This window comes from Fuscovulum sp., from assembly GCA_035192965.1.
Classification (GTDB): Bacteria; Pseudomonadota; Alphaproteobacteria; order Rhodobacterales; family Rhodobacteraceae; genus Paragemmobacter.
This window is the reverse complement of record CP136571.1, coordinates 196,749-253,238: the sequence shown is the minus strand read 5'-3', so window position 1 is coordinate 253,238 and position 56,490 is coordinate 196,749. Positions and strand designations below refer to the sequence as shown.

57 protein-coding genes, 1 tRNA gene and 1 riboswitch (2 of these 59 running past the window's edge) are annotated in these 56,490 nt (G+C 63.3%); of the genes, 20 read left to right on the top strand and 38 right to left on the bottom strand.

The features are described 5' to 3' along the window. Positions 1-877, top strand: partial view of a translation initiation factor IF-2 gene (infB, locus tag RSE12_01250; GenBank protein ID WRH62989.1) — the final stretch only. Its footprint begins 1,718 nt before the window's first position; only the last 877 of its 2,595 coding nucleotides appear in the window; the start codon falls outside the window, past its left edge; the stop codon is at positions 875-877. Between the two features lie 91 nt (positions 878-968). Here the strand turns inward: infB and RSE12_01245 are convergent, their stop codons facing one another. The 4 genes from RSE12_01245 to RSE12_01230 all read right to left on the bottom strand — a co-directional run bounded on the left by RSE12_01245 (position 969) and on the right by RSE12_01230 (position 3,854). After that, the gene (locus tag RSE12_01245; GenBank protein ID WRH62988.1) at positions 969-1,124 is read right to left on the bottom strand and encodes a hypothetical protein; all 156 of its coding nucleotides are present in this window, start codon (positions 1,122-1,124) and stop codon (positions 969-971) included. 104 nt (positions 1,125-1,228) lie between these two features. Then, positions 1,229-1,627 (bottom strand): 8-oxo-dGTP diphosphatase MutT, encoded by a 399-nt coding sequence (mutT, locus tag RSE12_01240; protein ID WRH62987.1) that lies wholly within the window; start codon positions 1,625-1,627, stop codon positions 1,229-1,231. Next, positions 1,624-2,979: a bifunctional glutamate N-acetyltransferase/amino-acid acetyltransferase ArgJ gene (gene argJ, locus RSE12_01235; GenBank protein WRH62986.1), complete on the bottom strand. Its 1,356-nt coding sequence runs from the start codon at positions 2,977-2,979 to the stop codon at positions 1,624-1,626. Before argJ ends, mutT begins: the two co-directional genes overlap by 4 nt. A gap of 17 nt (positions 2,980-2,996) precedes the next feature. Further along, on the bottom strand, positions 2,997-3,854 hold the full coding sequence (locus RSE12_01230) for a peptidylprolyl isomerase (GenBank protein WRH62985.1): 858 nt from the start codon (positions 3,852-3,854) through the stop codon (positions 2,997-2,999). Between the two features lie 179 nt (positions 3,855-4,033). Here RSE12_01230 and secA point away from each other — a divergent pair, with 179 nt between their 5' ends. From secA to RSE12_01215, 3 genes are all read left to right on the top strand, one after another. Continuing rightward, entirely contained in the window at positions 4,034-6,802 is a 2,769-nt protein-coding gene (gene secA, locus RSE12_01225) for a preprotein translocase subunit SecA (protein WRH62984.1), read from the top strand. Positions 6,803-6,898: 96 nt separating this feature from the next. Then, positions 6,899-7,783: a hypothetical protein gene (locus RSE12_01220; protein ID WRH62983.1), complete on the top strand. Its 885-nt coding sequence runs from the start codon at positions 6,899-6,901 to the stop codon at positions 7,781-7,783. Between the two features lie 17 nt (positions 7,784-7,800). Continuing rightward, positions 7,801-9,309: a phosphate ABC transporter substrate-binding/OmpA family protein gene (locus RSE12_01215; GenBank protein WRH62982.1), complete on the top strand. Its 1,509-nt coding sequence runs from the start codon at positions 7,801-7,803 to the stop codon at positions 9,307-9,309. Here the strand turns inward: RSE12_01215 and radC are convergent. The 3 genes from radC to dnaK form a co-directional block, all read right to left on the bottom strand. Continuing rightward, positions 9,281-10,051: a DNA repair protein RadC gene (gene radC, locus RSE12_01210; protein WRH62981.1), complete on the bottom strand. Its 771-nt coding sequence runs from the start codon at positions 10,049-10,051 to the stop codon at positions 9,281-9,283. The two genes, RSE12_01215 and radC, sit on opposite strands and share 29 nt — an antisense overlap. A 103-nt stretch (positions 10,052-10,154) precedes the next feature. Then, complete coding sequence (gene dnaJ / locus RSE12_01205; protein WRH62980.1) at positions 10,155-11,312, bottom strand: molecular chaperone DnaJ; 1,158 nt, start codon at positions 11,310-11,312, stop codon at positions 10,155-10,157. 77 nt (positions 11,313-11,389) lie between these two features. Further along, positions 11,390-13,297 carry a molecular chaperone DnaK gene (gene dnaK / locus RSE12_01200; protein ID WRH62979.1) on the bottom strand — a complete coding sequence of 636 codons (1,908 nt, stop codon included), beginning with the start codon at positions 13,295-13,297 and terminating at the stop codon, positions 11,390-11,392. Positions 13,298-13,487: 190 nt separating this feature from the next. On the opposite strand from dnaK, the gene RSE12_01195 reads away from it, so the two are divergent. Then, positions 13,488-14,147, top strand: coding sequence for an alpha-ketoglutarate-dependent dioxygenase AlkB (locus tag RSE12_01195; GenBank protein WRH62978.1), 660 nt, complete (start codon positions 13,488-13,490; stop codon positions 14,145-14,147). On the opposite strand, the gene RSE12_01190 is transcribed toward RSE12_01195, so the two are convergent. Beyond that, the gene (locus RSE12_01190) at positions 14,125-14,949 is read right to left on the bottom strand and encodes an ABC transporter permease (GenBank protein ID WRH62977.1); all 825 of its coding nucleotides are present in this window, start codon (positions 14,947-14,949) and stop codon (positions 14,125-14,127) included. The genes RSE12_01195 and RSE12_01190 overlap by 23 nt on opposite strands. A 151-nt stretch (positions 14,950-15,100) precedes the next feature. Here RSE12_01190 and cysQ point away from each other — a divergent pair, with 151 nt between their 5' ends. From cysQ to RSE12_01150, 8 genes are all read left to right on the top strand, one after another. Further along, positions 15,101-15,895, top strand: a complete 795-nt coding sequence (gene cysQ, locus RSE12_01185) for a 3'(2'),5'-bisphosphate nucleotidase CysQ (protein ID WRH62976.1) — start codon at positions 15,101-15,103, stop codon at positions 15,893-15,895. After that, on the top strand, positions 15,892-16,344 hold the full coding sequence (locus tag RSE12_01180; GenBank protein ID WRH62975.1) for a hypothetical protein: 453 nt from the start codon (positions 15,892-15,894) through the stop codon (positions 16,342-16,344). Before cysQ ends, RSE12_01180 begins: the two co-directional genes overlap by 4 nt. After that, complete coding sequence (locus tag RSE12_01175; GenBank protein ID WRH62974.1) at positions 16,341-17,129, top strand: manno-octulosonate cytidylyltransferase; 789 nt, start codon at positions 16,341-16,343, stop codon at positions 17,127-17,129. The genes RSE12_01180 and RSE12_01175 overlap by 4 nt, the downstream gene beginning before the upstream one ends. Before the next feature lie 244 nt (positions 17,130-17,373). After that, the gene (gene galU / locus RSE12_01170; GenBank protein WRH62973.1) at positions 17,374-18,267 is read left to right on the top strand and encodes a UTP--glucose-1-phosphate uridylyltransferase GalU; all 894 of its coding nucleotides are present in this window, start codon (positions 17,374-17,376) and stop codon (positions 18,265-18,267) included. Between the two features lie 16 nt (positions 18,268-18,283). Continuing rightward, positions 18,284-19,309 (top strand): glycosyltransferase family 2 protein, encoded by a 1,026-nt coding sequence (locus tag RSE12_01165; GenBank protein WRH62972.1) that lies wholly within the window; start codon positions 18,284-18,286, stop codon positions 19,307-19,309. 229 nt (positions 19,310-19,538) lie between these two features. Then, a complete protein-coding gene (locus RSE12_01160; GenBank protein WRH62971.1) occupies positions 19,539-20,549 on the top strand; it encodes a glycosyltransferase family 2 protein in 1,011 nt (336 codons plus the stop codon). After that, positions 20,546-22,261, top strand: a complete 1,716-nt coding sequence (locus tag RSE12_01155; GenBank protein WRH62970.1) for a beta-1,6-N-acetylglucosaminyltransferase — start codon at positions 20,546-20,548, stop codon at positions 22,259-22,261. Before RSE12_01160 ends, RSE12_01155 begins: the two co-directional genes overlap by 4 nt. A gap of 4 nt (positions 22,262-22,265) precedes the next feature. Further along, positions 22,266-23,663, top strand: a complete 1,398-nt coding sequence (locus tag RSE12_01150; GenBank protein WRH62969.1) for a nodulation protein NodH — start codon at positions 22,266-22,268, stop codon at positions 23,661-23,663. Positions 23,664-23,666: 3 nt separating this feature from the next. Here RSE12_01150 and RSE12_01145 read toward each other — a convergent pair whose 3' ends face one another. From RSE12_01145 to thiB, 11 genes are all read right to left on the bottom strand, one after another. After that, complete coding sequence (locus tag RSE12_01145; protein WRH62968.1) at positions 23,667-24,131, bottom strand: PTS sugar transporter subunit IIA; 465 nt, start codon at positions 24,129-24,131, stop codon at positions 23,667-23,669. 37 nt (positions 24,132-24,168) lie between these two features. Continuing rightward, a complete protein-coding gene (gene raiA, locus RSE12_01140) occupies positions 24,169-24,747 on the bottom strand; it encodes a ribosome-associated translation inhibitor RaiA (protein WRH62967.1) in 579 nt (192 codons plus the stop codon). A gap of 253 nt (positions 24,748-25,000) precedes the next feature. Beyond that, positions 25,001-25,762 (bottom strand): LPS export ABC transporter ATP-binding protein, encoded by a 762-nt coding sequence (gene lptB, locus RSE12_01135; GenBank protein WRH62966.1) that lies wholly within the window; start codon positions 25,760-25,762, stop codon positions 25,001-25,003. Further along, a complete protein-coding gene (lptA, locus tag RSE12_01130; GenBank protein WRH62965.1) occupies positions 25,759-26,259 on the bottom strand; it encodes a lipopolysaccharide transport periplasmic protein LptA in 501 nt (166 codons plus the stop codon). Before lptA ends, lptB begins: the two co-directional genes overlap by 4 nt. Positions 26,260-26,282: 23 nt before the next feature. Then, on the bottom strand, positions 26,283-26,897 hold the full coding sequence (gene lptC / locus RSE12_01125) for an LPS export ABC transporter periplasmic protein LptC (GenBank protein ID WRH62964.1): 615 nt from the start codon (positions 26,895-26,897) through the stop codon (positions 26,283-26,285). Beyond that, a complete protein-coding gene (locus tag RSE12_01120; GenBank protein ID WRH62963.1) occupies positions 26,897-27,862 on the bottom strand; it encodes a KpsF/GutQ family sugar-phosphate isomerase in 966 nt (321 codons plus the stop codon). The genes lptC and RSE12_01120 overlap by 1 nt, the downstream gene beginning before the upstream one ends. Beyond that, complete coding sequence (locus RSE12_01115) at positions 27,843-28,457, bottom strand: ribonuclease D (GenBank protein ID WRH62962.1); 615 nt, start codon at positions 28,455-28,457, stop codon at positions 27,843-27,845. Before RSE12_01115 ends, RSE12_01120 begins: the two co-directional genes overlap by 20 nt. A gap of 133 nt (positions 28,458-28,590) precedes the next feature. Next, positions 28,591-28,675 (bottom strand) — tRNA-Leu (locus tag RSE12_01110). Between the two features lie 65 nt (positions 28,676-28,740). Then, positions 28,741-29,439: an ATP-binding cassette domain-containing protein gene (locus tag RSE12_01105; GenBank protein ID WRH62961.1), complete on the bottom strand. Its 699-nt coding sequence runs from the start codon at positions 29,437-29,439 to the stop codon at positions 28,741-28,743. After that, the gene (locus tag RSE12_01100; protein ID WRH62960.1) at positions 29,426-30,982 is read right to left on the bottom strand and encodes an ABC transporter permease subunit; all 1,557 of its coding nucleotides are present in this window, start codon (positions 30,980-30,982) and stop codon (positions 29,426-29,428) included. Before RSE12_01100 ends, RSE12_01105 begins: the two co-directional genes overlap by 14 nt. Then, on the bottom strand, positions 30,958-31,947 hold the full coding sequence (thiB, locus tag RSE12_01095; protein WRH62959.1) for a thiamine ABC transporter substrate binding subunit: 990 nt from the start codon (positions 31,945-31,947) through the stop codon (positions 30,958-30,960). The genes RSE12_01100 and thiB overlap by 25 nt, the downstream gene beginning before the upstream one ends. A 36-nt stretch (positions 31,948-31,983) precedes the next feature. Further along, positions 31,984-32,084: riboswitch (TPP riboswitch) on the bottom strand. 166 nt (positions 32,085-32,250) lie between these two features. Between thiB and aroC the strand changes: the two genes are divergently transcribed. Next, positions 32,251-33,351, top strand: coding sequence for a chorismate synthase (aroC, locus tag RSE12_01090; protein ID WRH62958.1), 1,101 nt, complete (start codon positions 32,251-32,253; stop codon positions 33,349-33,351). Position 33,352: 1 nt separating this feature from the next. Here the strand turns inward: aroC and RSE12_01085 are convergent, their stop codons facing one another. After that, on the bottom strand, positions 33,353-34,045 hold the full coding sequence (locus RSE12_01085) for a YafY family protein (protein WRH62957.1): 693 nt from the start codon (positions 34,043-34,045) through the stop codon (positions 33,353-33,355). 72 nt (positions 34,046-34,117) lie between these two features. Between RSE12_01085 and RSE12_01080 the strand changes: the two genes are divergently transcribed. After that, on the top strand, positions 34,118-34,717 hold the full coding sequence (locus RSE12_01080) for a glutathione S-transferase family protein (protein WRH62956.1): 600 nt from the start codon (positions 34,118-34,120) through the stop codon (positions 34,715-34,717). 6 nt (positions 34,718-34,723) lie between these two features. Here RSE12_01080 and RSE12_01075 read toward each other — a convergent pair whose 3' ends face one another. From RSE12_01075 to RSE12_01065, 3 genes are all read right to left on the bottom strand, one after another. Continuing rightward, positions 34,724-35,602 (bottom strand): DMT family transporter, encoded by an 879-nt coding sequence (locus RSE12_01075; protein WRH62955.1) that lies wholly within the window; start codon positions 35,600-35,602, stop codon positions 34,724-34,726. Positions 35,603-35,671: 69 nt separating this feature from the next. Next, positions 35,672-35,959 carry an HU family DNA-binding protein gene (locus RSE12_01070; GenBank protein WRH62954.1) on the bottom strand — a complete coding sequence of 96 codons (288 nt, stop codon included), beginning with the start codon at positions 35,957-35,959 and terminating at the stop codon, positions 35,672-35,674. Between the two features lie 159 nt (positions 35,960-36,118). Next, positions 36,119-37,597 carry an AMP nucleosidase gene (locus tag RSE12_01065; GenBank protein WRH62953.1) on the bottom strand — a complete coding sequence of 493 codons (1,479 nt, stop codon included), beginning with the start codon at positions 37,595-37,597 and terminating at the stop codon, positions 36,119-36,121. 127 nt (positions 37,598-37,724) lie between these two features. Between RSE12_01065 and RSE12_01060 the strand changes: the two genes are divergently transcribed. The 3 genes from RSE12_01060 (at position 37,725) to RSE12_01050 (ending at position 40,656) form a co-directional block, all read left to right on the top strand. Next, the gene (locus RSE12_01060) at positions 37,725-38,564 is read left to right on the top strand and encodes an SDR family oxidoreductase (protein WRH62952.1); all 840 of its coding nucleotides are present in this window, start codon (positions 37,725-37,727) and stop codon (positions 38,562-38,564) included. 249 nt (positions 38,565-38,813) lie between these two features. Beyond that, complete coding sequence (locus RSE12_01055) at positions 38,814-39,809, top strand: TerC family protein (GenBank protein WRH62951.1); 996 nt, start codon at positions 38,814-38,816, stop codon at positions 39,807-39,809. A 70-nt stretch (positions 39,810-39,879) separates the two neighbouring features. Continuing rightward, positions 39,880-40,656, top strand: coding sequence for an ion transporter (locus tag RSE12_01050; protein ID WRH62950.1), 777 nt, complete (start codon positions 39,880-39,882; stop codon positions 40,654-40,656). A gap of 21 nt (positions 40,657-40,677) precedes the next feature. On the opposite strand, the gene dxs is transcribed toward RSE12_01050, so the two are convergent. The 7 genes from dxs to RSE12_01015 all read right to left on the bottom strand — a co-directional run bounded on the left by dxs (position 40,678) and on the right by RSE12_01015 (position 46,483). Then, complete coding sequence (gene dxs / locus RSE12_01045; protein ID WRH62949.1) at positions 40,678-42,591, bottom strand: 1-deoxy-D-xylulose-5-phosphate synthase; 1,914 nt, start codon at positions 42,589-42,591, stop codon at positions 40,678-40,680. A gap of 28 nt (positions 42,592-42,619) precedes the next feature. Then, entirely contained in the window at positions 42,620-43,489 is an 870-nt protein-coding gene (locus RSE12_01040; GenBank protein ID WRH62948.1) for a polyprenyl synthetase family protein, read from the bottom strand. Next, a complete protein-coding gene (locus RSE12_01035) occupies positions 43,486-43,725 on the bottom strand; it encodes an exodeoxyribonuclease VII small subunit (protein ID WRH62947.1) in 240 nt (79 codons plus the stop codon). Before RSE12_01035 ends, RSE12_01040 begins: the two co-directional genes overlap by 4 nt. Then, positions 43,722-44,642: a histone deacetylase family protein gene (locus RSE12_01030; GenBank protein ID WRH62946.1), complete on the bottom strand. Its 921-nt coding sequence runs from the start codon at positions 44,640-44,642 to the stop codon at positions 43,722-43,724. The genes RSE12_01035 and RSE12_01030 overlap by 4 nt, the downstream gene beginning before the upstream one ends. Before the next feature lie 72 nt (positions 44,643-44,714). Continuing rightward, positions 44,715-45,212, bottom strand: a complete 498-nt coding sequence (locus RSE12_01025) for a hypothetical protein (GenBank protein ID WRH62945.1) — start codon at positions 45,210-45,212, stop codon at positions 44,715-44,717. Positions 45,213-45,284: 72 nt separating this feature from the next. Continuing rightward, positions 45,285-45,986, bottom strand: a complete 702-nt coding sequence (locus RSE12_01020) for a response regulator (GenBank protein WRH62944.1) — start codon at positions 45,984-45,986, stop codon at positions 45,285-45,287. Then, entirely contained in the window at positions 45,983-46,483 is a 501-nt protein-coding gene (locus RSE12_01015) for a MarR family transcriptional regulator (protein WRH62943.1), read from the bottom strand. The genes RSE12_01020 and RSE12_01015 overlap by 4 nt, the downstream gene beginning before the upstream one ends. 152 nt (positions 46,484-46,635) lie before the next feature. On the opposite strand from RSE12_01015, the gene RSE12_01010 reads away from it, so the two are divergent. After that, a complete protein-coding gene (locus RSE12_01010) occupies positions 46,636-47,502 on the top strand; it encodes a branched-chain amino acid aminotransferase (GenBank protein WRH62942.1) in 867 nt (288 codons plus the stop codon). 15 nt (positions 47,503-47,517) lie between these two features. Here RSE12_01010 and RSE12_01005 read toward each other — a convergent pair whose 3' ends face one another. The 3 genes from RSE12_01005 to RSE12_00995 all read right to left on the bottom strand — a co-directional run bounded on the left by RSE12_01005 (position 47,518) and on the right by RSE12_00995 (position 49,557). Then, positions 47,518-47,982 carry a hypothetical protein gene (locus RSE12_01005; GenBank protein WRH62941.1) on the bottom strand — a complete coding sequence of 155 codons (465 nt, stop codon included), beginning with the start codon at positions 47,980-47,982 and terminating at the stop codon, positions 47,518-47,520. A gap of 57 nt (positions 47,983-48,039) precedes the next feature. Continuing rightward, a complete protein-coding gene (locus RSE12_01000; GenBank protein ID WRH62940.1) occupies positions 48,040-49,038 on the bottom strand; it encodes an arginine deiminase family protein in 999 nt (332 codons plus the stop codon). Between the two features lie 90 nt (positions 49,039-49,128). Continuing rightward, positions 49,129-49,557, bottom strand: coding sequence for an organic hydroperoxide resistance protein (locus tag RSE12_00995; GenBank protein ID WRH62939.1), 429 nt, complete (start codon positions 49,555-49,557; stop codon positions 49,129-49,131). A gap of 112 nt (positions 49,558-49,669) precedes the next feature. On the opposite strand from RSE12_00995, the gene RSE12_00990 reads away from it, so the two are divergent. Then, complete coding sequence (locus tag RSE12_00990) at positions 49,670-50,107, top strand: MarR family transcriptional regulator (protein WRH62938.1); 438 nt, start codon at positions 49,670-49,672, stop codon at positions 50,105-50,107. Here the strand turns inward: RSE12_00990 and RSE12_00985 are convergent. From RSE12_00985 to gltB, 5 genes are all read right to left on the bottom strand, one after another. Next, positions 50,104-50,271 carry a hypothetical protein gene (locus RSE12_00985; protein WRH62937.1) on the bottom strand — a complete coding sequence of 56 codons (168 nt, stop codon included), beginning with the start codon at positions 50,269-50,271 and terminating at the stop codon, positions 50,104-50,106. The two genes, RSE12_00990 and RSE12_00985, sit on opposite strands and share 4 nt — an antisense overlap. A gap of 99 nt (positions 50,272-50,370) precedes the next feature. Then, complete coding sequence (gene queG, locus RSE12_00980; GenBank protein WRH62936.1) at positions 50,371-51,405, bottom strand: tRNA epoxyqueuosine(34) reductase QueG; 1,035 nt, start codon at positions 51,403-51,405, stop codon at positions 50,371-50,373. Between the two features lie 121 nt (positions 51,406-51,526). Continuing rightward, entirely contained in the window at positions 51,527-52,192 is a 666-nt protein-coding gene (locus tag RSE12_00975) for a glutathione S-transferase family protein (GenBank protein ID WRH62935.1), read from the bottom strand. A 73-nt stretch (positions 52,193-52,265) separates the two neighbouring features. Next, positions 52,266-53,009 carry a monofunctional biosynthetic peptidoglycan transglycosylase gene (mtgA, locus tag RSE12_00970; GenBank protein ID WRH62934.1) on the bottom strand — a complete coding sequence of 248 codons (744 nt, stop codon included), beginning with the start codon at positions 53,007-53,009 and terminating at the stop codon, positions 52,266-52,268. A 154-nt stretch (positions 53,010-53,163) separates the two neighbouring features. Next, positions 53,164-56,490 carry the 3' portion of a glutamate synthase large subunit gene (gene gltB / locus RSE12_00965; protein ID WRH62933.1) on the bottom strand. Its footprint extends 1,212 nt past the window's final position, so the window shows 3,327 of its 4,539 coding nt (coding positions 1,213-4,539); the start codon falls outside the window, past its right edge — the gene reads right to left on this strand; its stop codon occupies positions 53,164-53,166.

Here is a 56,490-nt window from a genome sequence, read left to right as displayed (position 1 = left end):
CGAGCAGTGGGGCAAGGTGCGCGCCCTGATCAACGACAAGGGCGAAACCGTGCTGGAAGCCGGTCCTTCCGTCCCGGTCGAGGTGTTGGGTCTGTCCGGCACCCCGTCTGCCGGTGATACGCTGAACGTCGTGGAAACCGAGGCGCAGGCGCGCGAAATCGCGGACTACCGCGAAAAAGCCGCCAAAGACAAACGTGCCGCCGCCGGTGCCGCCACCACGCTTGAACAGCTTATGGCCAAGGCCAAGGCCGACGCTGACGTCACCGAACTGCCCGTGCTGGTCAAGGCCGACGTGCAGGGTTCGGCCGAGGCGATTGTTCAGGCCTTGGAAAAAGTCGGCAACGATGAGGTCCGCGTCCGCATCCTGCATTACGGTGTGGGTGCGATCACCGATACCGATGTCGGCTTGGCAGAGGCAAGCGGTGCGCCGATCATCGGCTTCAACGTCCGCGCCAATGCAACGGCCCGCTCTTCGGCCCAGCAAAAGGGTGTGGAGATCCGCTACTACTCGATCATCTACGACCTGATCGACGATATCAAACAGGCCGCCTCTGGCCTGCTGAAGGCCGAGGTCCGCGAAACCTTCATCGGTTACGCCAAGATCCTCGAAGTCTTCAAGGTGTCGAATGTCGGCAAGGTCGCCGGTTGCCTTGTTACCGAAGGGGTGGCCCGCCGCTCTGCCGGTGTGCGCCTGCTGCGTGACAACGTGGTTATCCACGAAGGCACGCTCAAGACGCTCAAGCGCTTCAAGGATGAAGTCAAAGAGGTCCAGTCCGGCCAGGAATGCGGCATGGCCTTTGAAAACTATGATGATGTCCGTCCGAACGACGTCATCGAAATCTTCGAACGCGAAGAAGTGCAGCGCACGCTGGCCTGATCTTCCATCGTTCAAACACGAAAAAGGCCGGGCATCACTGCCCGGCCTTTTTCATTCCCGTCCTTGGCTTGCCCCGGCACTTCCCCGGAATTCAGGTGTTGCACATCACGGCAGCATTGGCCGGCGCGACGGGCAGACCTACGAAGGTCTTCTCATCCACACGCACCATCACCTTGCCGTCCGACAACTGACCGACCAAAATACCCTGAACCGAAACGCAACTTCCGATCGTGATTGTTCTAAGCATTCTTTTCCCCCCGGTAGAACCTTAAGATTAATGCTGATTGTTTCCAACGCCAGCACAATTCTTGCGCAAAAGGCTCGAAAGACGACTTTCTTTTAAACCTTTTGCTAAAGCCAGTCGCGCAGGATCGGGATAAGTGGAATATCGGCGGGGGGCATCGGGTAATCCTTCAGGTTTTGCGCCCTTACCCAGGCCAGACGCTGCCCTTCGCGACCTTGGGTGATTCCCTCCCAGCGACGGCAGGCGAACAGCGGCATCAACAGATGGAAGTCGTCATAGCTGTGGCTCGCAAAGGTCAGCGGCGCCAGACAGCTGGACCAGGTGTCGATCCCCAACTCTTCCTTCAACTCACGGATCAACGCCACCTCGGGCGTCTCACCCGGTTCGACCTTGCCGCCCGGAAACTCCCACAGCCCGGCCAGCGATTTTCCCTCCGGGCGCTGCGCCAACAGCACCCGGCCATCGCCATCAATCAAAGCAACGGCTGCGACCAGAACGATCTTCAAGACCGGTAATCCGCGTTGATCTCCACATAACGGTTGGTCAGATCGCAGGTCCAGACCGACCGCTTTCCCTTGCCCAGCCCAAGGTCGACGCCGATCACCAGATCCTCGCCCAGCATGTAATTCGCGCCGTCCTCTTCCCGGTACTCCGGGTTGCGCCAGCCTTTTTCGGCCACCAAGATATCCCCGAACCGGATCGTCAGCCGGTCACGGTCTGCCTCGGCCCCGGATTTGCCCACGGCCGCCACGATGCGCCCCCAGTTCGGGTCCTGCCCGGCAATCGCCGTCTTCACCAGCGGGGAATTTGCCACCGAGAAAGCCACCCGCGCGGCATCGGCATCATCCTTCGCGCCGGTCACCCGTACTTCGACGAATTTCGTTGCGCCCTCGCCATCGCGGATCACCTGATGCGCCAGGTCCATCATCACGCCCTTCAGCGCAACCTCAAAGGCCTTGGCCACCGCACCCTTCACCTCGGCTGCTGCCGATTGCCCCGTCGCCGCCACCAGCAGCGTGTCCGAGGTGGAGGTATCGCTGTCCACGGTGATGGAATTGAAGGTCGTATCCACATTCCGCGACAGCATCCGTTGCAGGGCCGCCGCCGAAATCTTGGCATCGGTAAAGACATAGACCAGCATCGTCGCCATATCCGGCGCGATCATCCCTGATCCCTTGGCAATTCCGGCAATCCGGATCTCGCCCCCGTCACCCTGCACCACGGCGGCTGCGCCTTTGGGGAAGGTGTCGGTCGTCATCATCGCATGGGCGGCCATCTCGATGGCATCCTCGCGCAGGTCGGCCACCAGATCGCCGATCTTGGACGTGATTTTCTCAAACGGCAGCGGCTCGCCGATCACCCCTGTCGAGGATGAGAATACCCGGCTTGCCGGAATCCCCAACGCCTCGGCCACGCCACCCGTCACCGCAGCCACCGCCGCATCGCCGACCTTGCCGGTAAAGGCATTGGAATTGCCCGAATTCACGATGATCGCCGCGCCTGCGCCCGCAGGAACCTTGGTTTCCAGTTTCGTCTGGCAATCCCGCACGCAGCCCGACCGAGTAAAAGACCGCGTGAACACACCCGCCATCGCCGTTCCGGGTGCCAGCCGCACCAGCATCACATCCTTGCGGTTTTGATACCGCACCCCGGCCTCGACAGCGGCAAACTCCACCCCCGCGATTGCCGGCAGCTTGGGAAAGCCGCCCTTGGGTGCCAGCGGCGATACCGGCTTGGCCTTTTTCTTCGGGGCAGCGGCCAGCGCCGCCCCGATTTCTTCTCCCATCACACGGGCCTTCAGCTTGCGGACTTTCTTCTTCAGCGCCCGCGCTTCTGATTTCCAATCGGTCTTTGCCATAGGCCCGTCTCCCGGTTTCACTTGTCGAGCAGAGTTGCATCCCGAAGCAGGGCCGGGTCAATCCCCTCGCCCGGGCGGGTGATCTCGGACGCGGCGGTCAACTCGGCCAACTTCGCCTCTACAGCGACCTGCTCAATCTCGGCCGCCAGTTCGTCGCGCACTTCGTCAATCGTCGGTTTGGCGGCGTCGCGCACTTCGTTCACCTTGATCAGATGCCAGCCGAAATCGGTTTGCACCGGATCGGTCACCGTGCCCGGTGCTGCTGCGACCACAGCCGCCTCGAACGGGGCAACCATCATGCCCAGCCCGAACCAGCCCAGATCGCCGCCATTCACCGCCGATCCGGTATCGCTGGAATTGGTCTTGGCCAATTCCGCGAAATCCGCGCCGCCATCAATCTGCGCCTTCAATTCCTTTGCCTTCTCCTCGCTGTCGACAAGGATATGCTGCGCCGAATATTCCTTCGCCGCCGGGGCATTGGCGTATTTCGTGTCGTAAGCCGCCTGCAACGCCGCATCCGTCACTGCCTCTGCCACCACGGCCTGCAATGCCTTGCCCGCCAGATAGCTGCGCGCGTCGGTGCGCATCCAGATCTCATCGCGCTTGGTCGCGCTGTCCGCCACCGATTGCTCCAGCGCGGCCTGCTGAATCGCCTGATCCAGAAGCCCGGTGAACAGCATGTCATCCGGCAGCGCCTGATACTGCGCGGGCAGCTTCTCGCGCAGGATGATCAGTTCGCCCAGCGTGATCTCGGTCCCATTCACCGTGGCAACCACCGTATCGGCGGTCGGCGCGGCTTCATCCTGCGCCAACGTCGGCAGCGCCACGCCACAGGCCAGCACAAGCCCTGCCCAGATCCCGTAATGTTTCGCCATCTCACCTTCTCCTGATCGGGCCGCTACCCTCAGCGACGTTGACTATGCCCGGCCTCTCCCTTATCTCGCGGTGGTCGCGTGCGACGGGGCCTGCCGGGCCACTTGGCTCTTCTATGGAAGGCGTTGGGGTCGGGCAAGGCCGCAGCCTCACACGATGATGTCAGGTAGGCGGAGAAAACATGCTTGGTCTTGGAACGCTTGCACGAAAGGTGTTCGGAACGCCGAACGACCGCAAGGTAAAGTCGGTTCGTCCGCTCGTGGCGAAGATCAACGCGCTGGAGCCGGAATTCACGGCGCTCAGCGACGACGGGATCAAGGCAAAGACCGCCGAATTGCAAAAGCGGGTGCAGGAGGGCGGCGAAACGCTGGATGCCATCCTTCCCGAAGCCTTTGCCAATTGCCGCGAAGCCGCCAAGCGCGCGCTTGGCCTGCGCCCCTTTGACGTTCAGCTCAAGGGCGGCATCTTCCTGCATCAGGGCAATATCTCGGAAATGAAGACGGGCGAGGGCAAAACCCTCATGGCCACGCTGCCAGCCTATCTGAACGCGCTTGCGGGCAAGGGCGTGCATGTTGTCACCGTCAACGACTATCTGGCAAAGCGCGATGCCGAATGGATGGGCAAGGTTTATGCCCAGCTCGGCATGACCTGCGGTGTCGTCTATCCCTATCAGGGCGATGCGGAAAAGCGCGCGGCCTATCGTTGCGACATCACCTATGCCACGAACAACGAACTGGGCTTCGATTACCTGCGCGACAACATGAAGATGTCGATCGAAGACATGGCCCAGCGCGGCCACTTCTTCGCCATCGTGGACGAGGTCGACTCGATCCTGATCGACGAGGCGCGCACCCCGCTCATCATTTCTGGCCCCTCGCAGGACCGCAGCGATCTGTATCAAAAGGTCGACGCGCTCATCCCGCTGCTGCGGGCGGAAGATTACAAGATCGACGAAAAGACCCGCTCGGTGACCTATACCGAAGACGGCAACGAATTCATCGAAAAGCTGCTTCAGGAACATGGCCTGCTGCCCGCTGATCAGTCGCTTTATGATCCCGAAAGCACCACGCTGGTTCACCACGTGTCGCAGGCGCTCAAGGCGCACAAGCTGTTCCACAAGGATCAGCAGTACATCGTCCGTGATGGCGAGGTGATGCTGATCGACGAATTCACCGGCCGCATGATGCGTGGCCGCCGCCTATCCGAAGGCCTGCATCAGGCCATCGAGGCCAAGGAACACGTCACGATCCAGCCCGAAAACGTGACGCTGGCCAGCGTGACCTTCCAGAATTACTTCCGTCTGTACAGCAAACTGGCAGGCATGACCGGCACCGCCCAGACCGAGGCCGAAGAATTCATGGAAATCTATGGCCTTGGCGTGGTCGAAGTGCCGACGAACCGCCCGGTTGCCCGCTTGGATGAACACGATCAGGTCTATCGCACGGCCAAGGAAAAATACGACGGCATCGTTCGTACGATCAAAGAGGCCAACGCAAAGGGCCAACCGATCCTTGTCGGTACCACCTCCATCGAAAAATCAGAGATTCTGTCCTCGATGCTCAAGGCCGACGGTGTGCCGCATAACGTGCTGAACGCCCGTCACCACGAACAGGAAGCCAAGATCGTGGCCGAAGCGGGCCGTTACGGCGCCGTCACCATCGCCACCAACATGGCCGGTCGCGGTACCGACATCCAGCTTGGCGGCAACGTCGAGATGAAGGTGATGGAAGCCATCGCCGCCGATCCCCACCTGCACCCCGATGAGGTGCGCGCCCGGATCGAGGCGGAACACGCCGAAGAAAAGGCCAAGGTCATCGCTGCGGGTGGCCTGTTCGTGTTGGGCACCGAGCGCCACGAATCGCGCCGCATCGACAACCAGCTGCGCGGCCGTTCAGGCCGTCAGGGCGACCCGGGCCGGTCCTCCTTCTTCCTGTCGCTCGACGACGACCTTATGCGCATCTTCGGCTCGGAACGGCTGGATTCCGTTCTGTCCAAGCTGGGCATGAAGGATGGCGAGGCGATCGTTCACCCTTGGGTCAACAAATCGCTGGAACGCGCGCAGGCCAAGGTCGAAGGCCGCAACTTCGACATCCGCAAGCAGCTGCTGAAATTCGACGACGTCATGAACGATCAGCGCAAGGCCATCTTTGGCCAGCGTCTGGACATCATGCAATCCGAAGACATCGGCGAAATCGCTGCCGACATGCGCGAACAGGTGATCGACGATCTGGTCGATTTCCACATGCCGCCCAAGACCTATGCCGATCAGTGGGATATCCCCGGTCTGGCCGAGGCGGTTAAGGACAAGCTGAACCTTGATCTTCCCATCGCCGCTTGGGCCGCCGAAGAAGGCGTCGATCAGGACGCCATGCGCGAACGCATCACCGAACGGTCCGATGCCGCCATGGCCGAAAAGACCGAAGCTTTCGGTCCCGAAACCATGCGCAATATCGAAAAGCAGGTTCTGCTTCAGGCGATTGATGGCAAATGGCGCGAACATCTGCTGAAGCTGGAACATCTGCGCTCTGTCGTGGGCTTCCGCGGCTATGCCCAGCGTGACCCGCTCTCGGAATACAAGACTGAAGGTTTCACCCTGTTTGAAACCATGCTCAATTCGCTCCGTCAGGACGTCACGCAAAAGCTATCGCTCATCCGCCCGATGACGAAAGAAGAACAGGACGCGATGATGCAACAGCTTGTCGCCCAACAGCGCGCCGCACAGGCCGCCACGGCACAGGCGGATCAGGCCGCAGCGCCCGCACCTGCCGCTCCGGTTGCAGCCGCCGCTGCCGCTGGTGGCGCAGGCGTCGCCGTGGCCGAAGCGGCTTCTGCCGCCCGGCCCGGCTTTGATCCGGCAGACCGCGCCACATGGGGCAACCCATCGCGCAATGACCTCTGCCCCTGCGGATCTGGCCTGCGGTTCAAGCACTGCCACGGCGCGAACGACTGATCCGGTCGACCGTTTCCGAAATTGCCACAATCCTGCCCTGTGCGGGACGTTATCCCCTGACACAACCATGCCGGTAATGGTGCGTCAGGGGCTGACATGGATCGCAAGCGTAGTTTGGTGATGGCGGGTGGCACGGTGCTTCTGGCGCTGGGTGCAGGGCAGTATATGCAATCGGGGACGGCACAATCGTCTGCTGCCATGATCCCGGTCCCCCGCGCGGAAACACCCACCCCTCTGCGCCTTGCTGCAGCCACGCCGCTCGCCGCCCTTGATCCGCAACCCGGACCTGTGATCACCCCGGTGGCCTTGGTCGATGAACCGCTTGTCCCGCTGCCCACGGCCGAACCCGATCTCAAGCCGGAACCGATACCCGATCCCGCGCCCGCAGCGCAGGCCGATCTTTGCCCCGTCACACTCGATGCCTTTGCCGCCGCCGATGCCATGCTGTCCATCAGCCTTAGCGCGCCCTGCCATCCCAATCAGACGGTTGTGCTGCAACATGCCGGCCTCGCCGTCACTTACCAGACCACCGCCACCGGTGCGCTTTTCATCGACATTCCTGCCCTTGATCCTGCAGGCGCGCTTTCGCTCCGCCTGCCTGATGGCACCGAAGCCCGGGCCAGCGCCCCCGTGCCCGAAGTCGCCGCCCTGCGCCGCCTTGCTGTGCAATGGATGGCCGGTGACCGCTTCACCTTCCGCGGCGATGGCACCCAGATTGCTCTTGGCACGCTCTCCGGCCCTGTCCCCATGCTGGCTGAGATTGTCACCCTCTCGTCAGACGCGACCATCTCCCCCGCGATCGAGGCGGAAATCACCCCCGAAACCTGCGGGCGCGAATTGCTGGGCGAAGTGCTCTACAGCGCTGCCGGCATCGTGACCCGCGCCGACCTTAGCCTCGCCATGCCCGAATGCGATGGCACGGGTGGTTTTGTGGCCTTGAATAATCCGGTCCCCGACACGAAACTCGCCGCCACAGAGTAAGGGCTTGGCGGGATTGAATGAAGGTTGTGTCGTATCGTGTCGCGGTTCTTGCTGCCTGTCTTTGTGCAGGCATGGCGGCGGCGCAGGATGTGACGCTGACCGCGCGTGATGGTGGGCTGTCGCTGACCGGCACGCTGCAAGGTTGGGATGGCGAATTTTACAGAATCGCAACCGAATATGGCCCGCTGACGGTGGATGGACAGGGCGTCATCTGTGACGGCCCCGGTTGCCCGGATCTGATGGCCCCGCGTATCCCCGTCCGCATCGTGGGCGAAGGCGATCCCGGCCGCAGTCTGATCCCGCCCCTTGTGGCAGCCTTCGCCACATCGCGCGGGCTCGATCACAGCGTCACTGACGCCACCGCCACCCTTACCGATCCGACCACCGGTCAGATACTGGCTGAATTCACCTTCCAACCCATGGGTCAGGAGGCTGCGCGCGCGGCTCTGCTGTCGGGCGGCGCGGAACTGATCCTATCTGCCAGCACCGAACCCGATCTGGGGTCGCGCCCGCTCGCCCTTGATGCGCTGGTCCCGGTTGTTGCTGCCGACAACCCGGTTGCGCAAATCTCTTCGGCCGATCTGGCGCGCGCCCTGTCGGGCGAGGTGACGAACTGGTCTGAAATCGGCGGCCCCGACATGCCGCTGGTCCTGCATGGCCTGCCCGCCACCAACGGCCTGCAACGCGCCCTCTCTGGCCGTTTGGGGCGCGAGGTCGCGGCGACGGAGGTTCACCCCGATTTCGCCACCCTGGCCGAGGCTGTCGCCCGCGATCCCTGGGCGCTGGCCGTTACCGCCCGCGCTGTGGCTGGCAAGGCCCGTGCTGTAACCCTGACCGACAGTTGCGGCTTTCCCCTGCTGCCCAGCACACTCGCGGTGAAGGCCGAGGATTATCCCCTCTCCCTTCCGCTCCACCTGCTCACCCCGCGCCGCCGTCTGCCGCTGATGGCGCGGGAATTCCTTGAATTCCTCAGCTTGCCACAGGCCCAACAGGTGATCGCCGCGCAGGGCTATGTCGACCGCGACGCCGAACGCCAACCGATGACGGCCGATGGCCTGCGCCTGATCAACGCCATTCAGGGCGCGGGCGAAGAAACCACGCTGGCTGATCTGAAGCGTCTTGTCGATGTGATGGATGGCGCGGATCGTCTGTCCTTCACCTTCCGGTTCGAAGATGGGTCCAGCACGCTGGACGCCCACTCGCGCGGCAATATCGAAGACCTTGCCCGTCTGCTTGATTCCGACGGGTTTCGCGGCGAGGCAATGATCTTGGCAGGGTTCTCTGATGGGTCCGGCGCTGCAAGCGCCAATCTTGCCCTGTCGCAAACCCGGGCCGAGGCTGTTCTGGCTGCCCTTCAGGCCGCCACGCCCGATCTGCCCCCGGATCGTCTGCCGCAGGTCATGGCCTTTGGCGAGGCGCTTCCGATGGCTTGCGATGAAACCGGCGCAGGCCGCCGCCTGAACCGGCGGGTAGAGCTTTGGCTGCGCCCCGATTTCCTTAAATCAGACGCTCCGCCCGCAGACTGACCTCGCGGCTTTTGCCGATGATCAGATGGTCATGCAGCGTGATCCCCAGCACAGCGCAGGCCTGCATGATCTGTCGCGTCATGTCGATATCCGCGGATGAAGGTGTAGGGTCACCAGACGGGTGGTTATGCACCAGTATCAACGCCGAAGCGCCCAGTTCCAGCGCGCGCTTCACCACCTCGCGCGGATAGACTGGCACATGGTCCACCGTGCCTTTCGCCTGTTCCTCATCCGCCACCAGCACATTCTTGCGGTCCAGAAACAGGATGCGGAAATGCTCCTGTTCGGCATGGGCCATCACGGTATGGCAGTAATCCAGCAGCGCGTTCCAGGATGACAGCACAGGCCGCTGCATCACCCGCGACCGCGCCATGCGCTGCGCCACCGCCTCCATCAGCTTTAACTCCATCACTACCGCGTCGCCCACGCCATGCACCTGCATCAGCCGGGCAGGGGGGGCCGATACGACCCGCGCCAGATCGCCGAACGTGTCCAGCAACCGCCGCGCCAGCGGCTTTACATCCTGCCTACCGATGGCGCGGAACAGGACCAGTTCCAGCAGTTCGTATTCCGCCACCCCTTGCCCGCCGGTTTCAGTAAACCGCGCGCGCAGCCGTTTGCGGTGATCGGTGATGTAACTGGGCAGCCGCCCCGTCAGCGGTGTGGCACACACCGCCTCATCCTCATCCCCGGCGGGGAAGAGCGGCAAGGTTCCTTCGTGAAAATGCTGTGCCTGTCTCATACCGCCAGTGTCCGCGAAACAAGTGAACAGGGCCTTAACGCCCGCGGCATGCAAAAGGGCCACCGGTTTCCCGATGGCCCTTTCAAAGGCGCTAAGGATCGGATCAGCTCTTCATTCCGTCCCAGAAGCCTTTCACCTTGGAAAAGAAGGTCTTTCCCTCGGGGTTGTTTTCTTCGCTCAGCTTCTCGAATTCCTGAAGGATTTCCTTCTGCCGCGCGGTCAGGTTCACCGGCGTTTCAACGGCCAGTTCCAGCACCATATCGCCCAGACCGCCACCGCGCAGCGCCGGCATCCCCTTGGCGCGCAGCCGCATCTGTTTGCCCGTCTGAGCGCCCGCCGGCACCTTCACGCGGCTGCGGCCACCATCAATCGTCGGCACCTCAACCTCGCCACCCAAGGCGGCTGCTGTGATGCTGATGGGCACGCGGCAGAATAGATGCACCCCGTCGCGTTGAAAGATCGGGTGTTCCCGCAATTCGATGAAGATATACAAATCGCCCGCAGGCCCGCCGCGCAACCCTGCCTCACCCTCACCCGCCAACCGGATGCGTGTGCCCGTCTCCACCCCAGCCGGGATGTTCACGGAAAGCGACCGCTCCTTCTCGATCCGGCCCGCCCCGCCACAAGACCGGCAGGGGTTTTTCACGATCTGGCCCATGCCGTTACAGGTGGGGCAGGTCCGTTCCACGGTGAAAAAGCCCTGCTGCGCCCGCACCTTGCCCATGCCCGAACAGGTGGGGCATGTCACGGGTTCTGCGCCGCCCTCGGCCCCGGTGCCGCGACAGGTGTCGCAGGCCACGGAAGTGGGTACGTTGATCGTTTTCTGCACGCCCTGATAGGCTTCTTCCAGGGAAACACGCAGGTTATAGCGCAGGTCAGACCCGCGCTGTGCGCGTGACCGTCCGCCACCCGCACCCCCGCGCGTGCCACCCATGAAATCGCCGAACAGGTCTTCGAACACGTCCGAAAACGCGCTGGCGAAGTCGCCATTGCCCGCGCCGCCAAAGCCCTGCGCCCCGCGCCCGCCACCGCCGCCCTCAAAGGCGGCATGGCCATACCGGTCATAGGCGGCCTTGCGATCGGCATCCTTCAGCACGTCATAGGCTTCGTTCACTTCCTTGAACTGCGCCTCGGCATTCGGGTTGTCCGAATTCCGGTCAGGATGCAGCTCCTTGGCCTTCTGCCGATAGGCTTTCTTCAGCTCGTCGGCGGATGCGCCACGTGCCACGCCTAGAATGTCGTAGAAATCTCGTTTTGCCATTCGGGACAAAACCCCCTCTCAGAACCGGGTGGGGGCGGTCCGTTTCCGAACCGCCCCCTCTTCCGATTCACGCGGTGTTACTTCCGCTTGTTTTCGCCCAGATCTTCGAAATCGGCATCGACGATGTCATCGTCCACCGGACGCGGCCCGTCTTCCTCGGCCCCGCTGGCATCGGACTGGCTGGCCTTGTAGATCGCCTCGCCCAGCTTCATCGCCGCTTCCGTCAGGTTCTGGATGCCGCCCTTGATCTTGCCGACATCCTCACCTTTCAGCGCTTCTTCCAGCGGCTGCATCGCCAGCTCGATCGCTTCCACAGTCGAGGCATCGACCTTGTCGCCATGCTCGGTCAGCGACTTCTTGGTCGAATGCAGCAGGCTTTCGCCCTGGTTCTTCGATTCCACCAGTTCCCGACGGGCCCGGTCCGCATCGGCATTCGCCTCGGCGTCCTTGACCATCTTTTCGATGTCCTCATCGCTCAGGCCGCCCGAGGCCTGAATGGTGATCTGCTGCGTCTTGCCGGTGCCCTTGTCCTTGGCGCCGACGGACACGATCCCGTTGGCGTCAATGTCAAAGGTCACCTCGATCTGCGGCATGCCACGCGGTGCTGGCGGGATGTTTTCCAGGTTGAACTGGCCCAGCATCTTGTTGTCGGCGGCCATCTCGCGTTCGCCCTGGAACACCCGGATCGTCACGGCGTTCTGGTTGTCTTCGGCGGTCGAGAAGATCTGGCTCTTCTTCGTTGGGATCGTGGTGTTGCGGTCGATCAACCGGGTGAACACGCCACCCAGCGTTTCGATCCCCAGCGACAGCGGGGTGACGTCCAGCAGGACCACATCCTTCACGTCGCCCTGCAACACACCCGCCTGAATGGCGGCACCGGCGGCCACAACCTCATCCGGGTTCACACCCTTGTGCGGTTCCTTGCCAAAGAACTTGGTGACCTCTTCGATCACGCGCGGCATCCGGGTCATACCACCCACGAGAACGACCTCGTCGATGTCCGACGTCGTCAGACCGGCATCCTTCAGCGCGGCGGCGCAGGGCTTCATCGACTTCTTGATCAGGTCATCGACCAGCGATTCCAGCTTGGCCCGGGTCAGCTTCACCACAAGGTGCAGCGGCTGACCGGTGTTCTTGTCCATCGAAATGAACGGCTGGTTGATTTCGGTCTGCTGGCTGGACGAAAGCTCGATCTTCGCCTTTTCGGCAGCTTCCTTCAGACGCTGAAGCGCCATCTTGTCCAGCGTCAGGTCGACGCCATGCTCTTTCTTGAACTCATCCGCCAGATAGGTGACGATCCGCATGTCGAAATCTTCCCCGCCAAGGAACGTGTCCCCGTTGGTGGATTTCACCTCGAACAGGCCGTCATCGATCTCCAGAATGGTGATGTCGAACGTACCGCCACCAAGGTCATAGACCGCGATGGTGCGGGTTTCTTTCTTGTCCAGACCATAGGCCAGCGCGGCCGCCGTCGGTTCGTTGATGATGCGCAGCACTTCCAGACCGGCGATCTTGCCGGCATCCTTGGTGGCCTGACGCTGGGCGTCGTTGAAATAGGCGGGAACCGTGATCACGGCCTGCGTGACGGTTTCACCCAAATAGGATTCGGCGGTTTCCTTCATCTTCTGCAGGATGAATGCCGAGATCTGGCTGGGGCTGTACTTCTCGCCCCGCACTTCGACCCAGGCATCGCCGTTGCCGCCGTTCACAACCTTGAACGGAATGTTCTTCTGATCCTTCAGCACCGCTGGGTCGTCATGGCGGCGCCCGATTAGGCGCTTGACGGCAAAGACGGTGTTGGCGGCGTTCGTGACTGCCTGCCGTTTGGCGGGCTGGCCCACCAGGCGCTCACTTTCCGTGAACGCAACAATAGATGGCGTCGTGCGCGCGCCTTCCGAGTTTTCGATGATCCGGGGCTGCGAACCATCCATGATGGCAACGCAAGAGTTCGTGGTCCCGAGGTCAATCCCGATGACTTTGGCCATGATATGCTACCTCTTCTTTCGGCGATGTTTTGGGGACGGACCCTAGCCAGGCATCCAGCCCCGATCCCAAGTGCATCCGGGGCAGGCGGCCCGCCCGTATCCCGGCTTGACCGTGTATATAAGAGGGGCATCGGGGGGCTGCAAGCGGCTGGCCTGCTGGAAAGTAATATCAATGCAAAGGAACGCATACATGGCCGTGCCAATTGAAATCCGGGGCTTTCGTTACTGGCCCGGCTTGCTTGACGGTCCTGCCCAAACCGCCCTCGTGGCGGATCTGCGCGGCATCGTAGCGGCGGCCCCGCTTTATGCGCCTGTCACGCCGGGCGGCCGCCCAATGAGCGTACGGATGACTTCGGCCGGGCGGCTTGGCTGGATCACCGATCAGCAGGGCTATCGCTATGAACCCCGCCATCCCGCAGGTCAGGCCTGGCCTGCCATCCCGCCGGTCGTGCTGGATCTGTGGCAAAACCTTACAGGCTTGTCCCGCGCGCCCGATTGCTGCCTCATCAATTTCTATGGCGAAGGTGCCAAGATGGGCCTGCATCAGGACAAGGACGAAGGTGATTTCTCCTTCCCAGTCTTGTCCGTTAGCTTGGGGGATGAGGCGCTGTTCCGCATGGGCGGCCCTGATCGCAAGGATCCGACCGAAAGCCTCTGGCTCAAATCCGGCGATGTCCTTTTGATGGGCGGCCCCGCGCGCCTTGCCTGGCACGGGATCGACAGGCTGCGCTTTCGTTCATCGCGGCTGCTGCCGGGCGGCGGGCGCATCAACCTGACATTGCGGGTTGTAGAGGGGCGGGTTGTAGAGGGGCGGGATGTAGCGGGCGCTACTTCCCCATCGTCCAGCTGACCGATACCCGCTTGCCTGTGTAATATTCCCCGATCAACCCCAGCGTCAGGCAGGCCAGCATCACATAGACGGGGTATTCAATGCTCGTGTAGCGCGGCGCATAATTCAGAAAGATATAGCCCCGGCCTTGATCGATCACATGAAACAACGGGTTCCAGTCAAAGAAGGAAAGCACCAATGTCGGCATCGCATTGGCGACGAACATCTTGCCAGATGCGATCATGTTGATCCGCGTATAAAGCGAGGCCACAATTCCAAAGAACCGTGGCTGCCACGGCGATGCCGCGCGAAACAGCATCCCCACGGAAATCCCCGTGGCCCAGGCCAGCACCAGCATCGCCGTCATGCCCACAGGATCGTCAAAGGTCAGCGGCGCGAAAACCGCATGATAGACGAACAGGATGATCGACGCTGAAAAGACCTGCAAATACAGCGTCCCCAGCGCCGCCGATGATATGGCGATCAGCGTGTTCATCGGCGCGTGTTTCATCATGGCCGATGTCGGGCCGTCAGCCGACATCACGGCCTTCATCGTTTTGACATGGGTCATGAACATGAACACGCCCGACATCAGGAACAGGACATAATCCCCCCTGATCGAATTCGGCCGCGCGCCGGCAAAGGTGAACATCAGGTAGAAACCGGCGATCATCAGCGTTGACTGGATCACGTTCAGCACAAGGCCGAACACCGCACTTGTATGGGTCTTGCGCACATTGTGGACGGCCCCGTGGAACACCAGTTCCAGCATGCCCAAGGCCGTTCGCGCCCGTGTCCGCTTGACATCCGCCTGAAACCGCACGCCGAGATCCTTGCAATCCTGCCCGCAGCCCGTACTTCGGCCCGCGCACCCACTGGGAAACCTTGCCCTTATCGTTGCTCCGGATGATAAGGCGACCTTGTGTTCAGTTCAACTGCGGCGACCCGACAGCCGCGCCGATACGAGGTATTCGATGCAGTTTGATCACCTGATCCCCATCATGCGCCGCCTTGCGCTCGAAGCCGGGGATGTGATCCTGGCGGTCTATGAAAGCCCGGATTTCGCGGTAAAGGCCAAATCCGATGCCTCCCCGGTGACCGAGGCGGACGAAGCCGCCGATGCGCTGATCTCGGCTGGTCTACGCGCCGCCTTCCCGGATGTGACCCTGATCACCGAAGAACAGGCCGACAGCCACGCTCTTTCGGCACGCACTTTCCTGATCGTTGATCCGCTGGATGGCACCAAGGAATTCGTTCAGCGTCGCGGCGATTTCACTGTGAACATTGCCTATGTGCAGGACGGCATCCCCCTGCGCGGGGTGGTCTATGCCCCCGCCAAGGGCCGGCTGTTCTACACCCTGCCCGATGGCACGGCGGTTGAGGAAACCGGCGCCTTCGACAAGGCAACCCCCGGCCCGCTGCAACCGATCCGCGTCTCTAGCCCGGACAATGCCGCGCTGATGGTCGTGGCCTCCAAATCGCACCGCGATCAGGCGACCGACGATTACATCGCCCATTACGCCGTGCGCGACATGACCTCGGCCGGGTCCAGCCTGAAATTCTGCCTCGTCGCTACGGGTGAGGCCGACCTTTATCCCCGCCTTGGCCGGACCATGGAATGGGACACGGCAGCAGGCGATGCCGTCTTGCGCGGCGCAGGCGGCCACGTGGTGCATTTCGACACCCACGCCCCGCTCGAATACGGCAAACCGGGCTGGGACAATCCGTTCTTCATCGCCTTTGCCCCCGGTGTGGACCTGAAGAAATGACCCTGCCGCGCGCCCTTCCCGTCTTGCTGACGGCTTTGCTGGCCACACAGGCCCATGCCGATTTCATCGAAACCACATGGACAGTGGACTCCTTCAGCGGCGAGGCTTGGTTCATTGACCCAGCCGCCCTTCAGGGTGCCACCCAGTATTTCGAAGCCGGCTATGCCGAAGGCGCGTTCTACGCCTGCGATTTTGCAGGGCAGTCGATGTCCTACACCACCTACGCGCCCGACGATTTCCTCGCCAACCCGGAATTCGCGGCTTTCGCCACGCTGGATGATCCGCGCTTCACGCTGGCCTCCGAACTTTTCGTACACCGCATCACTTGCGAAGGCCAAGGCGACCCCGCCGCCCGCCGCGTTCTCTACCCTTTCGTCACCACCGATGGCCGCGACGCGGCCTTCCTGCCCTTCGAAGGTGGCATCTTCACGCTGGAGCCTGCTCAGTGACCGTCCTCATCGCCATTCCCGCCCGCTACGCCTCGACCCGCTATCCCGGCAAACCGCTGGTGGAACTGAACGGCCCCGACGGGCGCAAGACGCTCATCCGCCGGTCATGGGAGGCGGCGATGGCCGTGAAGGGCGCGGACCGCGTGGTCGTGGCCACGGATGATGACCGGATCGCCGATCACGCAACCGCCTTCGGGGCCGAGGTGGTGATGACCTCCACCACCTGCCAGAACGGCACCGAACGCTGCGCCGAGGTGGCGGCCAAACTGCCGGGCTATGACATTGTGGTAAACCTTCAGGGCGATGCGCCGCTTACCCCTGCCTGGTTCATCGAAGATCTCGTCGCGGGCCTCCGCGCCGATCCGCAGGCCGAAATCGCAACTCCTGTCCTGCGCTGCGAAGGCGCGATGCGCGCCAAACTGCTGGAAGATCGCCGCCATGGCCGCGTCGGCGGCACCACCGCCGTCTTTGGCGCAGGCGGACGCGGGCTCTATTTCTCGAAAGAGGTTATCCCCTTCACGGGCCGCGACTATGCCGATGACGAACCCACCCCCGTCTTTCACCATGTGGGAGTGTACGCCTATCGCCCCGCCGCACTGGCCGCCTATCCCGGCTGGCAGATCGGCCCGCTGGAAACGCTGGAAGGTCTGGAACAGCTCCGTTTCCTGGAAAACGGCCGCGCCGTGCTGTGTGTCGAGGTGCAGGCCAGAGGCCGCCAGTTCTGGGAACTGAACAACCCCTCCGACGTGCCGGTGATCGAATCCATGATGTCCAGCATGGGCTGACCTGCTCCGTCCCTACGGCGGGGAAATCCCGCAGCGCTGTGCCGGATTTTGTGGCAGTTTCCCGGTCTGGCAAAGCCAGCCCTTGATTTGCCGCCGATCCCGCGCTAGCGGCAAGGACATTAATTCCATCCTCCGGAAAACGCTGCTATTCTGCCATAATGCTGCAATAAGTGGCGTGGAATATCGTGTATCGGGCCACGTGGTTACATTCCCGGAAACAAACGGGGCAGAATTGGGTGCTAAGATGAAAGTCAAAAAGGTCACAAAAGCCGTCTTCCCCGTGGCAGGGCTGGGAACGCGTTTCCTGCCAGCCACGAAGTCGATCCCGAAAGAGATCATGACGCTGGTCGACCGTCCCCTGATTCAATACGCCATCGACGAGGCGCGCGCCGCCGGGATCAAGGAATTCATCTTCGTCACCTCGCGCGGGAAATCCGCGCTCGAGGATTACTTCGACAGCGCCCCCGAACTGGAAAGCGCGCTGCGCAAATCCGGCAAGGACGATCTGCTCGAAGTGCTCAAGGAAACCAACATGGATTCCGGCGCGATTGCTTACATCCGCCAGAACCGCCCGCTGGGCCTTGGCCATGCCGTGTGGTGTGCCCGCCGCCTGATCGGGAACGAACCCTTTGCCGTCCTGCTGCCCGATGACGTGATCGCCGCCGAAAAGCCCTGCCTGCAACAGATGGTCGAGGCGTATGAACAAACCGGCGGCAACATGGTCGCCGCGATGGAGGTGGCACCGGAACGGACCAAATCCTACGGCGTTCTCGACATCGCCGAAGATATGGGTTCGATCGTCAAGGCCAAAGGTATGGTTGAAAAGCCCCCGCTGGGCTCGGCCCCGTCAAACCTCGCGGTGATCGGGCGCTACATCCTGTCGCCCAAGGTTCTGGTGAACCTCAATCGCATGAAACAGGGCGCAGGCGGGGAAATCCAGCTGACCGACGCCATCGCCGAAGAAACCGCCGCCGGCAACGTCTTTGGCTATCGCTTCCGCGGCCAGCGTTACGATTGCGGCTCGAAGGCGGGCTTCCTGCAAGCCACCGTCGCCTTTGGCCTGTCGCGGCCTGACCTGCGCGATGAATTCTCGGCCTACCTGCATGAGATGATGGCGCTGCAAAAGGCCGCGCAATAACCCTTTCGGCAGGGTTGTGGCCACCGCGCCCGCAGACCTGCTTGCCGCCTATCGCCTGCGCTGGAAACGGCGCAGGCTTCTTGGCCGCGCCTATGCCCGCCGCCACGAACTGACCCCCCGGATCGACCGCACCGCCGCCATCGGCAAGGGTGATATTCTGGGCTTTTCCACCGTCCGCAACGAAGCCGTTCGCTTGCCATGGTTCCTCGATCACCACCGCCGCCTCGGCGTGTCGCATTTCCTGATCGTCGACAATGGCAGTGATGACGGCACCACTGACTTGCTTGCCGCGCAACCCGATGTCTCGCTCTGGGTGACCAATGCCTCCTACAAGGCATCACGCTTCGGGATGGACTGGCTGACCTGGCTTCAGATGCGCCACGGGCACGGCCATTGGTGCCTGACGGTCGATGCCGACGAACTACTGATCTACCCCTATTGGGACAGCCGCGATCTGCACGCGCTTACCCGTTGGCTCGATGCGCAGGGTCGCCCGATGTTCGGGGCCATGATGCTTGATCTCTATCCCAAGGGTCCTGTTGCCGATCACCCCTACAGCGCGGGCGATGATCCGCTGGCGGTTTTGCCGTGGTTCGATCCATCCGGCTATGGCATCCGCATCCAGCAGCCGATGGGCAATCTCTGGGTGCAGGGCGGCCCGCGCGCGCGGATGTTCTTCGGCGCCGAACCCCGCCGCGCACCCACCCTGAACAAGGTGCCGCTGGTGAAATGGCACTGGCGTTATGCTTACGTCAACTCCACCCATTCCCTCCTGCCACCCCGCCTGAACCGCATCTACGCTACCGACGGGTCCGAGGCCCCTTCCGGCCTTTTGCTGCACACCAAATTTCTGCGCACGGTCGTGGACCGTGCCCGCATCGAACAGGCGCGGGGCGAGCATTTTTCGAACTCTGCGCAATATGACCGCTACTATGATGCGCTGGGCGAAAACCCCGATCTCTGGTCGCCCCATTCCCGCCGCCTGACAACATGGCGCGCGCTGGAATCCCTCGGCCTCATGTCGCGCGGGGGGTGGGTATGATGCGTGCAAATTGCATCATTTGCGCCGGTTTGAATTATACTGCCGTCCAGCAATTGTTTACTTGTGCGGGTGCAAACACTAATCTTTCAGCCAATTTGTCGTTACGCCAGAACCGGGGTCCAACACTGGGGCTACGGCGGGGCGACAAGAGAACCGGGCAGGACTTTAGGCAGGGCAGCCCGTCGCAGCATCTCCTGCGACAGGCCGATAAGGGAAGCGGGCGCAGTCTGTGGGAGTGATCGGGGCATATCGTCTGCGGCTGCGCCGAAGAAGCCTGCATCTTCGCGGCTGGCTCAAGCGGCGCGAGATGACGAATGTCGTCAACCGCACCGGGGCTATTCGCGGCGACTCCATCCTTCTGTTGTCGACGATGCGCAACGAACGCATCCGCCTGCCCTATTTCCTGCGCTACTACCGTGATCTTGGCGTCAATCACTTCCTGATCGTCGATAACGGGTCGGATGACGGGTCGCGCGAATTCCTGCAGCAACAGCCGGATGTGTCGCTCTGGGTGACAGAGGGAAGCTATCGCAAATCCCGCTTCGGGATGGACTGGATTACCGCGCTGCAACGCAAGTACTGCCACGGCCACTGGACGCTGGTCGTCGATCCCGATGAATTCCTGGTCTATCCCTTCTGCGAAACTCGCCCGTTGCGCGCCCTGACGGATTGGCTGGATACCTCGGGTGTCCGGTCCTTTTCGGCCATGATCCTGGATATGTATCCCAAGGGCCCGATCAACGCGCAGCCCTATCGCGAAGGGCAGGATCCGTTTGAAATCGCCCAATGGTTCGACAGCGCCAACTATTCGGTGAAGCGCAACCACGGCAATGGCAACCTCTGGATTCAGGGCGGCCCCCGAGCTCGCGTCTTTTTTCCCGACGAACCCAAGCGCGCACCCGCCATGAACAAGATCCCGCTGGTGAAGTGGAACCGCGCCTATGCCTATGCCAGTTCCACCCACATGCTCATGCCGCGCGGGCTGAATCTCGTTTATGATGAATGGGGGGGTGAAAAGGCCTCGGGCTGCCTGCTTCATGCCAAATTCCTTGATACCTTCGCCGCCAAGGCCGAAGAGGAACTGGCGCGTGGCCAGCACTATGCCAATAGTGCCGAATACATCGCCTATCGCGACGGGCTGAAGTCGCAGCCCGAACTGTGGTGCAAGTGGTCAGAGAAATACATCAACTGGCGTCAGCTTGAAATTCTGGGCCTCATGTCCAAGGGGAACTGGGCATGACACAGGTCCCCAACGGCACCCTCGGCTTTGTGATGCTGTGCCACACAGCGCTGCATCGCGCGGCTGACACCGCCCGCCACTGGGCCGAACGCGGCTGTCCCGTTGTCATCCACATCGACAAGCGCGTTCAGAAATGGAGCGTCGAGAAACTTCAGGCCGATCTGTCCGACCTGACCAATATCCGCTTCTCGGACCGCTTCGCCTGCGAATGGGGCACCTGGGGCATCGTTGCCGCCACCCAATCCGCGGCAGAGGTGATGCTGTCAGATTTCCCCTCCGTCCGGCATGTCTACCTTGCCTCCGGCTCTTGCCTGCCGCTGCGCCCGGTGCAGGAACTGATCGCCTATCTCGACGAACGCCCCCGCACCGATTTCATCGAATCCGTCACGACCGAAGAGGTGGGCTGGACAATCGGCGGTCTGAACATGGAACGCTTCACCCTGCGTTTCCCCTTTTCCTGGCGTACGCAGCGCTGGCTCTTTGACCGTTACGTCAACCTGCAACGCAAGGCCGGCTTTCAGCGCACCATCCCTAATGGCATCGTCCCGCATCTGGGCAGCCAATGGTGGTGCCTGACGCGGCAAACCCTGTCGACCATCCTGCAAGGCCCCGATCGCGCGCTCTATGACCGATACTTCCGCCGCGTCTGGATTCCGGATGAAAGCTATTTCCAGACGCTGGTCCGTCAGGTGTCCGCCAATGTGGAAAGCCGGTCGCTCACGCTGTCCAAGTTTGATTTTCAAGGCAAGCCGCACATCTTCTATGATGACCACCTGCAACTCTTGCGCCGGTCGGATTGCTTTGTCGCCCGCAAGATCTGGCCCCATGCCACAAAGCTGTATGCCACCTTCCTGTCGGATGATGCCGAAGGGCAGGCCGGCGGTGAACCCAATCCGGGCAAGATCGACCGCCTGTTCTCCAAGGCCGTCGAGCGCCGCGTGAAGGGCCGCCCCGGCCTTTACATGCAAAGCCGTTTTCCCAATGAACATTGGGAAAACGGCCGCACTGCCGCGCCTTATTCGATGTTCCAGGGCTTTTCCGACGTGTTCGAAAACTTCGAAGGCTGGCTCGGCAAGGTCACCAGCACCCGCGTCCATGGCCACCTCTTTGCGCCGGACCGGGTGGAATTTGCCGGTGGTGAGGCCGTCTTCAACGGTGCCCTGTCCGACAGCGCCGCCCTGCGCGATTACAACGCGCGGTCGTTCCTTGCCAACCTGATCTGGGCCACCCGTGGCGAACGTCAGTGCTTCCAGTTTGGCCCGGGCGACAATCAGGAACTGAACTGGTTCATGGCGCTGGATTCCAACGCCCAGATTTCGGTCATTTCCGGCGCTTGGGCGGTGCCGCTGTTCAAATCCAATCTCAACTTTACCGACATCCGCCGCGAAGCCGCGCGCCTGCAAAAGATCGAACTCGAACACCTCTCGATCCTGCGCAACGGAGCCGCCAAGGCGCGCATCCGCATCTGGAATCTTGCCGAATTCATCGAAAACCCGATGGAACCGCTGCAAACCATCGTCGATGAAATCAGCCCCCGCTCGCTGCGCCGCCTGACCGAAGCGCCGCGCATGACCGATCTCACCGGCTTTGGCCAATTCCTGCAAAACCTGCGAAATCAGGGGATGCAGCCCGTCCTGATGGGCGATTTCCCTGCCACGACCGATGCCCGCCCCTCCGATTCCCGCAGGGGCCGCCCCTACCTAGTGAAGTGATCCAGTGACCCGCCCGTTCGACAGTTTCGTGATGTTCGCCGAAATGCGGACAGGTTCCAACTTCCTCGAAGCCAACCTCAATGCCCTTTCCGGCGTCACCTGCCATGGAGAGGCGTTCAATCCCTTTTTCATCGGCAAGAAGGACCAGACCGAATTCCTCGGCGTCACGCTCGCACAGCGCGAGGAAGACCCCGCCTTCCTTCTGCGCCGCATGCGCGAACGCACACCCGGCCTGTCGGGCTTTCGCTATTTCCACGACCATGATCCCCGCATCTTCGATCTGGTGATGGATGATCCCCGCTGCGCCAAGATCGTGCTGACGCGCAACCCCGTGGAAAGCTATGTCAGCCTGAAAATCGCCAAGGCCACCGGTCAGTGGAAACTGACCAACCCAAAGAACCTGAAACAGGCCAAGGCCCGTTTTGACGCGCTGGAATTCACCGAACACCTCGATGAAGTGCAGCAGTTTCAGATCCGCCTGTTGCGCGCGTTGCAGGCACGCGGGCAAACGGCCTTTTACATCGACTATGACGACATCCCCGATCTGGCCGTGCTGAACGGTCTTGCCGCCTTTCTGGGGGTGGATGCGCGGCTTGAGGCTGTCGATTCCTCCCTCACCGTGCAGAACCCTGAACCGCTGGCGGACAAGGTCACCAATCCCGCCGCGATGGAACAGGCCTTGGCCCGGCTCGATCAGTTCAACCTGTCGCGCACGCCCAATTTCGAACCCCGCCGCCATGCCGGAATTCCCGGCTATGTCACCGCCCGCGACGTCCCCCTTCTGTTCATGCCCATCAAGGCGGGCCCGGTCGCCCCGGTGATCGACTGGCTGTCCACCCTCGGCGGGCTGGATCGGGATTTCACCCACAAGACCCTGCGTCAGTGGAAACGCGCCCATCCCGGCCATCGCAGCTTTACCGTCCTGCGCCATCCGCTGGACCGGGCCCACCGAGCCTTTTGCGCGCTGGAACAAGGCGGGTTGCAGGCGGAACAGCGCAACATCCTCTCCCGCGTTCACGGCGTGGCCCTGCCACGCCCCGGCGACACCTACACCGACCCGACTGAGCGTCGCGCCGCCTTCCTCGCCTTTCTGAAATTCCTCAAGCGCAATCTTGCCGGCCAGACCGGCTTTCGCACCGATGCCGCCTGGGCCAGCCAATCCGCCATTCTGCAAGGCTTCGCCCTGTTCGCGCCGCCCGATCTGATCCTGCGCGAAGACACCTTGGCCGAAGGGCTGGCCTTTCTCTGCGCCGAACTGGGCCAACCCGCGCCGCAGATCACCTTTCCCCGTGACGCCATGGATGACGCGCTAGACACCATCCGCGATGGTGAACTTGAGGAAGCAGCGCGCGATACCTATCAGCGCGATTATCTGGGTTTCGGCTTCTTTCCCAAACGTTAAGGCTCACGCCGCTTGGGTCGACCGGGCCTCTGTCAGGATCGCATAGATCTTGGCCGGGTCATTGTTGGCGCGCAGTTTCGACACCACAGCCTGATCCCGCATTGTGCGGCTGACCAAGGCCAGCGCCTTCAGGTGATCAACGCCCGAATCCTTGGGCGCAAACAGCCCGAACACCAGATCGACAGGCTGGCGATCGACACTGTCATAATCCAGCGGCTTCTCCAGCCGGATGAACACGCCCCGGATCTGCTTCAGGTCTTCCAGCCGCGCATGGGGCAGGGCGATGCCATGCCCCACGCCGGTCGGGCCCAGGCTTTCGCGTTCCTGCAACCCGTCAATCGCCGTGGCCCCGCTCATGCCATAGGCCTGCGCGGCAAGCTCTCCCAGTTCCTGGAAAAGCCGCTTCTTGCTTGTCAGCTGCCCGACAATCCGAACAGCTCCCGGAATCAATAGCTTGGATAGGTCCATTGGCGGTCGTCGTTCCTGTGGCGCGCGCGTGCGTGCGTTATTTTGCGTTGCGCGGGTCGATCCAGCCGATGTTCCCGTCATCGCGACGGTAAACGACATTCACGCCGCCATGTCCTTCATTGCGGAACACGAGCATCTTCTGACCCCCCAATTCCAGCTGCATCACCGCCTCGCCGACGGTGATCGAAGGAATCTTCGTCTCCATCTCGGCAATCACAATGGGCTGCGCCAGATCAGTGTGGTCGTCGTCCTCGGGCTCCTCAGTTGGCGCGAGGATATAGGACGACCCGCCGGCGAATTCAACAGGCGCTGTCCGGGCGCTGTGGTGGTTGCGCAGACGGCGCTTATAGCGACGCAGCTGCTTGTCCATCTTCTCGCGGCAAGATTCGAAAGCGGCATAGATTTCCGTGGCATGGCCCTTGGCTTGCGCGGTCAGCCCGGTCGACAGGTGGATCGTTGCTTCACAGACATGCTCATGCGCTGCCCGCGAAAAGATCACCACGGCATCGGTCGGGCGCTGGGCGTACTTCTCCACCACCTCGCCCAGTTCGGCCTTCACATGCGTCTGAAGCGCCTCCCCGATGTCGATCTGTCGGCCGCTGATCTGGTATCGCATAGTGCTTCCTCCGCATGAAATCGGCCCGGCCGCGCCGAAACCGGCGACGGGCGAACCCTCGTTAAACTGACGTGGTACCGAAAGTGCGTTCCTGCAAGGTGACCAGCCGTCGTGGCGGCGGTATTGGCAGATCGGGACAGGGCGATTTGCGCACTCATCACGGTTATTTGGCATCCGCCCGTGCCATCTTGTCAACAGCGTCGTTCGGATGGGTCCGCGCAGGTGCCGTTGCAGGCATCCGCAGTGGCAGGGATCAGCCGATCCTGAAATTCTGGCCCAGGTAAACCCGGCGCACCGTTTCATCGCGCACCACCTCATCGGTGGTCCCGCTCATCAGCACCTTGCCGTCATGCAGGATATAGGCGCGGTCCACGATCTCCAGCGTCTCGCGCACGTTATGATCGGTGATCAGCACCCCGATGCCCCGGCTTTTCAGATCCTGCACCAATCCGCGGATTTCCCCCACCGCAATCGGGTCCACCCCGGCAAAGGGTTCGTCCAGAAGCAGATACTTCGGGTCCGCCGCCAAGCAGCGCGCAATCTCCACCCGCCGCCGTTCCCCGCCCGACAGCGCCAGCGCAGGCGCACGCCGCAGATGGGTGATTGAAAACTCCGACAGCAATTCCTCCAGCCGCTCGCGCCGCTTGTGCCGGTCGGAATGCGTAATCTCTAGTACGGCAAGGATATTGTCCTCGACGGACAGGCCGCGAAAAATTGAAACTTCCTGCGGCAGATAGCCGATCCCCAGCCGCGCCCGGCGATACATCGGCAGCGCGGTCACATCGCGCCCGTCGATCAGCACCTCGCCGCCTTCCGGCGTCACCAGCCCGGCAATGGCATAGAAGCAGGTCGTCTTGCCCGAACCGTTCGGCCCCAGCAGCGCCACCACTTCGCCCCGGTTCAACTGCATGGAAACGTCCCGGATCACCGGTCGCCGCTTATAGCTTTTGCGCAGGTTGCGGATGGACAGCCCCGCCGATCCGGCGGTTACGGTTAGGTCAGGACCAGTCTTCACGGATTGGCCTTGCCGGGCACAAACACTGTCTGAACCCGCCCCTCCATGCTGCCCGTTCCTGCATCCAGGTTATAGACCAGCCTGTTGCCCGAAATCGTCGTCTGCCCCTGCGTCAGCAGCACATTGCCCGTCATCACAACCTCGCCCGACGCGATGGTATAGACCGCAGCATCCGCCTCGGCGGCATCGGTCGGGCTGGCAAACAGCACCCGCCCATCCAGCAGCACCTTGGCGATTCCCTGGCCATCCGGCAGATATTCGATCCGCGCGGTTCCGGCCGAAATCGTCATCTCGCCCTGCTTGACCACGACATTGCCGGCAAATGTTGCCTGCCCCGTGCCCTGATCCACGCTCAGACTGTCAGCCGTTACCTCGACAGGAAGGGTCGTGTCCTGTTGCAGACCGGTCAGGTTGATGCTGGTCTGCGCCAATGCGAAACCGCCCATCACCGGAGAAAGCGCCAGGGTCAAGATCAAGGCGCGCAGGGCGGCGGGCATGTTTCCCTCAAATCGGTCAGAATTTACTTTGCCGGTTGATATACCAGCTTAACCGCCCCGTTGAAAACCAGAAGATAACCTTCGCTACCATCCCCCGCAGGCATGAGACGCATGGACTGCGCGGTGATCCGCCCGCCGGGCCCCTCAGCTGCCACCGCAGACCGTGCCTGAACGTCGGTTTCACCCAGTCGGGCGGTCATCTCGTCGGATGTCACGCGATAGCCGGAACTGTGCGTCAACCGCACATCGCCGGAAAAGGTGATCTCGGTCCCGTTCAGCGTCATCTGTGCCGTCGCGGCTTCCAGGTCGGTCTGCTGCCCATCCGGGGTGCTCAGCCGCGCCTGAACGCCAATCGCATTCGCCCCGGTTTCACCCTCGGCGGCGGGCCGTGCCTCTGCGGCGGTCACCTCCAGCGACGCGCCATCGCTGGTGGTTCCGGCATAGGTAGGCGCGGTCATCCGCGGCTCTTTCAGCCGCGCCTCCACGTCCACCTCGGCATAGGGCAGGGCGTCATCCGGATTGATCCGGTTGGAAATCAGAAACAGCATCGACAGGATCGCCAGCGCCGTCAGCGGCAGCAGCACCTTCAAGGCCGCCACCAGCCGTGACCAGCCATCCAGCGCCACCCGCCGTGCCATCACGCAATCCCGGCGCGCAGGCAGTCGTGGATATGCAGCAGCCCGATCACGGATTGGCTTCCCTCCGGGTCCACCACGAACAGGCAGGTGATCTTCTTCTCGTTCATGATCCGCACGGCCTTTTCTGCCAATGCCCCCGGCCCGATGGTCCGCGGCGCGGCGGTCATCACATCCCCCGCTGACAGGTCCAGCAGCCCCGCCATATGGCGGCGCAGGTCACCATCGGTGATGATCCCCTGAAGATACCCGTCCCCGTCCGTCACGCCAACCACGCCAAAGCCCTTGGCCGACATCATCAGCAGGGCATCGCTCATCGGCGCATCATGCGCCACCAGTGGCGCGTCGGTGCTCATCAAATCTGCCACCCGCGCCAGCCGCGCGCCCAGCTTTCCCCCGGGATGAAAGACGCGGAACTGATCCGGCGTGAACTGGCGATGCTCCATCAGCGCAATCGCCAGAGCATCCCCCAGCGCCAGCGTCATCGTCGTCGATGTCGTCGGCACGATCCCGGTTTCACAGGCCTCCGGCACCGTCGGCAACAGCAGCGCCACATCCGACTGTTTCAGAAGAGTCGATTCCGCCTTCCCCGCCACACCGATCAGCGGAATGTCGAACCGCCGGGTATGCGCGACGATATCGGCAAGCTCCGGCGTCTCGCCGCTGTTCGAAAGCACCAGCGCCACATCGCCCTTCATCACCATGCCCAGATCGCCATGGCTGGCCTCGGCCGGATGCACAAATTGGGCGGGCGTGCCCGTGCTGGCAAAGGTCGCGGCGATCTTGCGCGCCACGTGCCCCGATTTGCCCATGCCTGACACGATCACCCGCCCCGAGGCGTTCAGGATCAACTCCACCGCCGCGGCAAAGGCCCCGTCCAGCCCTTCAGCCAGCATCGCCAGCGCCTCCGCCTCGCGGCGGATCACGCGGCGGCCTGTGGCCAGCAAATCAGTGGTGGAAGATGTCATTGGGCTCATCCCATCCCATCAGGTCCAGCTCGGCCCGCGTCGGAAGGAAATCAAAGCACCGCTGCGCCAGATCCATCCGCCCCTCCCGCACCAGCCGCATCTCCAGTTCGGCCTTCAGCTTGTGCAGATACAGCACATCCGATGCCGCATATTCCTTCTGCGCATCGGTCAGCTCCACCGACCCCCAGTCACTCGTTTGTTGCTGCTTGGAAACATCCACGCCCACCAGTTCCAGCAGCAGGTATTTCAGCCCGTGCCGATCCGTGAACGTCCGGATCAGCCGCGAAGCGATCTTCGTGCACCACACCGGCGCGGTCGTCACCCCGAAGGCGTTCTTCAACGCCGCAATGTCGAACCGCCCGAAATGGAACAGCTTCACCACCGCCGGATCGGTCAGCAACCGCTCCAGATTCGGCGCGCTCCTCTGCCCCTTCGCAATCTGCACCAGATGCGCGTCGCCTTTGCCGTCCGACAGTTGCACGACGCACAGGCGGTCACGCCGCGGGTCCAGCCCCATCGTCTCGGTATCAATGGCCACCACAGGGCCAAGGTCCAGACCATCGGGCAGGTCGTTCTGATGCAGGAAAATGGCCAAGGTCGCGTCCTTTCGGCAGGTATCCGGGCAGCCATACCGACGCGCGGCTCAGGGGTCAACGCACGGGGGTCAACGGACCGGGGAAAACACAAAGGGCGCGGGTGTGAACCCGCGCCCTTTCGTCAGATCGACATGGTGCCCAGAAGAGGACTCGAACCTCCACGCCTTGCAGCGCTGGTACCTGAAACCAGTGCGTCTACCAATTCCGCCATCTGGGCCCAAGTCGATGTGGGGCTACGTAAAGAAGCCCGCAGGTGGTGTCAACGGGCGGCGCAAAGAATCTTCATCCTGCACCAAGATAGGCCGCAAGCGCCGGGGGCGGATCGGCAAACAGCGCCCCGGTCGCCACGGGCGCATGTGCCCGTCCCTCGGCCACCAGCATCGTCACATCGGCAAAACGCTGCGCGTCCTGCGGGTCATGCGTCACCATCAACACGGTCGCCCCCGTCTCATCCGCCACCTCCCGCACCAGCGCCAGCATCTCGGCCTTCAGCGCCGGGCCCAGCGCCGCAAAGGGCTCATCCAGCAACAGCAGCGGCCGCGCCCGCAACAGCGCCCGCGCCAGCGCCGCCCGCCCTTGCTGCCCGCCCGACAACTGCCCCGGCTTGCGCCCGCCCAACCCCTCCAGCCCCGTCCGCGCCAGCGCCTCCGCGATCCGCACCCGCGCCGCCGCGTCGATCCGCCCATCCGGCGACAGGCCCAGCGCAAGGTTGCGCTCCACCGTCAGATGCGGAAACAGGTTCTGATCCTGAAACAGGATCGTCACGGGCCGCTGTCCGGGTGGCAGATCGGTGATATCCGCCCCGTCCCACCGCATGCGCCCCGCCTGCGGCGCAACAAACCCCGCAATCGCATTCAGCAGCGTCGATTTCCCCGCCCCCGAGGGCCCCAGCACCGCGCAGCGCGCGCCCTGTGGCAGTGTCAGGTCCGCTTCCAGCCGGAACGCCCCCTCGGTCAGCACAAGATGATCAAGCTGCAGCATGGCGTCCGATCCTGTCAAACAGCGCAAACAGCGCAAAGGATATTCCCATCAGGATCAGCGATGCCGCCGCTGCCGCCTCCATCCGGTAACTGCCCATCAGCCCGTGAATGAACAGGGGCAGCGTGGCGTTGTTCTCGGCGGCAAACAAGGTGATCACCCCAAGATCGCCCATCGACAGCGCCGCCGTGATCCCCGCACCAAACCCCAGCGGCCGCGCAAGGCAGGGCAGGGTGACCAGCCGCAGCCGCGCGCCCCGCGTCAGGCCCAGCGCCTGCGCCAGCCGGTCATGCCCCTGATGCAGCGCCCGCGCCTCGGGCAGCAGCAGGCGATAGGCATAGGGCAGCGCCAGCGTCGCATTCACCGCAATCGTCACGGGCAGCGCCATCGCCGATGGCGTGGCCACCCCGCGCAGTGCCAGAAACAACCCCGTCCCGATCACCAGCGACGATGCCGCCAGCGGCAAGGTCGCCGCCGCATCGAACAACCGATGCCCCGCCGCCCGCCGCCCCGCCGCCATCGCCAGAACCAGCGCCGCTCCGGTCACCAGCACCGTCGTCACCAGCGCCACCAGCACAGACCGCAGTGTCGCAGCCCACATCCCCCCCGGCAGTTCATCCATCCCGCCCAGCCCCCGGATCACCAGCACCCCCAAGGGCAGCATCAGAAACCCCGCCGCCAGCACGATCGCCGCCACATCCATCCCCTTGCGCCATCCGTCCGGCGCAGGCATCTCTACCCGCCGCCCCAGCCCGGTGCCGAACCCCGTATCCCGGATCAGCGACCAACCCACCGCCAGCGCCGTCAGGCACAGTGCGAATTGCAGCACTGCCAGCGTCGCCGCCCGCTCTGGCGCGAAATCGAACCGCAGCGCCTGATAGATCGCCAGTTCCACCGTCGTCGCCCCCGGCCCACCACCCAACGTCAATGCCACCGCGAAACTCGCAAGGCAGATGGTGAACACCGTCAGAATCGCGCCGGGCAGGGTGGCCCGGAGCATCGGCCATTCCAGATGCCGGAACTGCGCGCCGGGTGTCAGGTCCAAAGATTGCGCCAACCGGAACCGCTCGGCCGGGATCGCCTGCCAGCCCAGCAGCAGCATCCTCGTCGCCAGCGGCAGGTTCAAAAACACATGCGCCAGCACCACGCCATGCAGCCCATAGATCGACAGGCGCGGCAGACCCAGCATCGCCAGCCCGTCATTCAACACCCCCGCACGGCCAAAGATTGCCAGCAAGCCCAGCACCGCCACGATCACCGGCAATAGGAACGGCGCCCCCATCAGCGTGATGAGCAGCCCCCGCCCCGCAAAGCGCCGTCGCGCCAGCGCGCGCGCCACCGGAACCGCCAGCAGGCATGAGATCACCGCCGACAACGCCGCTTGCGTCACGGTGAACCGCACCGCCGCCCAATCCGCCACACCCGGCATCGCCGCCCCGGCATAAAGCGCCACCACGGCAACTGTGCCCAGCGTCATCCCTCCCAGCAGGGCGGCGATTATCGCCGCCCCGAAAGGTGGCCTCAGCGTGCCAGCGCGGCTTGCCATTCGGCCAGCGCCCCCTCGCGTGCGGCCAATGCCTCATCCGCCGTCAGCAGGAGTGATGTTTCGGGCGTGATCAACGTCTCAAACCCCGCCGGCAACCCCGCCGCAGGTGTCACTGCCGGATACATCCAGTTCGTCGTCGGGATCACCGACTGGAACGCCTCGGTCCCCATGAAAGCCAAAAAGGCATCCGCCAGTTCCGGCTGATCCGTCGCGGCCAATTTCCCCGCCACCTCGACCTGCAAATAATGCCCTTCGCTGAAGGCCGCCGCCGCCTTGCTGGCGTCTTCCTCGGCAATCAGGTGATAGGCGGGCGATGTGGTGTAGGACAGCACCATGTCTGCCTCACCCTCCAGAAACAGCCCATAGGCCTCAGACCAGCCGGGCGTCACCGTCACGATATTGTCGGCCAGCCCTTCCCAGATCGCCCCCGCCTTATCACCATAGGCGGCCTTCACCCACATCAGCAGCCCCAGCCCGGGGGTGGATGACCGGGGGTCCTGAATGATGATCTTCACGTCTGACGCAGCCAGTTCTTCGAAATTCTTCGGTGGCGTGGGCAGCTTTGCCTTGTCATGCACAAAGGCAAACCAGCCCCAGTCATAGGGCAGGAAGGTCGGGTCATCGAACGCCACTGGCAGGCTGTTCTTCCACCCCTGCCCATGCGGCGCGAACAGGCCCGTGGTCGTGGCGGCAGCGGTCAGGTTGGTATCCAGCCCCAGCACGACATCTGCCTCCGACGCCGCCCCCTCCATCTGGACCCGCGCCAGCAACGCCGCGCCATCGCCCGCCGCCACGAATTGCAGATCGCAGGCGCAGGTCGCCTCGAACGCCGTTTCCACCGCCGGGCCGGGGCCCCATTCGGCGGTGAAACTGTCATAGGTCAGAACAGTCAGCACGGGCTTGTCTTGTGCCGCGGCCATGGTGGCAACGGTGGCAAAACCCAGCGCAAGGATGGACGTCTTCATGTCATTCTCCATGTGCGACGGGACAGGTCGGGGATGGAGGATTCCATGCACCTTCCCTCCGCCGGTATGATCCGGTTCAGGTTCAACGGGTCCGCTTTCGCATCTCAGCCTGTCACCAGGCACCCCGAGGTATCGGCCAAGATAGGCAAAGGTCCGGCAGGTGCAAGGGGGAATTGGTCAGCTCCGTTTGCGCGCAGCGCAGGGTGGCAAGGCTGCAAGGGTATTTCTGCCAAGGTGAAAGGGCTTTGCGCGTTGCGTTCGATTGGCCTATGGACGAACCCGGATCAGACGGAGCAGCCAGGCATGTCCTTCAACACCTTCGGCCATATCTTCCGGGTCACCACCTGGGGCGAAAGCCATGGCCCAGCGCTGGGCTGCACGGTTGATGGCGTGCCCCCCGGCATTGCCCTGTCGGAGGCTGACATTCAGCCCTGGATGGACAAGCGCAAGCCGGGCCAGAACAAGTTCACCACCCAACGCAAGGAACCCGATGAGGTGCGCATCCTGTCGGGCGTGTTCGAAGGCGTCACGACCGGCACTCCGATCCAGCTGATGATCGAAAACACCGACCAGCGGTCCAAGGATTACGGCGATATCGCGCAGGCTTTCCGCCCCGGCCATGCCGACATCACCTATCATCAGAAATACGGCCTGCGCGATTATCGCGGCGGTGGCCGGTCCAGCGCGCGGGAAACCGCGGCGCGGGTGGCTGCGGGCGCTGTTGCGCGCGCCGTTCTGGCGCGGCTGGCCCCCGGCCTGCGTATCGCGGGCTATATGGTGCAAATGGGCCCGCGCGGCATCGACCGCACCCGTCTCGATCTGGCCGAGGTGGATCGCAACCCCTTCTGGTGCCCCGATCCCGTCGCCGCTGCCGATTGGGCGGACTATCTGGATGACCTGCGCAAGTCGCACAATTCCGTGGGCGCTGTGATCGAAGTGGTGGCCGAAGGCGTCCCCTCCGGCCTTGGCGCGCCGCTCTATGGCAAGCTCGACAGCGACCTCGCCTCTGCCATGATGTCGATCAACGCCGTCAAGGCTGTGGAAATCGGCGATGGGATGGCTTCGGCCGCGCTGACCGGGGTAGAGAACGCCGATGAAATCCGCATGGGGCCGGATGGTCCGGAATTCCTGTCCAACCACGCAGGCGGTATCCTTGGCGGCATCTCTACCGGGCAGCCGGTCATCTGCCGTTTTGCGGTGAAACCCACCTCATCGATCCTGACCCCCCGCCGCACGATCAACGCCAAGGGCGAAGAGATCGACCTCATCACCAAGGGCCGCCACGACCCCTGCGTCGGCATCCGCGCCGTCCCGGTGGGCGAGGCGATGATGGCCTGCGTGCTGCTGGACCATCTGCTTTTGGATCGCGGTCAGACCGGCGGGTTGCGCGGGGCGATCGGCTGATCTAGCCGCCTGTCCCACCGCCCCGCAGGCGGGCGTGGAATTCGCGCAAAAGCGGCACGCGGCGGGGGCGATAGCTGTTGCCCGTCCGGGTGGCCGTGCCAATGCGCGCAAGGTCGAAGCGGCGGAAATCCTGCCGCAGCGTGCACCACGCCAAAAGCATCAGCGTCCGGTCCAGAAAGACGATGGACAGCGGCCAGACGGGCCGCTCGGTCTGCCGGCCATCCTTGTCGTGATAGGTGATGCGAAGCTCGGCTTCGTCCCATGACGCCTCGCGCAGGGTGGCAAGATGGGGAGAGGGCGGGCGTTTCTCAAAGCGGTAGGTTTCCTGCACGGCATGAAGGGCCTGCCGCTGCACCCGTTCAGGCAGGGTGGCGATGATCTTGGCCTGAGCCGATTTCGCTGCGGCGGCCAGAGTGGGGTCGCCGATATGGCGCAGTTCGGCAAGGGCGAGGGTCAGAGCCTCCACCTCTAACCGGGTAAACATCTGGGGCGGAAGGGCTGGGTCTTCGGTCAGGGTGTAGCCGAAGCCTGCGGCGCCGTCGATCAAGGCGCCGCCCGCGCGCAGCGCCGCAATATCGCGATAGAGAGACCGGAGCGAGACGCCGGTTTCGTCGGCCAGCCGTTCGGCGGTGACGGGCGCAGGCAGGGTGCGCAAAGCATGGAGAAGGCGGAAAAGGCGATCGGAGCGGGGCACGGGCTGCTGACGGAAATTGACAGGAGGGGCAGAGCATAATCGAGCCATCGGAAAAGCCAAAGGAGAACGCCGATGCTGACGCTGTTTCACGCCCCGCTAAGCCGGGGAACGCGGGTGAGGGTGCTGCTGGAAGAGATGGGGGTGGCGGATGTCGTTGATCTGCGGATCGTCGACATCCCGCGTCAGGACGGGCGTGGGGCGCGCGATCCGGGCAATCCGCATCCCGAAGGGAAGGTACCGGCGCTGGTGGACGAGACTGGGGCTGTGGTGACAGAGACGGGAGCGGTCATGCTGCTGCTGACCGACATGTTTCCCGAAGGGCAGATGGCACCGTTGCCAGGAGACGCAGATCGGGGCGCCTATCTGACTTGGCTGTTCTGGTACGGGTCGGTGATGGAGCCCGTGATGATTCACAAGGCAGCGGGGCTGACGCATCCGTGGCTGACGGCGACCTATCGCGGGATAGAGGAGATGGAGGCGCGGATTTCGGCGGCTTTGGCGCGTGGGCCATGGCTGCTGGGCGAGCGGTTCAGTGCGGCGGATATCTTGATCCAGTCCCCCTGGCACTGGTTCCGCGACATGCAGGCCGAGGACCCCGCGATCCGCGACTGGGTGGCGCGAGGGGCGGCGCGGGCGGCGTTCCGCAAGGTGATGGCGGAAGAGAATGGTTAGGGCAGGTCAGGGGACGCGGCGCGACAGCTGCACGGCGAGAATGCCTGCGGCGACAATAGCCGCGCCAAGGATGTCGGTCAGGCGAAGCGTTTCGTTCAGCAAAAGCGCCGCGATGGCCGTCCCGAAGGCCGGGTTGAGGAAGTGGTAGGTCGCCGCGCGAGTGGGGCCGATACGGCGAACAAGGGCAAACCAGATCAGCGTGGCGGCTAGGCCTGGGATAAAGATCTGGTAGGTGAAGGCGAGCGCGAGCGGCAGGGTCGGCGTCAGGCGGAAGGGTTCCGTCAGGGCGGCGATGACGGCCAGCGCGGCAGAGCCAGCCAGCATCTGCAGGCCAACAATCAGCAGGAGCGAGCCGAGCCCGCCCTGCGCGCCGGAGGCGGAGCGCAGGGTGAGGGTGGCCACAGCCAGCGCCAGCGCGCCGAGGATGCAAAGCGCGGTGCCCAGCGGGTCGGCCCCGCCGGACAGGCGGGTTCCCATGATAAGGGCGACGCCCGCAAACCCGGCGGCCAGCCCCGCAAGGCCGAGGGCGGGAAGACGTTCGCCCCGGAAGGCCCAAGACAGGGCGGCGACCATCAGCGGCATGGAGGCGGCGATGATGACGGCGAGCGACGCCTCAACCCATTGCAAGGCGATGAAGTTGAGGCCGAGATAGGCCGCGTTCTGCAAAAGGCCGAAGGCCGCGACAGAACGCCATTGCGCGCGGGTGAGGGTGAGGCGCGCGCCCAGCACCAGCGCGACGCCCACGGCGAGAAGGCCCGAAATCAGGAAGCGTGCGGCAAGCGTGGCCAGCGGCGCGGCATCGGCCACGATGATGCGGGCCGTGGCGAAAGCCGATGACCACATCAGGGCAAAGAGGAGGCCCATCAAAAGCGCGCGCAGATCCATTGTCAGCGTCCCAAAAAGAAAGGCCGCCCGTTTCGGGGCGGCCCATTGCCTTGGCCATCAGGCCGCAGGTCAGGCGTTGACGCTGTCCTTCAGCGCCTTGGCGATCGAGAACTTCACCTGCTTGTCAGCGGGCTTGGTCACGGTTTCGCCGGTCGCCGGGTTGCGCACCTGACGCTCGGGCCGTGCGCGGCAAACGACCTTGCCCAGACCCGGCAGCGTCACGGCACCACCGGCGGCCACTTCCGTTGCCACCACTGCGGCAATCGCATCCAAAGCTGCGCCGGCGGTTTTCTTGTCCGAACCCATCTGGTCGGCGAGAGCGGCTACAAGCTGGGTCTTGGTCATCGGTTTGGTCATGTGATGTTCCTTCGTTACTGGTCCCGATATCAGGCGGGGCTGTCCCTGTCCTTGAAGTGACTTGCGTCGCTAAAATCTGTTTTACCGAACAAATCAAGCGCATTCTGCCCGTTCCCGCCGCTTTACGCAGGGTGGCATGGCGGAAACATGCCGTCACGGTCAGAGAAACGCGGTTTCGTCAAAGCTGCGCAACTTTCTGCTGTGGATGCGTTCGATCGGCATGGCGCGCAACATCTCCATTGCACGAACCCCGATCTGCAAATGCCGCGCGACCTGTGTCTTGTAGAATTCCGATGCCATGCCGGGCAGCTTCAACTCACCATGCAGCGGCTTGTCGGACACACACAAAAGCGTGCCATAGGGCACCCGGAACCGGAACCCGTTCGCCGCGATGGTGGCGCTTTCCATATCCAGCGCGATGGCCCGCGATTGCGACAGGCGCTGCACCGGGCCGGACTGATCACGCAATTCCCAGTTGCGGTTGTCGATGGTGGCGACCGTTCCCGTCCGCATGATGCGCTTCAGCTCATACCCCTCAAGCTGGGTCACCTCTTCCACTGCGTCTTCCAGCGCGATCTGGATCTCGGCCAGCGCAGGAATCGGCACCCAGATGGGCAGGTCGTCGTCCAGCACATGATCTTCGCGCAGATAGGCATGGGCCAGCACGAAATCGCCAAGGCTCTGGGAATTCCGCAACCCCGCGCAATGGCCCACCATCAACCATGCATGCGGGCGCAGCACGGCGATATGGTCGGTCGCGGTCTTGGCATTGGACGGGCCGACGCCGATATTGACCAGCGTGATCCCCTGACCATCCGCCCGCTTCAGGTGATAGGTCGGCATTTGCGGCATCTTGGTGGGCTGATGCAGGGCGCCATCGGGCGTCTCGATCACCTGATTGCCGGGCGCGACAAAGGCCGTATAGCCCGATGCCGGATCGGCCAGCACCTCACGGGCATAGGCCTCAAACTCATCGACATAGAACTGATAGTTGGTGAACAACACATGGTTCTGGAAATGCGCCGCATCCGTTGCGGTGTAATGCACCAGCCGGGCCAGCGAATAATCCACACGCTGTGCGGTGAACGGGGCCAGCGGGCGCGATCCATCGGCATGCACCTGTCGCGTGCCGTTCACGATGTCATCATTCGTGGTGGCCAGGTCCGGCACATCGAACACGTCGCGCAGCGAAAACTCCAGCACGCCTTCCTGCGGGACAGAAACTTTGGGGTTCCCGGCCACCGCGAAATGCACTGGAATCGGCGTTTCCGACGGGCCGATCAGCACCGGCTGGCCATGATGGCGCACCAGAAGCTCGATCTGCTGGATCAGGTAGTTGCGAAACAGGTCCGGCCGCGTGACCGTGGTGGAATAGGTGCCCGGCTCCGCCACATGACCAAAGGACAGGCGCGAGTCGGTCTTCACATGGCTCGTCGTGGTCAGCCGGATTTCGGGGTAATAGGCGCGGATGCGCGATGCGGGCTTCTGCCCCGTCACGGCTTTCGTGAAATGCTGCGACAGAAAGGCCGTCGCGGAAAAATACAGCTCTTCCAGCCGGTCAACAGCGGCAATGGGATCAAGGAACGCTTCGGGTTCCATCGTGTCGGGGGTCAAAATCGGATGGGCTTCGTCGGTCATGTCTTTGTTCTTTTTTCTTTCGCTACTCGTAATTTGATCACGCATCTAATCCGAAAGGGGGGGGCTTCCGCAAGTGAAGGCTTTGCAACAGCTTGCGCAGGGCTGTCTGCCGCGAAATAGTCGCCCCATGAAAACGCTTCTTTCCATTGGCCACGGCTATTCCGCGCAGGCCCTCGCCCGCCTTCTCATTCCGCAAGGCTGGGTGGTCATCGGCACCACCCGCAGCGCCGACCGGGCCCGCGCATTCGCGGCCGAAGGCGTCGAACCTCTACTCCTGCCCGGCACGCTCGCCCCGGCCCTCGCCCGCGCCAGTCATATCCTCACCTCCGTCGCCCCGGATGCGTCGGGTGATCCCATCCTGCGCGACCATGCGGCCGAACTCCACGCCGCCCGCCCGGAATGGGTGGGCTATCTCTCCACCACAGCCGTCTACGGCGATCATCAGGGCGGCTGGGTGAGTGAGGATACCCCCCTCACCCCCGCCACCCCGCGCGGTCAGGCCCGTGTGGCCGCCGAAACCGCTTGGGGCGACCTCGGCCTGCCGGTGCACATCTTCCGCCTCGCGGGCATCTATGGCCCCGGTCGCGGCCCTTTCGAAAAGGTCCGCGACGGGACCGCCCGCCGCATCATCAAGCCCGGTCAGGTCTTCAGCCGCATTCATGTCGATGACATCGCACAGGTTCTGGCCGCCTCGATGCAGCACCCCCGTCCGGGTTCCGTCTACAACCTCTGCGATGACGATCCCGCCCCGCCCGAAGACGTGATCGCCCATGCGGCGGAACTGCTCGGCCTGCCGCTGCCCCCGGCCATCCCCTATGATCAGGCCGACCTCACCCCGATGGCGCGCAGCTTCTATGCCGAAAGCAAGCGCGTCCGGAATGACCGGATCAAATCCGATCTCGGCATCACCCTTCTGCATCCCACCTATCGCCAGGGCCTTGCCGCACTGCTCGCGTTGGAAACCTGATCGCGCCCCCGCGCCCGCCCAAGCCGGAAGGGGGGCACCCTCAGTCCAAATCACGCGCCCGTGATTTTTTCCCCGATGCAGGGGTTGAATCGATCATTCCCATACCCACCTTCTGCCAGCGGGCCGGGCCCCTCTGACGCTTAACAGCGCCATGTCGGACCGCATCGAGTGCGTCTCGATGTCATGCCCGGACCGGTGATTGGCTGACCTCCAGACGCGTTGAATTTGTGTCTCGAAAGGTCAATGGGCATGGAATTTCTCGTTCTTCTGTTTCTGGGCAAGCCGCTATGGATGTGGCTGCTCTTCATCACACTGGTCGTGGCGCTGCTCGCCTTCGACCTCGGCGTTCTGCACAAGGACGGCGATCACGAAATCGGCGTCGCCGAAAGCCTCAAGCTTTCCGCGATGTACATCACCCTCGGCCTCGCCTTTTCGGGCTTCGTCTATTGGCAGATGGGATGGGAGCCGACCGCCCACTATCTGACGGCCTTCGTCGTCGAAAAAACGCTCGCGATGGACAACGTCTTTGTCATCGCGCTGATCTTCGCCTTCTTCGCCGTGCCCCGTGCCTATCAGCACCGCGTGCTGTTCTGGGGTATCCTCGGCGTGATCATCCTGCGCGGTATCATGATCGGGCTGGGGGCAACCATCGTCGCGTCCTACAGCTGGGTGCTCTATGTCTTCGCGGTCTTCCTGATCTTCACCGGCATCAAGATGATGTTCGTGGGCGAATCCGACCACAACATCGCCAACAACCCGGTCCTGAAATTCATCAAGCGCCGCTTCCGCGTGACGGATGAACTGCACGGCAACAACTTCTTCGTCAACAAGCCCGATCCCGGGGGCAAGATGGTGCGTTGGGCCACGCCGCTCTTCATCGCTCTGATCCTGATCGAAATCGCCGATCTGGTCTTTGCGGTGGATTCGGTGCCGGCAGTGTTCACCATCACCACCGACCCCTACATCGTCTACACCTCGAACATCTTCGCGATCCTCGGCCTGCGCGCCCTCTACTTCGCGCTGGCGGCCATCCTGCACCGCTTCGCCTATCTGAAATACGCGCTGTCGCTGCTTCTGGTCTTTATCGGGTCCAAGATCTTCATCGCCGATCTGATGGGTTGGGAAAAGTTCCCGCCGAGCTGGTCGCTGGGCATCACCTTCGCGATCCTCACGGCAGGCGTGGTCTTCTCGCTCTGGAAGACCAAGGATCAGCCAAAGGCCGATCTGGTGAAACCGGCCGAGTGAAGATATCCTGAATCAACACCGCGCCCGGCCCGCAAAGGCCGGGCGTAGCGATTCACAAAGGTAAGAAAAGATGACTGCCCTGCGTTCCCAAGTTGCCGAATTTCTCGACCGTCCCGTCGTCACCCGCTTCATCCTTGCGGTGATCCTGTTCAACGCCGTCATCCTTGGACTGGAGACGTCAAAGCCGATCATGGCCGCGGCAGGCGGAACGATCCTGTTCCTTGATCGTCTCTGCCTCGCCATCTTCATCGCTGAACTGGTGCTAAAGCTGTTCGCGCTGGGCGGGCGCTTTTTCCGGTCAGGCTGGAACGTCTTTGATCTGGCGGTCGTCGGCGTGGCCCTGCTGCCTGCAAGCGGCGGCCTGTCCGTCCTGCGGGCGCTGCGGGTGTTGCGGGTGCTGCGCGTCATCTCCATAGCCCCCAGCCTGCGCCGCGTGGTCGAAGGCTTCCTCCGCGCCCTGCCGGGGATGGGGTCGGTCCTGTTGCTGACACTGATCCTGTTCTACGTCTCGGCCGTCATGGCGACCAAACTTTTCGGGGTCAGCTTCCCCGACCGTTTCGGTGATCTTGGTGCCACCGCGCTGACGCTGTTTCAGGTGATGACGCTGGAGGGCTGGGCTGATGCCGTTGTCCGCCCGGTGATGGAGGTTTATCCCTATTCCTGGATCTTCTTCATCGGCTTCATTCTGGTGACCACCTTCGCGGTGATCAACTTGCTGGTCGGCCTTGTGGTCAACGCCATGCAAGAAGCGGCCGAGGCTGATAAACCCGACCACGCTGCCGAACGTCATGCCGAACTGATGGCCCGGATCGAAGGGCTGGAACGGAAGCTTGCCGAACGCGGCTGAAAGGGCAGGGGATCCGGGCCGTCAGGCCCGTTTCCCCACCACCGCCACCCCCAGCGCCTGCAAAACCTTCGCCTCGATCTGCGCCGCATCCATTCCGGCGACTTGATACATCCGCTCCGGGCTGGCCTGATCGATGAATATGTCGGGCAGCACCATGCTGCGGAACTTCAGCCCCCGGTCGAACACGCCCTCATCGGCCAGCAACTGCGCCACATGGCTGCCAAAGCCGCCCACCGCGCCCTCTTCCACCGTAATCAGCGCCTCATGGTGGCGGGCCGCGTTCAGGATCAGATCCCGGTCCAGCGGCTTGGCGAACCGCGCATCAATCACCGTCGGCGCAATCCCGCGCTGGGCCAGCGCTTCTGCCGCCTTCAGCACCTCGGCCAGTCGTGTGCCGAAGGACAGGATCGCCGCCCGCGCCCCTTCGCGGATGACCCGTCCCTTGCCGATTTCCAGCGGCACGCCGCGTGTGGGCATGTCACAGCCCACACCATCCCCGCGCGGAAAACGAAACGCAATCGGCCCGTCGTCATGTGCCACAGCGGTCGCCACCATATGTACCAGCTCCGCCTCATCCGCCGCCGCCATCACCACGATGCCCGGCAGATTGGCAAGGAAGGCCACGTCGAAACTGCCCGCATGGGTGGCGCCATCCGCCCCCACCAGCCCCGCCCGATCAATGGCAAAGCGCACGGGCAACCGCTGGATCGCCACGTCATGCACCACCTGATCATAACCACGCTGCAGGAAGGTGGAATAGATCGCACAGAACGGCTTCATCCCCCCCGCCGCCAACCCCGCGCTGAACGTCACCGCATGCTGTTCTGCGATCCCCACATCAAAACAGCGCCGGGGAAAGCGATCCGCAAACAGGTTCAGCCCCGTGCCATCCGGCATCGCCGCCGTAACGGCCACGATCTTCTCATCCCGCTCGGCTTCGGCAATCAGGCTCTGGGCAAACACCTTGGTATAGCTCGGCGCGTTCGACACTGCCTTCGCCTGCACCCCGGTCAGCACATCGAACTTGCCCGTCGCATGGCCCCTGTCGCGCGCCGCCTCGGCCGGGGCATAGCCCTTGCCCTTTTTTGTCAGCACATGAATCAGCATCGGCCCCGTCGCCCGCGCCTTCACTGTGCGCAGCACCGCCAGCAACTGATCCAGATCATGCCCGTCGATGGGCCCCAGATAGGAAAACCCCAACTCCTCGAACAGCGTGCCACCCACGGCCATGCCTTTCAGCATCTCCTTGGCCCGTCGCGCGCCCTCCTGAAACGGGCCAGGCAACAGGCTGACCGCGTTCTTCGCCGCCGCCTTCAGATCCTGAAACGGTGCCTCGGCATAGAGCCGCGACAGATATGAGGAAAGCGCCCCCACCGGCGGCGCAATAGACATCTCATTGTCGTTCAGGATCACGAACAGCCGCTTCTTCAGATGGCCTGCATTGTTCATCGCCTCGAACGCCATGCCCGCGCTCATCGATCCGTCACCAATCACCGCAATCGCATCACCCGGATCGCCACCCAGATCGCGCGCCGCCGCAAACCCCAGCGCCGCACTGATCGAGGTCGACGAATGCGCCGCCCCGAACGGATCATAGGGCGACTCGCTGCGTTTGGTGAATCCCGACAGCCCGCCCTCTGTCCGCAAGGTGCGGATACGGTCCCGCCGCCCGGTCAGAATCTTGTGCGGATAGCATTGATGCCCCACATCCCAGATCAGCTTGTCGCGCGGCGTGTCAAAGACGGCATGGATCGCCACCGTCAATTCTACCACGCCCAGCCCGGCCCCCAGATGCCCGCCCGTCTGCGACACCGCGCTGATCGTCTCGGCACGCAACTCATCCGCCACCTGCCGCAATTCACGGTCATTGAGTGACTTCAGGTCTGCAGGAGTGCTCACCCGGTCCAGCAGCGGGGTCTTGGGTCTGTCGGTCATTCTGCCCTCCAGCGGGCCATGCAAGAGGTCAGCTTTCGCGGCTGATAACGAAGCGCGCACAGGCAATCAAGTTCGCCGCCCGGTCGCCATAAACGCCAAGATGGTCCGCTGCCGCGTCGATCAAAGCCCCCGCGCGCGCTTTTGCCGCGTCCAGCCCCAGCAGCGAAACAAAGGTCGCCTTTCCCGCATCGGCATCCTTGTGCAGCCGCTTGCCAGTTTTGGCCACATCGCCTTCCACATCCAGCACATCATCCCAGATCTGAAACGCCAGACCCAGCTTTTCGGCATAGGCCCGCAGCGGCGCAGGGTCCGCCCCTGCAATCACCGCCCCCGCTTCCGCCGACCACCGGATCAGCGCCCCGGTCTTGCCCGCCTGCAATTCGGTTATCTGCGCCAAAGTCAGCGGCGCGGTCGCCGTTTCGGCGGCAATGTCCAGCGCCTGTCCCAGCACCATGCCCTCGGCCCCGCTCGCCCGCGCCAGCCCGGCCACCAGTGCGATCCGCACATCCCCGGACCCAAGCGCCGGATCGGCCAGCAATTCAAAGGCCAGCGTCTGCAACGCATCCCCGGCCAGCACCGCCGTCGCCTCATCCCATTTCACATGCACCGTGGGCTGCCCGCGCCGCAGGTCATCATCATCCATGCAGGGCAGATCATCATGCACCAGAGAATAGGCATGCAGCGCCTCGACCGCTGCCGCCGCGCTGATCGCCTGCGCGTCCGTCAGCCCGTGCATCCGCGCGCCTTCCAGAACCAGAAACCCGCGCAGCCGCTTGCCCCCGCGCAGCGCATAGCGCATCGCCTCTACCACGGGCACATCAGCCCGGCCCTCCAGCGCCGCCATCAACCGCGCCTCGATGGCCGCAGCATCCCGCGTCAGTATGGCCGCAAAGCTCACATCCCCTCCGCCGGCGTCGTCCCGGTGGCCCGGCCTTCCTGTGCGCGGATCAGTTCCACCTTCTCTTCCGCCGCCTTCAGCTTGGCCGCACAATGCGCCTTCAGCGCCGCGCCCCGCTCATACAGCGCGATGGATTCCTCCAGCGCCACCTCACCCCGCTCAAGCTGGTTCACCACCTGCTCCAGCGCGGCCATCGCCTCTTCGAAACTCATCTCGGACACAGCCTTCGCCGTCATCTGCTCCGCTCCTCCAAAACGCCCACATGCGCCGCGACCGAAGCCGCAAGCGCCTCAAGATCATATCCACCTTCCAGTGTCGAGACGACCCTCCCCCCCGCATGCCGCCCCGCCACGTCGCACAGCCGCCCGGTCAGCCAGGCAAAATCCTCCGCCTGCCACTCCAGATTGGCCAAGGGATCGGCCGCATGGGCATCAAACCCGGCCGAGATCAGCACGAATTCCGGGGCAAATGCCTCCAGCGCCGGCAGGATCACGCCGTCATAGGCCGCGCGCATAGCTGCGCCCCCCGATCCTGCCCGCAAAGGATGGTTTACGATCTGCCCATGCGCGCCCCGCTCCTGCGCGCTGCCTGTGCCGGGATAAAGCGGCATCTCATGGGTTGATGCGAACAGAACCCGCGCCTCGTCCCACAGCAAATCCTGTGTGCCGTTCCCATGGTGCACGTCGAAATCCACCACCGCCACGCGCTTCAATCCGTGATGGTCCAGCAACCGCTTCGCTGCAATCGCCACCGTCCCGAACAGGCAGAACCCCATCGCCGTGCCCGTTTCCGCATGATGCCCCGGTGGCCGTCCGGCCACGAAAGCCGCCTTCGCCTCACCAGTCATCACCGCATCCACCGCCGCGCAGATGCCCCCAACCGCGCGCAGCGCGGCATCCAGCGAACCGGGCGACAAGATCGTGTCACCATCCAGGGCCACAAACCCCGCCTGCGGCACCGCGCGCCGCACCTTGGCCAAATAGGCCGCAGGATGACAGCGCAACACCTCGGCCTCTTCGCCCATCGGGCAATCGCGCCGCGTTACGGCCAGCCCCGCCAGCCCGCGCTCCACCGCCGCCAACCGTTCCACCCTTTCAGGGTGGCCCGGTGGCGTCACATGCCGCGCGCAATCCTCATGCGTGAATACAAGCACCCTCTCCGCCTTTCGCTCTGTTCCTGCCCCGGCGAAGGGGGTCCGGGGGGCGCCTGCCCCCCGTCCTCTACCTCAGCCCTGTTCGTCCTGGCACTCCAGCACCGCTTCCAGCCCGCGCATCGTTCCGGTCAGGTCAATCGACATGACCTCCGCCCCGTCGTGATACATCGTCATGGTTTGCCTTTGGGCGATGGACATGAAGAAATCCACGTTGTCAAAAACGATATCCGCCCCCGGCATCCCATCCAGATACATGCCGCGCGCCTCGCCCTCGAACCCTTCGCCATCCAGGGCAAAGCTGATCGGATAGACCGCACCTTCCTCGATATCGCCCCAGGCATCGTTGAACGCGGTCACGTATCCCGTGTCGTTCGTCCGATCCAGCCCGATCCGCACCACAGACCCATCCTCGAATGCACCTTGGATCAGGCAGCCATTGCCCAGCGTCGGGTCAATCATCACGTCCCAGTAATCCGACGCTCCCCACGGCTCAAGGTTCTGGGCCCAGACCGCGCTCCCCGTTGCGCCCATGACGGCCAAAGTCAGGGCCGCGGCTGTTCGTCTTAACATGGTAACCTCCTACTCGTACCACACACACACGCGGGCAGATTATCACCGCGCGCTGCGCGTGCGATGGGAAAATCAATCCGGTTGCAGCAGATAGCCCTCGCCCCGCACCGTCTGCAAATAGCGTGGCACCTTCGGGTCATCCTCGATCTTGCGGCGCAGGCGGGTGATCTGCACATCCACCGCCCGCTCCTGCGCGCCGCCCTCGTCGCGGCCCAGATCACCGGCCAGCTTTTCGCGCGCAATCGCCTGCCCCGGTTGGGCCGCGAACATCCGCATCAGCGCGGCCTCTGTCGCCGTCAGCCGTACAGGATCAGCCCCCCGCCACAACTCACCCCGGTCCATATCATAGCGCACCGCCCCCAGATGCAGCACCTTTGGCACTGGCGGCGCCGCCTGCACCTGCGGCACGCGCCGCAGGATGGCATTGATCCGCAGCAGCAATTCCTTCGGCTCGAACGGCTTCACCAGGTAATCATCCGCCCCGGCCTCCAGCCCCTCGATCCGGTTCTGAGTCTCGCCCTTGGCCGTCAAAAGCAGGATCGGCACGCTCATCCGCCCGCGCAATTCGCGCGTCAGCGTGATGCCGTCATCGCCCGGCATCATCACGTCCAGCACGATCATGTCGAATTCCAGCCCCGTCAAAAGCCGGCGCGCCTGTGCGGCGTCGCGCGCCACCGTGACCAAATAGCCGTTGCGCATCAGGAACTTCTGCAAAAGCCCCCGGATGCGTTCATCGTCATCGACGACCAAAAGATGTGGCTGCGGTTCGTTCATTTCTCACCCTCTCGCAGGGATTGATACTGTCGCCGCATCTCCGGGTCCATCATTGCCTCAAGCACGGTGCGAAATCCCTGCACCGCCGCAGGCCCCGCCGCGCGATAGGCCGCCCGCATCCGCGCTCGCTGCGCATCCGACAATTGCCGTTCCAGCTCTTGCCCCTTGCCCGTCAGATGCAGGTTGCGCTCGCGCTTGTCGGCTTTGCCCACCCGCGCCTCCACCAACCCATCCTCGATCAGCGTGCGCAGCACCCGGTTCAGGCTTTGCTTCGTCACACCCAAAATGCCCAACAGGTTGGAAACCGTGGTCCCGGGCGATCGATGGATGAAATGGATCGCCCGGTGATGCGCCCGCCCGTAATCCATCCCTTCCAGAATGCGGTCCGGATCATCGGTAAACCCGCGATAGGCGAAGAACATCGCCTCGATCCCTTTGCGCAACTGCTCATCGGTCAGAAACAGCAGGCTTTCCCCGCCCGTAGTGCCTTCGGCCATCCTTACCCCTCCCGCGTCACCCTGAATTTACGTCAGCCTTGTTGACTTTCCAAGAACCAACTGCTAGCTCGGCACCCGGTTTGACGCAACTTTATGTCCGATCCGGACCTAAGCGGCGCAACATTCGCAAATTCTGCCTGTGGGAGTGGGACATGGCTGGTTATGACGATCGCGACGGCTTCATCTGGATGGATGGCAAACTGGTGGATTGGCGTGGCGCGAATGTCCACATCCTGACCCATGCCCTGCACTATGCCAGCGCCGTGTTCGAAGGCGAACGCTGCTACAATGGCAAGATCTTCAAATCCACCGAACATTCCGAACGTCTGCGCATGTCGGGCGAACTGCTCGACATGCCGCTGCCTTTCACGGTCGAAGAAATCAACGCCGCCAAAGAGGCGGTGCTCAAAGCCAACAACCTGACCGATGCTTATGTTCGCGCCATCGCCTGGCGTGGTGCAGGCGAAGACATGGGTGTCGCCTCAAAGCGCAACCCGATCCGCCTTGCCGTCGCCTGCTGGACTTGGGGCAGCTATTACGGTGATGCCAAGTTCAAGGGCGCGAAACTCGACATCGCAAAATGGAAACGCCCCTCGCCTGAAACCATCCCTCACGCCGCCAAGGCTGCCGGTCTTTACATGATCTGCACCATGTCCAAACACGCGGCCGAGGCTAAGGGTTGCTCCGACGCCATGATGTTCGACTATCGCGGCTATGTGGCCGAGGCGACTGGGGCCAACATCTTCTTCGTCAAGGATGGCGAAGTGCACACCCCCATCCCCGACGCGATCCTGAACGGCATCACCCGCCAGACAGTCATCGGGATGCTGCGTGACATGCAGATCAAGGTCCACGAACGCCGGATCGAAGCCTCCGATCTCGAAGGGTTCGAACAGTGCTTCCTCACCGGCACCGCTGCCGAGGTGACGCCCGTTGGCCAGATCGGCGATTACAACTTCGAAGTCGGCGACCTGACCAAGCGCGTGTCGATGGAATACGAAAAGCTCGTCCGCGCCTGATCAGGGCGGATGATGTCAGCCACAGCCTGACAGGGAAACAGACCAGGGCGAAGGGGGCGACCGCAACCTTCGCCCTTTTCGTTTCAATGCGTCTGACAGCCCACCGATTGGCAAGATCACCGATGCCAGCCGCGCAAGCCCTGCACGCCGCTGCCAAAGGCATTTCGCAACGCAGCCTGCCCCGTTCGGCCTGTCGGCATCAGCGCTTTCCGCTGCATTCTCTGCTGCAAGGCTGATCACCAGAAGCGGCAAACCCGACCCGGGTTGCAGACCCAGCATCGCGCGCAGCGATCGGCCAAATGCCAAAAGCGCACCGGAATCCAGCCCATCGCGCCCGCGCAGTCGGACCAGAACCCGCATCGCCGCCAGATCGGATCGGCCGCCGCCCGCCACGGCCAGATGCAGAATGTCCCGCCGCGCGACAAGCCGCGCCAACGCGCGGTGGGCCATCACGGCCAATCCCTGCCCACGTCCGCGCATGCCCCGCCTCCACATCCCACACACGGGCAGGCTGGCAGGAAACCCTTACGATTCGGTTCACACCGAATCCCGGATCAGCGGCGTGGTCGAACAATGCAGCCCGCCGCCGTTCTTCTGCACCTCGGCATAAGGGATCGTCACCCATGTCACCCCCGCCGCCGCCAACCGGTCCAGCGTGCGGTTCGTGGCCCCCTCGGGCATCAGCACCTTGCCAGGCGCAATCGCCAGCGAATTGACGATCCAGCCATCATCCGCCGGGTCGGTTTCAATCCAGCGTATGCCCCGCGCCTTCAACTCCTCAAGAAACGAATAGGGCAACCCCATCGGGTTCAGGATCGCCAGATCGCGGTCGATCATCAGGAAACTCACATCCAGATGGATGTCATAGCCCACCAGATCCACGATCAGCAGGTCCACTCCCTGCCGCGCCAGCACCTCGCGCACCTGTTCTGCCCCATCGCGGTTCACCCGCACCCCCACGCCGATGGCGCAGGTCTTGGGGTTCAGCCAGGCAAAACTGCCGCCCTCCATAACCCCGGTCCCGTTGATCGTGCGCAGGATCGGAATCCCCAGCCGCCCCAGCGTGCGGGTGATCGCCAGTTCCTCGCCTCGGCGAATGCGCGCACCCATCCTGCAGATGATCGCGCCACCCTTCACCATGATCAGCGGATCGCGGGTATAAACCTGCTTCAGCCGGTTCCCCGCCTCGCCATCCACATGATGAACGACCACCCCCTCCGCCTCCAACGCAGCTACAAAGGCCGCATGCTGGCGCTGCATCAGCGGAATGTCGGGCGGGGTGTCCGATTGGTAATACCACCCCACCGCTGGATCACCGAAAGACCCGATCTCGGCCAGCCGCTTGGTCGGGTCCACAACCCCCATCTCCGGCCCGGGGCGATGCATCAAAATCTCGCGGATGCGGCCCACGTCATTGTCGATCCCCCAAACCTTGCCCCAGGTCGCCGCCAATTCACCGGGATCTTCAAACCCCGGTTCTGCGCCTGCAGCAAAAGTCTTGATCGTCTGGGTGTAAATCCAATGCGGATTGCTCATGGCCGGCCCCTGATTGCTGTCAGGGATCAGCCTAGGCGGCACCCCACAAGGCCGCAAGGCGGCTGTGGGGTGCCAATGTTTGCCGTCGTGTCAGGCGATCACCGTTTCCACGGTGATGTTGCCCTTGGTCGCGTTGGAATAGGGGCAAATGAAATGCCCGCGCTCGGCGATCTTTTCCACCACGGCCCGGTCCACGCCCGGCATCGCGACCACCAGCTTCACCTGCAACCCGAACCCGCCATCCGACCGCGGCCCGATGCCCACATGGGCATTCACCGTGGCATTGTCCGGCACGGTCCCCAGCTTCTCGCTGGTGGCGGCAAAGCGCATCGCGCCCAGGTAACAGGCCGCGTAACCCACCGCGAACAGCTCTTCCGGGTTATGCCCCGCGCCCGACCCGCCCAATTCCTTGGGGCTGGTCATGGTAACGGTCAGCTTGCCATCCACCAGCTTGGCCACGCCATTGCGCCCGCCGCCGGTTGCTTGCGCTTCGGTCCAGTATTTCGGGTCAACCGTCATGTTTGCTCTCCTTTAAATCGAATACGATTATATCGCGTGCGATACAACTACGGCCTGCCACAGCCCCTGTCAACCGCTTGCAGATAAATCGCGCGCGATATAACCTCGCGCGATGGACGAGAATGCCTGCCTTCCCCCGCCCCAGATGCTGTGCTTCGCGCTTTATTCCGCGGGGCATGCGATGCAGGCCGCCTATAAACCGCTGCTCGAACCTCTGGGTCTGACCTATCCGCAATACCTTGCCCTCGCCGCGCTTTGGGCCAAGGACGGGCAGACGGTGGGTCAGATCGGCACAACGCTTCTGCTCGACAGCAATACGCTGACGCCGCTTCTGAAACGCCTCGAACAGGGCGGATGGATCACCCGCCAGCGCGCCACGGATGATGAACGTCAGGTCCGCATCACGTTGACCGATGCCGGCCACGCCTTGCAGCTTGAGGCCGCAAAGGTGCCGCTCTGTTTCCTTGAACAAACCGGCCTCGCCGCCGATCAGGCCGCCACCCTGCGCGACGCCCTGACAGTGCTGCGTGATCGGCTCCGCCCGCGCTAGGCGCTGCGCCCCCGGTCGATCCGCAGGAACTGCACCAACCGCGACGGTCCGGCAGCGCCGCGCGGGCGATGCCAAGTCTCACGCGGGGTGCGCGCCAGCCGCAGGAACTGCTTCACACGGGCCCCGGTCGATGGGCTGCGCTTGTCGGCAAGATGCTTGGTCATGTCGTCCTCCCGTGAATTACGGAGACGAAGCCTAACACCGAATCGGCCACCCCCATAACCCTGATCGCCGCCCTCACCCCGAGGCCGCCGATCAGCGCATCACGACAGGCGGTCCACCGCCCAGCGCGCGGCATCATCCACCGCCGGATCAGGATCGCCGATCAATGCGGCCGCCACCGGGCGCAGCCGGGGAAGGGCGGAATTGCCGATGGCATAAAGCACATTGCGCACGAACCGATCCCGCCCGATCCGCTTGATGGGGCTGCCCGCAAACCGCGCCCGAAACGCGGCATCATCCAGCCCCGCCAGTTCCGCCAGTTCCGGCGCACCCACCCGCGGCTGATAGCCGATCTCCGCGGCGTCTTGCGCGAATTTGTTCCACGGGCACACGGCCAGACAATCGTCACAGCCATAGATGCGGTTCCCCATCAACCCGCGCAGCGCCGCATCCACCGGCCCGCGATGCTCGATCGTCAGATAGGAAATGCAACGCCGCGCATCCAGCTGATATGGCGCTGGAAAGGCCCGTGTCGGGCAGATGTCCAGACAGGCAGTGCAGGTCCCGCAATGGCTGACCTCCGCCGCGTCCTTCGGCAGGTCCAGCGTGGTAAAGATCGCACCCAGAAAGAACCAGTTTCCCAACCCGCGGGACAACAGGTTGGTATGCTTCCCCTGCCAGCCCAGCCCCGCCGCCTGCGCCAGCGGCTTTTCCATCACCGGCGCTGTGTCGACGAACACCTTGATCTCCGCCGTCGCCTCGGCCTGATCCAGCAGCCAACGCCCCAGCCGCTTCAACCGCCGCTTCACAAGGTCATGGTAATCCTTGCCCTGCGCGTAGACGCTCACCGCGCCCCGGTCCGGCTGCCCCAGCACCGCCAACGGGTCCGTCTCTGGCGTATAGCATTCCGCCAGCATGATCACCGACCGCGCCTCGGGCCACAGCGCCGCCGCATCCCCGCGCCATTCCACCCGCTCGGCCATCCACCCCATCTGCCCGTGCCGCCCGGCCTCCAGAAAAGCCGCCAACCGCCCCGCCGCTTCCGGCACGGCATTCGGCGCACAAATGCCCATCGCCGCAAACCCCTCGGCCCGCGCCTGCGCCTCCAGCCGTTCCTTCAGGTCATCCAGCTTCATCTTGGCTCAAATACTCTCGCGGGGTCAGACATCGGTTTCGCCACTGGCCCAAGAACCGATGGCTGACAGGGGCGAAGCACCCCCACCCGATTTTTCGCAGAAAAATCGTACCCGCCCGCCGTCAGAAATCCAGATCGGCGTAATGCTGCGGCGGCGGAAATCCCGGCACCTGATCAGCCAGCAACGTGCGGAAACAGGGGCGCGACTTCACCTTCGCATACCAGTCCTTCACCGCCGCCGACCGGTTCCAATCCACGTCCGAGATATAATCCAGACACGAAAGATGCGCCGCCGCCGTCAGATCGGCCAGCGTCATCACATCCCCCGCGAGCCAGCGCCGCTGATCCAGCAGCCAGCCCATATAGTCGATGTGATACTTGATCCGGCTTGCCCCGAATTTCACATTCTTGCTGTCGGGGTATCCGTGCCCCATCACCTTCTTGTTCACCCGCTCGTACAGCAGCTTTGACGTCACTTCCTCATGGAACTTGTCGTCGAACCACGCACACAGCCTGCGCACCTCATAGCGCGCCTCGGGGTCACGCGGCATCAGCTGCGGGGTGGGGATCGCTTCTTCCAGATATTCGCAGATCGCCTGGCTTTCCGACATCACCCGATTGTCCCAGCGCAGCACCGGTACCTTGCCCGCCGGATTTCGCCGCAGGAAATCGGGCGATGGTTCCCAATAGCGCTCTTCCACCAGCTCCACCTCCAGCCGCTTTTCGGCCAGCGTCAGGCGGACCTTGCGGCAGTAGGGCGACAGCGGAAAGTGATAAAGGCGGATCATCTGAAAAGGACATCCCGTCATGTCATGGAACGGTCACTGTCTCTTGCCCCGTCAGGGGCAGGAATTCAACGGCTCATTCCTGAAAACACCCGGCCCGGCCATCCGCCGCTATGGTTTCCGCACCCGATATGATCGCCCGCGTCCGCGACCGGACGAAATCCGAAGGCTCCGATGCCGACCGCCCCTTCGGATCAGGCAGCACCGCAGCCAGTCGCGCCGCCTGCGTCGCTGTCAGGTCGCGCGCATCCACCCCGAAATGATGCTGCGCGGCGGCCTGCACACCGAACACGCCTTCACCGAACTCGGCCACGTTCAGATAGACCTCAAGAATCCGCTGCTTGGACCAGACGGTTTCCACCACAGGCGTCAGCAGCCCCTCCAGCGCCTTGCGCAACCAGGATCGGCCATGCCACAGGAAGACGTTCTTCACCGTTTGCTGGCTGATCGTCGATGCCCCCCGGTCCGACCCCTGCGCCACCGCCTCGCGGATGGCCGCCATGTCGAACCCCCAATGCAGGCAGAAATTCGCATCCTCCGCCGCCACAGCCGACCGCGCCATCACCGGGGCCATCTCCTCGAACGACACCCAGTCCTTCTCGATCCCGCCCAGCCGCGCCGCCTCGCCCAGCTGATAGAAGTTGATCGGCGGCGGCACGAAGGAAAACATCAGGATCAGCGCCGCATAAAGCACGGCAATCCCCGCCGCGATCCGCCCCGCCCAGCGCAGCACCCGCCGCAGCGGCGGCACTGGGGCCGGAGCGGCCTTTTCGGCCGCCTTGCGCGGCTTCTTCGCGGGTTTCTCTGGGCTGTCCGTCATGGTCGCGACAATAGCCACGGGCAGGGTGCCGGGGTCAAGGCGCGCAGTCCGGCATGATCACGCGCACAGGCCGACGCCAACGATTTTCCTGCGAAAAATCAGGCGCGGCGGCCCCTGAATTTTCGCAGGAAAATTCGTTGGGGCCGCCCATGCCTCACTCCGCCGGAACCCGCGCCGCCTCGTCCGACAGGGGATGCGCCAGATGCGGCAGCATCTCTTTCGGGCAGATCTGCAGGAAATTGCCCCGCTCAGCCTCCCAGTTCGCCAGAATGCGGCCTGCGATCTGTGAACCCGTCTCTGCATGGTGCCGCTCGATCAGCCCCTTCACCTGGGCCTCCCAATGCGGGTGCCCGATGCCGCAGGTCAGGATCGATTCAAGGTTCATGAAATCCTCGGCCACGCCATCGGGATCATAGACATAGGCCATCCCCCCGGTCATGCCTGCGCCAAAGTTCGCGCCGATCCGGCCAAGGATCACGGCCACGCCGCCGGTCATGTATTCGCAGCCATTCGATCCGCAGCCCTCGACGACCACCTTGGCCCCCGAATTGCGCACCCCGAACCGCTCACCCGCACGACCGCTGGCGAACAGATAGCCATCCGTCGCACCATAGAGCACCGTGTTGCCGATGATCGTGTTCTCCTCGGCCCGCAACGGCGAAGACATCAACGGCCGCACGGTGATCATCCCGCCCGACAGGCCCTTGCCCACATAGTCGTTGGCATCGCCCTGCACCTCGATCTTCAACCCCTGCACGGCAAACGCGCCCAGAGACTGCCCGCAGGACCCTGACAGCTTTACCGTCAGATGGTCGTGCTGCAGGCTGTTGCGCATCCCGAACTTCTTCACGATATGGCTCGAGGCCCGCGTCCCGATGGTGCGATGCGTGTTCCGCACCGCATAGGACAGTTGCATCTTCTCGCCATCCTCAAAGAACCGCGCGCCGTCGCGGATGATTTCCGCATCCAGCGTGTCCGGCACCGCATTGCGCGGCTTGGACCGGTCATAGGTGATCTTGGATGCCCCATCGACCGTGATCAGCAGCGGGTTCAGGTCCAGATCATCCAGCGCGGCCGACCCACGCGAAACCTGCGTCAGCAGGTCCGCCCGCCCGATGATCTCATCCATCGACCGCGCACCGATCTGCGCCAGAATTTCCCGCACTTCCTGTGCGTAGAAGGTGATCAGGTTCACCACCTTGTCCGCATCCCCGGTGAACTTGGCGCGCAGCGCCTCGTTCTGGGTGCAGACGCCCACGGGGCAGGTGTTGCTCTGGCACTGGCGCACCATGATGCAGCCCATGGCGATCAGCGCCGCCGTGCCGATGCCGTATTCCTCGGCCCCCAGCATTGCCGCCATCACCACATCGCGCCCCGTCCGCAGCCCGCCATCCGTGCGCAGCGTCACCCGCTCGCGCAGGTTGTTCATGCTCAGCACCTGATGCGCCTCGGTCAGGCCCATTTCCCAGGGCAGGCCCGCGTATTTGATCGACGTGGCAGGCGACGCCCCCGTTCCGCCGTTATGGCCGGAAATCAGGATCACATCGGCCTTGGCCTTGGCCACGCCCGCCGCAATCGTCCCCACGCCGGATGAGGACACCAGCTTCACCGTCACCTTGGCGCGCGGGTTGATCTGCTTCAGGTCATAGATCAGCTGCGCCAGATCCTCGATGGAATAGATGTCATGGTGCGGCGGCGGCGAAATCAGCGTCACCCCCGGCGTCGAATGGCGCAGCCGCGCGATCAGTGCCGTCACCTTCATGCCCGGCAACTGCCCGCCTTCGCCGGGCTTCGCGCCCTGCGCCACCTTGATCTCCAACTCCTCGCAGGCGTTCAGGTATTCCGCCGTCACGCCAAAGCGCCCCGATGCCACCTGCTTGATCTTGGCCGAGGGGTTGTCGCCGTTCGGCTCCGGCACGAAATGCGCCGGGTCCTCGCCACCCTCGCCCGAGTCACTCTTCGCCCCGATCCGGTTCATCGCCACGTTCAGCGTCTTATGCGCCTCGGGCGACAGCGCCCCAAGGCTCATCCCCGGCGTCACGAACCGCTTACGGATGCTGGTGATCGACTCCACCTCTTCAATCGGCACGGGCTTGCCCAGCGTCTTGATGTCCAGCAGGTCGCGCAGATGGATCGGCGGGTTTGCCCGCATCGCTGCGGAATACTGCTTCCACAGGTCATAGCTCGCCCGGTCACAGGCCGATTGCAGCATGTGCATCGTCTGCGCTTCCCAGGCGTGCTTTTCGCCCGACCGCCGCGCCTTGTAGAACCCGCCGATGGGCAGCACATCCGCGCCCCCCAGCCAGCCCTTGGCATGCACCTCTTCCAGCTTCTGCTCGATCCCCGTCAGACCGATGCCCGAAATCCGGGAATGCATGCCGGGGAAATACTCCGCCACCATCGCACGGCTCAGACCCACCGCCTCAAAGTTCAGCCCGCCGCGATAGCTGGAGATCACCGAAATCCCCATCTTCGACATGATCTTCAACAGACCCGCATCAATCGCATCGCGATAGCGCCGCATCGCATCCGTCAGGCTGCCATCCAGCAACCCGCGCGAAATCCGGTCGGCAATCGAATCCTGCGCCAGATAGGCGTTCACCGTGGTGGCACCACAGCCAATCAGCACCGCAAAGTAATGCGGATCAATGCACTCCGCCGACCGCACGTTGATCGAACAGAACGTCCGCAGCCCCTTGCGCGTCAACCAGCTATGCACCGCGCTGGTGGCCAGGATCATCGGCATCGGCACCCGGTCCGGCCCCTGATGCTGGTCCGTCAGCACCAGATGTCCGGCACCCGACCGCACGGCATCCTCGGCCTCGGCTCGGATACGCTCCAGCCCCTGCCGCAGATCGTCCAGCTCCGGCGACACCGGGAAGGTGCAGTCGATGAAGGCCACCTGATCGCCGAACTGCTTCACCATCACATCGAATTCGGCATTCGCGATGAACGGGCTTTCCAGCACCAGAATTTCCGTCTGGCTGGAGTTTTCATCCAGCACGTTCCGCAGATTCCCGAACCGCGTCTTCAGGCTCATCACGCGCCCCTCGCGCAGCGAGTCGATCGGCGGGTTGGTCACCTGGCTAAAGTTCTGGCGGAAGAAATGGCTCAGCGGGCGATAGACCTTGGACAGAACCGCTGCCGGGGTGTCATCCCCCATGCTGGCGACCATCTCCTTGCCATCCTCGGCCATCGGGGCCAGCACTTGTTCCAGCTCTTCCACCGTGTAGCCGGCGGCAATCTGGCGGCGGCGCAGGTCGGCACCCGAAAACAGCGCGCCCTCCGGCACATCGCGCAGCAGGCTGTTCAGATCGACAATCTTGTCGATCCACGCGCCATAAGGCTGGCTCCCTGCCAGTTTGTCCTTCATTTCTGCGTCGTGATACAGCCGCCCCTCGGCCATATCGACCGCGATCATCTGCCCCGGCCCCAGCGCGCCCTTTTCGCGCACCGTGGTTTCATCCACCGGCACCATCCC

What these genes read in the sequence shown, in the direction of transcription:
- secA (WRH62984.1), top strand. Translation starts at nt 4,034, where the DNA reads ATGCTTGGTCTTGGAACGCTTGCACGAAAGGTGTTCGGAACGCCGAAC.
- RSE12_01015 (WRH62943.1), bottom strand. Translation starts at nt 46,483, where the DNA reads ATGGCCGAAGGCACTACGGGCGGGGAAAGCCTGCTGTTTCTGACCGAT.
- RSE12_01105 (WRH62961.1), bottom strand. Translation starts at nt 29,439, where the DNA reads ATGCTGCAGCTTGATCATCTTGTGCTGACCGAGGGGGCGTTCCGGCTG.
- lptA (WRH62965.1), bottom strand. Translation starts at nt 26,259, where the DNA reads ATGCCCGCCGCCCTGCGCGCCTTGATCTTGACCCTGGCGCTTTCTCCG.
- RSE12_01080 (WRH62956.1), top strand. Translation starts at nt 34,118, where the DNA reads ATGCTGACGCTGTTTCACGCCCCGCTAAGCCGGGGAACGCGGGTGAGG.
- RSE12_01120 (WRH62963.1), bottom strand. Translation starts at nt 27,862, where the DNA reads ATGACATCTTCCACCACTGATTTGCTGGCCACAGGCCGCCGCGTGATC.
- raiA (WRH62967.1), bottom strand. Translation starts at nt 24,747, where the DNA reads ATGCGATACCAGATCAGCGGCCGACAGATCGACATCGGGGAGGCGCTT.
- RSE12_01100 (WRH62960.1), bottom strand. Translation starts at nt 30,982, where the DNA reads ATGGCAAGCCGCGCTGGCACGCTGAGGCCACCTTTCGGGGCGGCGATA.
- aroC (WRH62958.1), top strand. Translation starts at nt 32,251, where the DNA reads ATGTCCTTCAACACCTTCGGCCATATCTTCCGGGTCACCACCTGGGGC.
- cysQ (WRH62976.1), top strand. Translation starts at nt 15,101, where the DNA reads ATGCAGTTTGATCACCTGATCCCCATCATGCGCCGCCTTGCGCTCGAA.
- RSE12_01230 (WRH62985.1), bottom strand. Translation starts at nt 3,854, where the DNA reads ATGGCGAAACATTACGGGATCTGGGCAGGGCTTGTGCTGGCCTGTGGC.
- RSE12_00995 (WRH62939.1), bottom strand. Translation starts at nt 49,557, where the DNA reads ATGACGGTTGACCCGAAATACTGGACCGAAGCGCAAGCAACCGGCGGC.
- dnaJ (WRH62980.1), bottom strand. Translation starts at nt 11,312, where the DNA reads ATGGCAAAACGAGATTTCTACGACATTCTAGGCGTGGCACGTGGCGCA.
- RSE12_01145 (WRH62968.1), bottom strand. Translation starts at nt 24,131, where the DNA reads ATGGACCTATCCAAGCTATTGATTCCGGGAGCTGTTCGGATTGTCGGG.
- galU (WRH62973.1), top strand. Translation starts at nt 17,374, where the DNA reads ATGAAAGTCAAAAAGGTCACAAAAGCCGTCTTCCCCGTGGCAGGGCTG.
- RSE12_01180 (WRH62975.1), top strand. Translation starts at nt 15,892, where the DNA reads ATGACCCTGCCGCGCGCCCTTCCCGTCTTGCTGACGGCTTTGCTGGCC.
- RSE12_01025 (WRH62945.1), bottom strand. Translation starts at nt 45,212, where the DNA reads ATGTTAAGACGAACAGCCGCGGCCCTGACTTTGGCCGTCATGGGCGCA.
- RSE12_01065 (WRH62953.1), bottom strand. Translation starts at nt 37,597, where the DNA reads ATGACCGACGAAGCCCATCCGATTTTGACCCCCGACACGATGGAACCC.
- RSE12_01035 (WRH62947.1), bottom strand. Translation starts at nt 43,725, where the DNA reads ATGACGGCGAAGGCTGTGTCCGAGATGAGTTTCGAAGAGGCGATGGCC.
- RSE12_01075 (WRH62955.1), bottom strand. Translation starts at nt 35,602, where the DNA reads ATGGATCTGCGCGCGCTTTTGATGGGCCTCCTCTTTGCCCTGATGTGG.
- RSE12_01070 (WRH62954.1), bottom strand. Translation starts at nt 35,959, where the DNA reads ATGACCAAACCGATGACCAAGACCCAGCTTGTAGCCGCTCTCGCCGAC.
- RSE12_01000 (WRH62940.1), bottom strand. Translation starts at nt 49,038, where the DNA reads ATGAGCAATCCGCATTGGATTTACACCCAGACGATCAAGACTTTTGCT.
- RSE12_00990 (WRH62938.1), top strand. Translation starts at nt 49,670, where the DNA reads ATGGACGAGAATGCCTGCCTTCCCCCGCCCCAGATGCTGTGCTTCGCG.
- RSE12_01220 (WRH62983.1), top strand. Translation starts at nt 6,899, where the DNA reads ATGGATCGCAAGCGTAGTTTGGTGATGGCGGGTGGCACGGTGCTTCTG.
- dnaK (WRH62979.1), bottom strand. Translation starts at nt 13,297, where the DNA reads ATGGCCAAAGTCATCGGGATTGACCTCGGGACCACGAACTCTTGCGTT.
- argJ (WRH62986.1), bottom strand. Translation starts at nt 2,979, where the DNA reads ATGGCAAAGACCGATTGGAAATCAGAAGCGCGGGCGCTGAAGAAGAAA.
- RSE12_01010 (WRH62942.1), top strand. Translation starts at nt 46,636, where the DNA reads ATGGCTGGTTATGACGATCGCGACGGCTTCATCTGGATGGATGGCAAA.
- RSE12_00975 (WRH62935.1), bottom strand. Translation starts at nt 52,192, where the DNA reads ATGATCCGCCTTTATCACTTTCCGCTGTCGCCCTACTGCCGCAAGGTC.
- RSE12_01195 (WRH62978.1), top strand. Translation starts at nt 13,488, where the DNA reads ATGGCCGTGCCAATTGAAATCCGGGGCTTTCGTTACTGGCCCGGCTTG.
- RSE12_01060 (WRH62952.1), top strand. Translation starts at nt 37,725, where the DNA reads ATGAAAACGCTTCTTTCCATTGGCCACGGCTATTCCGCGCAGGCCCTC.
- RSE12_01020 (WRH62944.1), bottom strand. Translation starts at nt 45,986, where the DNA reads ATGAACGAACCGCAGCCACATCTTTTGGTCGTCGATGACGATGAACGC.
- lptC (WRH62964.1), bottom strand. Translation starts at nt 26,897, where the DNA reads ATGGCACGGCGGGTGGCGCTGGATGGCTGGTCACGGCTGGTGGCGGCC.
- RSE12_01245 (WRH62988.1), bottom strand. Translation starts at nt 1,124, where the DNA reads ATGCTTAGAACAATCACGATCGGAAGTTGCGTTTCGGTTCAGGGTATT.
- RSE12_01155 (WRH62970.1), top strand. Translation starts at nt 20,546, where the DNA reads ATGACACAGGTCCCCAACGGCACCCTCGGCTTTGTGATGCTGTGCCAC.
- RSE12_01005 (WRH62941.1), bottom strand. Translation starts at nt 47,982, where the DNA reads ATGCGCGGACGTGGGCAGGGATTGGCCGTGATGGCCCACCGCGCGTTG.
- radC (WRH62981.1), bottom strand. Translation starts at nt 10,051, where the DNA reads ATGAGACAGGCACAGCATTTTCACGAAGGAACCTTGCCGCTCTTCCCC.
- RSE12_01215 (WRH62982.1), top strand. Translation starts at nt 7,801, where the DNA reads ATGAAGGTTGTGTCGTATCGTGTCGCGGTTCTTGCTGCCTGTCTTTGT.
- RSE12_00985 (WRH62937.1), bottom strand. Translation starts at nt 50,271, where the DNA reads ATGACCAAGCATCTTGCCGACAAGCGCAGCCCATCGACCGGGGCCCGT.
- RSE12_01050 (WRH62950.1), top strand. Translation starts at nt 39,880, where the DNA reads ATGACTGCCCTGCGTTCCCAAGTTGCCGAATTTCTCGACCGTCCCGTC.
- thiB (WRH62959.1), bottom strand. Translation starts at nt 31,947, where the DNA reads ATGAAGACGTCCATCCTTGCGCTGGGTTTTGCCACCGTTGCCACCATG.
- dxs (WRH62949.1), bottom strand. Translation starts at nt 42,591, where the DNA reads ATGACCGACAGACCCAAGACCCCGCTGCTGGACCGGGTGAGCACTCCT.
- RSE12_01055 (WRH62951.1), top strand. Translation starts at nt 38,814, where the DNA reads ATGGAATTTCTCGTTCTTCTGTTTCTGGGCAAGCCGCTATGGATGTGG.
- mtgA (WRH62934.1), bottom strand. Translation starts at nt 53,009, where the DNA reads ATGACGGACAGCCCAGAGAAACCCGCGAAGAAGCCGCGCAAGGCGGCC.
- queG (WRH62936.1), bottom strand. Translation starts at nt 51,405, where the DNA reads ATGAAGCTGGATGACCTGAAGGAACGGCTGGAGGCGCAGGCGCGGGCC.